The organism is Fibrobacter sp. HC4 (genome assembly GCF_023373925.1).
Lineage (GTDB): Bacteria > Fibrobacterota > Fibrobacteria > Fibrobacterales > Fibrobacteraceae > Fibrobacter.
The window spans coordinates 115,343-173,013 of the sequence record NZ_JALCZV010000005.1 but is presented as its reverse complement, the minus strand read 5'-3'; the positions used below and the strand labels follow the sequence as shown (position 1 = coordinate 173,013).

Annotated in this window: 36 protein-coding genes (2 of these 36 running past the window's edge); 16 read left to right on the top strand and 20 right to left on the bottom strand. The window is 50.8% G+C overall.

All coding sequences use genetic code 11. The annotated features are described in order from the left end of the window. Both MMG03_RS05000 and ispD read right to left on the bottom strand, forming a co-directional pair. Positions 1–1,360: the 5' portion of a hypothetical protein gene (locus tag MMG03_RS05000; RefSeq protein WP_112132701.1), read on the bottom strand. It extends 23 nt beyond the left edge of the window; the window shows 1,360 of its 1,383 coding nt (coding positions 1–1,360); its start codon is at positions 1,358–1,360; its stop codon lies off the left edge, out of view. Positions 1,361–1,447: 87 nt separating this feature from the next. Continuing rightward, positions 1,448–2,167 (bottom strand): 2-C-methyl-D-erythritol 4-phosphate cytidylyltransferase, encoded by a 720-nt coding sequence (ispD, locus tag MMG03_RS04995; protein WP_249505777.1) that lies wholly within the window; start codon positions 2,165–2,167, stop codon positions 1,448–1,450. Between the two features lie 268 nt (positions 2,168–2,435). Between ispD and MMG03_RS04990 the strand changes: the two genes are divergently transcribed. Both MMG03_RS04990 and MMG03_RS04985 read left to right on the top strand, forming a co-directional pair. After that, entirely contained in the window at positions 2,436–2,720 is a 285-nt protein-coding gene (locus MMG03_RS04990) for a type II toxin-antitoxin system RelB/DinJ family antitoxin (protein ID WP_073157293.1), read from the top strand. Further along, the gene (locus MMG03_RS04985) at positions 2,701–2,961 is read left to right on the top strand and encodes a Txe/YoeB family addiction module toxin (RefSeq protein ID WP_073157425.1); all 261 of its coding nucleotides are present in this window, start codon (positions 2,701–2,703) and stop codon (positions 2,959–2,961) included. Before MMG03_RS04990 ends, MMG03_RS04985 begins: the two co-directional genes overlap by 20 nt. A gap of 88 nt (positions 2,962–3,049) precedes the next feature. On the opposite strand, the gene MMG03_RS04980 is transcribed toward MMG03_RS04985, so the two are convergent. Continuing rightward, positions 3,050–4,492: a sodium:alanine symporter family protein gene (locus MMG03_RS04980; RefSeq protein WP_249505775.1), complete on the bottom strand. Its 1,443-nt coding sequence runs from the start codon at positions 4,490–4,492 to the stop codon at positions 3,050–3,052. A gap of 310 nt (positions 4,493–4,802) precedes the next feature. Between MMG03_RS04980 and gltX the strand changes: the two genes are divergently transcribed. The 4 genes from gltX (at position 4,803) to queA (ending at position 9,699) form a co-directional block, all read left to right on the top strand. Next, the gene (gltX, locus tag MMG03_RS04975) at positions 4,803–6,275 is read left to right on the top strand and encodes a glutamate--tRNA ligase (protein WP_249505774.1); all 1,473 of its coding nucleotides are present in this window, start codon (positions 4,803–4,805) and stop codon (positions 6,273–6,275) included. Positions 6,276–6,414: 139 nt separating this feature from the next. Continuing rightward, complete coding sequence (locus MMG03_RS04970; protein WP_249505773.1) at positions 6,415–7,659, top strand: BON domain-containing protein; 1,245 nt, start codon at positions 6,415–6,417, stop codon at positions 7,657–7,659. A gap of 13 nt (positions 7,660–7,672) precedes the next feature. Next, positions 7,673–8,653 carry a WYL domain-containing protein gene (locus tag MMG03_RS04965; protein WP_073157281.1) on the top strand — a complete coding sequence of 327 codons (981 nt, stop codon included), beginning with the start codon at positions 7,673–7,675 and terminating at the stop codon, positions 8,651–8,653. A 2-nt stretch (positions 8,654–8,655) separates the two neighbouring features. After that, a complete protein-coding gene (gene queA, locus MMG03_RS04960) occupies positions 8,656–9,699 on the top strand; it encodes a tRNA preQ1(34) S-adenosylmethionine ribosyltransferase-isomerase QueA (protein WP_073283904.1) in 1,044 nt (347 codons plus the stop codon). 80 nt (positions 9,700–9,779) lie between these two features. On the opposite strand, the gene MMG03_RS04955 is transcribed toward queA, so the two are convergent. From MMG03_RS04955 to MMG03_RS04950, 3 genes are all read right to left on the bottom strand, one after another. Next, on the bottom strand, positions 9,780–10,145 hold the full coding sequence (locus MMG03_RS04955; protein ID WP_073157275.1) for a hypothetical protein: 366 nt from the start codon (positions 10,143–10,145) through the stop codon (positions 9,780–9,782). Between the two features lie 27 nt (positions 10,146–10,172). Next, positions 10,173–10,304: a hypothetical protein gene (locus tag MMG03_RS15825; RefSeq protein ID WP_254917571.1), complete on the bottom strand. Its 132-nt coding sequence runs from the start codon at positions 10,302–10,304 to the stop codon at positions 10,173–10,175. 192 nt (positions 10,305–10,496) lie between these two features. Next, positions 10,497–11,255, bottom strand: coding sequence for a nitrilase-related carbon-nitrogen hydrolase (locus MMG03_RS04950; protein ID WP_249505772.1), 759 nt, complete (start codon positions 11,253–11,255; stop codon positions 10,497–10,499). 36 nt (positions 11,256–11,291) lie between these two features. Between MMG03_RS04950 and MMG03_RS04945 the strand changes: the two genes are divergently transcribed. The 3 genes from MMG03_RS04945 to MMG03_RS04935 all read left to right on the top strand — a co-directional run bounded on the left by MMG03_RS04945 (position 11,292) and on the right by MMG03_RS04935 (position 16,579). Beyond that, positions 11,292–13,637, top strand: a complete 2,346-nt coding sequence (locus tag MMG03_RS04945) for a hypothetical protein (protein ID WP_073283901.1) — start codon at positions 11,292–11,294, stop codon at positions 13,635–13,637. A 42-nt stretch (positions 13,638–13,679) separates the two neighbouring features. Continuing rightward, the gene (locus tag MMG03_RS04940; protein ID WP_249505771.1) at positions 13,680–14,363 is read left to right on the top strand and encodes a M15 family metallopeptidase; all 684 of its coding nucleotides are present in this window, start codon (positions 13,680–13,682) and stop codon (positions 14,361–14,363) included. Positions 14,364–14,482: 119 nt separating this feature from the next. Further along, positions 14,483–16,579, top strand: a complete 2,097-nt coding sequence (locus MMG03_RS04935) for a PEGA domain-containing protein (protein WP_249505770.1) — start codon at positions 14,483–14,485, stop codon at positions 16,577–16,579. Positions 16,580–16,646: 67 nt separating this feature from the next. Here MMG03_RS04935 and priA read toward each other — a convergent pair whose 3' ends face one another. Next, the gene (priA, locus tag MMG03_RS04930; protein WP_088658623.1) at positions 16,647–18,734 is read right to left on the bottom strand and encodes a primosomal protein N'; all 2,088 of its coding nucleotides are present in this window, start codon (positions 18,732–18,734) and stop codon (positions 16,647–16,649) included. A 128-nt stretch (positions 18,735–18,862) separates the two neighbouring features. On the opposite strand from priA, the gene MMG03_RS04925 reads away from it, so the two are divergent. Then, positions 18,863–21,763: a DUF349 domain-containing protein gene (locus MMG03_RS04925; RefSeq protein WP_088658572.1), complete on the top strand. Its 2,901-nt coding sequence runs from the start codon at positions 18,863–18,865 to the stop codon at positions 21,761–21,763. 102 nt (positions 21,764–21,865) lie between these two features. Beyond that, entirely contained in the window at positions 21,866–22,837 is a 972-nt protein-coding gene (locus MMG03_RS04920) for an L-threonylcarbamoyladenylate synthase (protein ID WP_073157262.1), read from the top strand. Positions 22,838–22,963: 126 nt separating this feature from the next. Here the strand turns inward: MMG03_RS04920 and gmk are convergent, their stop codons facing one another. The 4 genes from gmk to MMG03_RS04900 form a co-directional block, all read right to left on the bottom strand. Next, on the bottom strand, positions 22,964–23,524 hold the full coding sequence (gmk, locus tag MMG03_RS04915) for a guanylate kinase (protein WP_073157260.1): 561 nt from the start codon (positions 23,522–23,524) through the stop codon (positions 22,964–22,966). Positions 23,525–23,643: 119 nt separating this feature from the next. Further along, the gene (locus MMG03_RS04910) at positions 23,644–24,555 is read right to left on the bottom strand and encodes a glycosyltransferase family 2 protein (RefSeq protein WP_073157257.1); all 912 of its coding nucleotides are present in this window, start codon (positions 24,553–24,555) and stop codon (positions 23,644–23,646) included. 20 nt (positions 24,556–24,575) lie between these two features. Next, positions 24,576–27,182 (bottom strand): NPCBM/NEW2 domain-containing protein, encoded by a 2,607-nt coding sequence (locus tag MMG03_RS04905; RefSeq protein WP_249505769.1) that lies wholly within the window; start codon positions 27,180–27,182, stop codon positions 24,576–24,578. After that, complete coding sequence (locus MMG03_RS04900) at positions 27,179–29,143, bottom strand: M6 family metalloprotease domain-containing protein (protein ID WP_249505768.1); 1,965 nt, start codon at positions 29,141–29,143, stop codon at positions 27,179–27,181. The genes MMG03_RS04905 and MMG03_RS04900 overlap by 4 nt, the downstream gene beginning before the upstream one ends. Positions 29,144–29,368: 225 nt before the next feature. Here MMG03_RS04900 and MMG03_RS16055 point away from each other — a divergent pair, with 225 nt between their 5' ends. From MMG03_RS16055 to MMG03_RS04885, 3 genes are all read left to right on the top strand, one after another. Then, complete coding sequence (locus MMG03_RS16055) at positions 29,369–31,438, top strand: transketolase (protein WP_073157248.1); 2,070 nt, start codon at positions 29,369–29,371, stop codon at positions 31,436–31,438. A gap of 147 nt (positions 31,439–31,585) precedes the next feature. Continuing rightward, on the top strand, positions 31,586–32,029 hold the full coding sequence (nrdR, locus tag MMG03_RS04890; protein WP_073157245.1) for a transcriptional regulator NrdR: 444 nt from the start codon (positions 31,586–31,588) through the stop codon (positions 32,027–32,029). Positions 32,030–32,061: 32 nt separating this feature from the next. Further along, the gene (locus MMG03_RS04885) at positions 32,062–33,015 is read left to right on the top strand and encodes a class I SAM-dependent rRNA methyltransferase (protein WP_249505767.1); all 954 of its coding nucleotides are present in this window, start codon (positions 32,062–32,064) and stop codon (positions 33,013–33,015) included. Here MMG03_RS04885 and MMG03_RS04880 read toward each other — a convergent pair. The 5 genes from MMG03_RS04880 to MMG03_RS04860 form a co-directional block, all read right to left on the bottom strand. After that, positions 33,012–34,538, bottom strand: coding sequence for a sigma-54 dependent transcriptional regulator (locus MMG03_RS04880; protein WP_073157238.1), 1,527 nt, complete (start codon positions 34,536–34,538; stop codon positions 33,012–33,014). The genes MMG03_RS04885 and MMG03_RS04880 overlap by 4 nt on opposite strands. Positions 34,539–34,562: 24 nt before the next feature. Continuing rightward, positions 34,563–34,937: a response regulator transcription factor gene (locus MMG03_RS04875; RefSeq protein ID WP_073157234.1), complete on the bottom strand. Its 375-nt coding sequence runs from the start codon at positions 34,935–34,937 to the stop codon at positions 34,563–34,565. A 1-nt stretch (position 34,938) separates the two neighbouring features. Beyond that, the gene (locus MMG03_RS04870) at positions 34,939–37,224 is read right to left on the bottom strand and encodes a PAS domain-containing sensor histidine kinase (protein ID WP_073235557.1); all 2,286 of its coding nucleotides are present in this window, start codon (positions 37,222–37,224) and stop codon (positions 34,939–34,941) included. A gap of 85 nt (positions 37,225–37,309) precedes the next feature. Then, the gene (locus MMG03_RS04865; protein ID WP_249505766.1) at positions 37,310–43,213 is read right to left on the bottom strand and encodes a glycoside hydrolase family 9 protein; all 5,904 of its coding nucleotides are present in this window, start codon (positions 43,211–43,213) and stop codon (positions 37,310–37,312) included. A gap of 94 nt (positions 43,214–43,307) precedes the next feature. After that, positions 43,308–49,970, bottom strand: a complete 6,663-nt coding sequence (locus tag MMG03_RS04860; protein ID WP_249505765.1) for a glycoside hydrolase family 9 protein — start codon at positions 49,968–49,970, stop codon at positions 43,308–43,310. A gap of 130 nt (positions 49,971–50,100) precedes the next feature. Between MMG03_RS04860 and MMG03_RS04855 the strand changes: the two genes are divergently transcribed. Then, positions 50,101–51,207: a hypothetical protein gene (locus MMG03_RS04855; protein WP_073157221.1), complete on the top strand. Its 1,107-nt coding sequence runs from the start codon at positions 50,101–50,103 to the stop codon at positions 51,205–51,207. Between the two features lie 385 nt (positions 51,208–51,592). On the opposite strand, the gene MMG03_RS04850 is transcribed toward MMG03_RS04855, so the two are convergent. Beyond that, complete coding sequence (locus MMG03_RS04850; protein ID WP_199174046.1) at positions 51,593–52,249, bottom strand: hypothetical protein; 657 nt, start codon at positions 52,247–52,249, stop codon at positions 51,593–51,595. 517 nt (positions 52,250–52,766) lie between these two features. Here MMG03_RS04850 and MMG03_RS04845 point away from each other — a divergent pair. Beyond that, a complete protein-coding gene (locus MMG03_RS04845; protein ID WP_249505764.1) occupies positions 52,767–54,401 on the top strand; it encodes a fumarate hydratase in 1,635 nt (544 codons plus the stop codon). Positions 54,402–54,545: 144 nt separating this feature from the next. On the opposite strand, the gene MMG03_RS04840 is transcribed toward MMG03_RS04845, so the two are convergent. The 3 genes from MMG03_RS04840 to MMG03_RS04830 form a co-directional block, all read right to left on the bottom strand. Next, complete coding sequence (locus MMG03_RS04840) at positions 54,546–55,097, bottom strand: pseudouridine synthase (protein WP_073283873.1); 552 nt, start codon at positions 55,095–55,097, stop codon at positions 54,546–54,548. 84 nt (positions 55,098–55,181) lie between these two features. After that, positions 55,182–56,963: a polysaccharide lyase family 1 protein gene (locus MMG03_RS04835; RefSeq protein ID WP_249505763.1), complete on the bottom strand. Its 1,782-nt coding sequence runs from the start codon at positions 56,961–56,963 to the stop codon at positions 55,182–55,184. Positions 56,964–57,253: 290 nt separating this feature from the next. After that, positions 57,254–57,671, bottom strand: partial view of a TraB/GumN family protein gene (locus MMG03_RS04830; protein WP_073157417.1) — the 3' end only. It continues 767 nt past the right edge of the window; the window shows 418 of its 1,185 coding nt (coding positions 768–1,185); its start codon lies off the right edge, out of view; the stop codon is at positions 57,254–57,256.

Sequence of the window (57,671 nt, the reverse complement as noted above, 5' to 3'; positions counted from 1 at the left end):
CGCCAACAAGGCCTGCGGCGGCAATTCCCAAACCTACGGCGCGCAACGTCTGTGCGTTTTCAATCTTATCACAACGGTCGTCGTATTCTTTACGGGTAAGCGTTTTCTTTTCGCTTTCCTTCTTGGCCTTGCTGTTGAAGACTGCGGCCATTACACCACCGCCAATCATGACAGCCCCTGCGATAGCGGGCGGAATCCAGGACTTCTTGCTTCCCTTGTCCTGTGCGGAAGCGTCCTTGGCAGCATCGTTGGCGGCAACATCCTTTGGTGTTTCCTGGACTGCGGAATCTGCTACAGAAGTGATGAGTGCAGTTGTGTCAATGGAAGCCAACTTCTTGACGACTGGTGCAGGTTTTGAGGAATCACCCATAACAACTTCAGAGGAAATATCTCCCTTCGCCTTGGCGCGTCGAATGTCCTTCTGGCTTCCCCAAATCCAGCGGCCCACCAGGTCCTTTTCCTGGTAGGCGGCAGTGAATTCCACACGGCCTCTAAAGTTCTGCATTTTGCCGTCGGTTCCCAGGGGCAGGTTCACTTTCTTGTCTACTGCACTGACGATGATGTGCGAGAAGTTTCTGCCGGAGGGTAGGGATTCAACATTAAAGATCTGCGCTCCGTTTAGAAAGTAGGAACCCGCAACCGGTCTGTTCATATCCAGATAAAAATCCAGGTATTCAGGTTCCAGCACGATCTTCATGTTGGCTTTGTTCTTTTCTAGAGAGTCATTTATTACTTTGATTCGATCGACGAATAGGGGTGCGAATTCATCGTGTGCTTGACGGACTACGACTTCGCTGCACTTTTCCACCCAGCGTTCCAGCAGGTTTTGCTGCACCTTCATGCGCTCTGCATCAAAGTATAGGTTGAAATCATAGGTCGCGTCAAAGGCCCCTTCTAGATTCAAAGGTTCCAATGCGATCTCGCCATCCATGCGTAACATCTTTTCCTTGGAAACGAGAATTCCGCCCAGGGCGTTTGCGCAGACCTGAATCTGTTCGGTGCGCTCTGCCAGGGTGTTTCCAACCTTAACGGCGTTCAAGCTTAATTCACCAGTCAGTTCCATGTACTGGGCTTCGAATTCGGGCAGGTCCACGGAATAGAAATGTCCGCATTCCTCGTCCAGCACGTCGTTGATGGAAATCATGGAACAGCGGTTGTTCATTTCTGCAATCTTGGATGCTCGGGTCAACAGCTCGTCAATTTGAGGATTGCTTTCGCCTAAATCGGTCTTGATGTTTTCCAAGTTCTGCTGAAGGCTTTCTAATTCGGCAGGGTCTTTCACGAAAATGGATACGGTTTGGCTGGCTATGGAAAATGCTGCCAATGCACCGATAAATGCCGCGACTCTTAAAATGTTCATATCCTAATTCACCAACAAGGTTGAGTTTCCCAAAACTCCAATATACTGAATTACCAATGTAATAAAATGATATGAGAATCCTGTTTGTTACTTCAGCTTTGCAGCGAAGATTTCGAAGTCTTCGGGGGTGGTCAGCTTGTCGTTGGCTGCGGCACCCTTAACGATATAGACCGGCTCTCCAAAGAATTCCAGGATGCTGGCTTCGTCTGTAGGAATAAAGTTCAACGGCTCTGCAGCGATACGCTTGTACAGCGACTTAAGAACGTCGATGCGGGCTGCCTGGGGGGTCTGTGCCATCCAGACGGTATTGCGGTCGATGGTCTTTTCAACGCGGCCGTCTGCTGCGATCTTGATGGTATCTACAGCGGGTTTTGCCACAAGGCATGCCCCCTTGGTTACCAAGGTGTTGCAAACGTCAAGAATGATCTCCTTGCTAATAAAGGGACGGGCTACGTCGTGAACGAGAACGTATTCCGCAGAACTGGTCAGGGCATTGACACCGTTTTCCACGGACTGCCAACGTTCTGCACCGCCTACAACAATTTTCAACTTGGCGCTCATTTCTGGAGTGAGGCTGGAGTTGCTCGTGTCTGCGGCCGGCCCGAAAAGTTCATCTTCGAAATGGCTCTTCCAATCAACGGGAACTGCCATGACGACTTCGGCAATTTCGTCCATCTGCAAGAAAGTCTCAAGGCAATAACGGTAAACAGGCTTGCCGCCCAAAAGCATCAGCTGCTTGGGAATGTTTCCGCCCATGCGCTTGCCCAGGCCACCGGCCGGGAGAACCACTGCAAATTTCTTGTCCATGTGACCGCCTATGAAAGGAGATTGGTAATTGTGCGCTTCAAATTAGTTTTTTTACAATCATTTTACGCAAGAATGTGAAACATTTTTCCCTTTAAAAACGTGTATAGAAAATAGCAGGAACACTTTCTTGCTTCAGGCCATAACAAGGCTTGATTTGCGAAACATAACGTGAAAAAGGAAAAGGATGGCTGAAATATCGGTAAAATGTTGTGGTGGCTTGCAAAATGCAAGCGAATGTATTACATTGTCGGAAAATGGAGGTTTAATTATGGCCCTTTCTACAATTTCCGCAAGAATCGAAACCAAGGACAAGGAACGTTTCGACAAGTTCTGCGAAAAGGTGGGGCTGTCTACGTCCTCTGCCCTCAACTTGTTCGTCAAGGCGGTTCTCAGGGAGAATCGCATCCCTTTCGAAATTTCCCTTCCGGATCCCTTCTATAGCGAAAGCAATATGAAGTTCTTGGAAGAAGGCGCTGCGGCCATTAAGGCTGGGAAGGGGGTTGTTCATGAACTGATTGAAGTTGGGGGGGATGATGAAGAAGAACTGGTTTGATAAAGCCTGGGAGGATTATCTCTACTGGCAGTCCCAAGACAAGAAAACCCTGAAACGAATCAATCAACTCCTTAAGGATGTTGAACGAAGTGCCGAAGATGGAATCGGCAAACCGGAGCCTTTGAAAGGTAAACTATCCGGTTTCTGGAGTCGTCGAATCGATGATGTGAATCGCTTGGTGTACCGAGTTAATGGAGACGTCATCGACGTGATTTCCTGTAAGGGACACTACGAGGATTAACTGACAGTAAAAAAAAAACAGATGGTTCGTCGCCATCTGTTCTTTTTAATTCTAGCGCTTGGTTTCTGCGCTATTGAATCATTGATTTTTATTCGCCCACCTTGCCGTCGTGCAAGCGATCCAGGAAGTCCCTGGTTTCGAGAGCTACGATGCCGCTCAGCAGAATCAAGGCAATCAAGTTGGGGAATGCCATGAGGCCGTTGAAAATGTCAGCGCAAGTCCAAACGGCGCTTACGGTGAGGTAGGGGCCGATAAAGATGGCTGCAACGTAAATCCAGCGGTAGGCGAGGATTGCCTTTTTCTTCTTGCCGCCGATCAGGTACTGCAGGCACTTTTCAGAATAGTAGGCCCAACCCAGAATGGTGGTGAATGCGAAGAACACCAGAGCGATTGCCAGGAAGTAAGGAGCGATGGTTGCGCCACCGGGGAAGAATGCGAGACCGCGGGAGAATGCTTCCATGGTGATGTTCACGCCTTCCAGGCCAAGCTTCGGATCCCAAGCGCCAGAAACCACAATGGCAAGGCCGGTCATGGTACAAATGATGATTGTGTCGAAGAAAGTACCGGTCATGCAGACCAGACCCTGACGTACAGGTTCGTTGGTCTTTGCGGCGGCCGCTGCGATAGGTGCGGAACCGAGACCAGCTTCGTTACTGAAGATACCGCGGGCGATACCTTTCTGCATGGCGATGAAGATGGTGCCCACCACACCGCCGGTCACAGCGCTGGGGTTGAAGGCTGCGCGGACGATGGTCTGGACCGCTTCGGGAATAGCAGCGAAGTTCATCATGAGCAAGAGCATGCAAGCGAGAATGTAGAGGATTGCCATGACAGGAACGATATAGGTAGAAACCTTGGCAATGCGCTTCAGACCGCCGATAATCACGAAGGCGGAGAATGCGGTAACCAGCACGCCTGCGATGGCGGTGGTGATGCTGACGGAGTTGCCGCCAATATTCACGAATTCAGCAGCGTTGGGAGTGAGGCGAGCCATGGCGCTGGTAATGCCGTTCACCTGGGTGATGGTGCCGATGCCCATGACGCCTGCACAGACACCGAAGATGGCGAAGAGCACTGCCAGCCACTTCATGTTCCAGCCGAAACGTTCCTTGATGCCTGTTTCGATGTAGTAGAAAGGACCGCCCAGAACCTTGCCGTCCTTGTCCATCTTGCGGTATTTCACGGCGAGAACACCTTCTGCATACTTGGTTGCCATACCGAAGAAGGCTGCCATTTCCATCCAGAAGAGAGCGCCCGGGCCGCCGGTACCGATAGCGGTTGCCACACCCACGATGTTACCTGTACCGATGGTGGCAGCAAGAGCGGTGCAAAGTGCGCCGAAGCTAGAGACTTCGCCCTGGCCGCCCTTTTCGTTGTGGAGCATGTAACGCAGAGTGTTGGGGAGGTTTACCACCTGCAGGCAGCCCAAGCGGACTGTAAGAAGAAGGCCTACAAACAAGATGACGACAATGAGGGGTACACCCCAGACATAGCCATCGATGGTATCAAGAAAAGCGGTTAAAGCTTCCATATCGATCCTTTGGCTACGCGGATTTGCCAAAAGACAAATTCGCTATGAATAAATTGCAGGTGAAATGTAGAAACATATGAGTCAATTTGTTGATGCTCAATGGGAAACGTGATGGAATTGGGAAAAATATTCGCTAAAATTGTCTGCTCGTGGATTGGTTTTACATTTTATGTAGGTGCTTTGTTAGCCTCGTGGGAGACTGCGAGGAAATCTTGTTTTTTTGAAATTGCTAAATTTTGACATAGAAAATTTTAAACTATGGAGCTGTGACAAGATCTCTTGCGCGGCTGCCCTAAAAAAGGAATACAATATGTGCGATTGCTGCAATAACAAGCGTCCCGTCCGTGTACGTTTTGCCCCCAGCCCCACCGGTTACCTCCACGTTGGCGGTGCCCGTACTGCTATCTACAACTACTTCTTTGCAAAGGCCATGGGCGGCGTGTTCTACCTCCGTATCGAAGATACCGACCGTAAGCGTTATAACGAAACTGCACTGCACGACTTGATGCGCGACCTGAAGTGGCTTGGCCTCCAGTGGGACGAAGGTCCGGGTTGCGAAAAGGATTGCGGTCCTTACTTCCAGAGCGAACGTCTGCACATCTATAACGAACAGATCAAGAAGCTCCTTGACTCCGGCGACGCCTACTACTGCTTCTGCACCGAAGAACGCCTCCAGGAAGTCCGTGCCGAACAGGAAAAGGCCGGCGTCTCCGTGACCGGTTATGACCGCCACTGCCGTAACATTCCTCGTGAAGAAGCCGAGGCCCGCATTGCTGCCGGCGAAAAGGCTGTGATCCGCTTCAAGGTTCCCGAAACTGGCGTTACCGAATTCGACGACATGATCCGCGGCCACATCTCTTACCAGAATGAACTGCTGGACGACCTGGTTCTCATCAAGCGCGACGGTTACCCCACTTATCATTTCGCAAGTGTTTGCGATGACCACCTGATGGGTACTTCCCACGTTCTCCGCGGTGACGAATGGATTTCTTCTACTCCCAAGCACGAACTTTTGTACAAGGCTTTCGGCTGGGAACCTCCTGTATGGTGCCACCTGCCGGTGATTCTCGACAAGAACGGCGGTAAGCTTTCCAAGCGTAAGGGTGCTGCCTCCGTGGGTGACTTCCGCGACCTGGGCTACCTGCCCGAAACTCTCGTGAACTACCTGGCTCTCCTGGGCTGGAATCCGGGTGACGACCGCGAAGTCATGACCATCAAGGAAATGATCGACTGCTTCACCCTGGAACGCATCAACCCCAAGCCCGCAAGCTTCGATGAAAAGAAGCTGCAGTGGATGAACGGCCAGCACATTCATATGTGCGACGACGCCATGCTCCTCGGCATTATGAAGGAAGGTCTGGCTGCCAAGGGCTTCGACCTGAGCGCCGAACCTGAAGCACGTCTCCTGGAAATTGTGAAGAACCTGAAGCCCCGCGCACACTTCGTGCAGGATCTGGCTGACATGTCCACCTACTTCTTCAAGGCTCCGGAATCCTACGACGAAAAGGGCGCCAAGAAGCACTTTGGGGTCGGCTCCAAGGAACTTTGCCAGCAGGTCCGCGACATGCTGGCTTCCATCGAAGATTTCAAGACCCCGGTCATCGAAAAGGAATTCTACGCTCTCGCAGAACGCATCGGCCACAAGGTGGGCGAACTGGTGGGCGCTCCCCGCTTGGCAGTTTCTGGCGTTACCGCTGGTCCTGGCCTGTGGGAACTTTTCGAACTCCTGGGTAAGGAAGAAACCCTCCGCCGTATCGACGTAGCTTTGCCGCTCATGGGGTAAATTCAATAGGTCGGCGCAAAGCGCCTTTGAGGTGTGAGGTCGCCCCTTTCGGGGCTCTGAGGTTTCAAGGTACCTCATACCTCTAGGAGCGAAGCTCCGACCTCATACCTGACCGCCTCCTACTTTCTAGTAATAATCAATGCGTGTTCAGTTTCCTCATAAGTTGTACAGTCAGAGGCTATTCTGTTGCCGTTGCCAGAAGGTAACGGACCACGATATTTTTGCCCAGGAAAACTATACCACTTATGGGGGCTTGGACCCTCATATTCCTGTGCTGTGCTGCTGTACCCGCTGCACGGCCCTTTTTGTTGCCTTTTCTAACGAATTTTGTTTTTGCCGAAAGGAACACATCAATTCCGACTACGCCAAGATTTTCGGGCATAACCGTGTGGCTCCGGGTAACTGGCTCTACTTCAAGAAGAGTCTTAAGCCTGGTCTTGTAAAAAGTGTCTTCCAGGGCCCCGAAAAAGATATCATGGTTCTGGATTATGGTAGCGGTCCCGAAAAAAAGGTAGAATGCCCCAAGGTGACAATCCAGAAAGAAGAGTCTACGGATGGTTACCGGTTGCTGCCGGCACAAAGTGCCCATACGCTTCTTGGAGATCTGGTCTACCATACCATTCGCGACCAGTTCGGCGTTGCCGTGGGCATGGTGAACGATGGCGAAAAAGACAAGCTGGCTGTTTTGTTAAAAGACAAAACCCTGTTGTTCATTACCTTGCCGTTGCAGGCTCAGAATGCGCCTAACGATAAACTTACCCAGGCGGTGTTGGGCAAGGTAAAACAGGTGTTCCCGCAGGATGCTTCCAAGGTTTCCATTGAAGTGGGGCAGGGTGTGGTTTACCTTAAGGGAATGGTTCGCAACCTTTCCATTAAACGTGCCATGAAGGCTTGCATTAACGGCCTCCCTAAGGTGCGTGGTTGTGTTGACTTTACCCGAATCCAGACGGACTCCTACATCACGGATACTCAAATTGAACGTGCGGTTATCGCCTTGCTGGAATCACCCAATGTCCACCTGTTCAATTATGATGTAAAGGTCCTATTCGGCCATGTAGAAGTTTCCGCCTATTGCAACGAAAAATATTACTCCAGGGATCTGGAAAATAAGGTGGCTGAAATTTCTGGTGTGTTGGCGCTTCATTGTGCCATTTCCGTGATTCCTGCCGATCAAGTTGAAAATGAAATGCTGTGCAAGGAACTGGAAACGGATCTGGCCTTGCATTCCATTATGCAGGGGGCTGTGGTAAAGGTTTCCTGCGTGAACAAAAAATTCCTGCTGGAAGGTCATGTGCGTTCTGTTATTCAAAAACAGGCTGCGTTCCTGTCTGTGGTAAAGAAGGCAAAGACCGCTTCCATTGAAAACCGTTTAAAACTTCTGTAACTGGAGAAATCCTATGGCAAGTGGTTACGAAAAAATCAATAATATCAAGGGCTTCCTAAAAAGTAAGGTCACTGTAAAACAGCTTGCCTCTTTGTTGAATTGCGGCCCTCGTACGGTATTCCGTCATCTGGATGTCGTTGCCAAGGAAAACTGCGGACTCCGTAAGTTTAAGGAAAATGGCGAAACTTATTATGTTATTCAAACTGACAAGGAGATGAACTTCAACCAGGAAGTGGTTCGTCAACTTGAAAAGGTCAAGAAGAGCCTTTCTGTCGCTAACGCGGCCGACTTGAAGACTATCAAACTGCTGGAAAAGGTGATTGATTCCATGCAGACCACCGATCCCGAAGACTTCAAACCCGATGCCATTTCTACGGACCCGGACTACATTCTGGATTACGGTCCTTTCTGCGATAATAAATTGCAGGATTCCATGGTGAACAAGGTGCTGAAAGCCATTCACGATGGTTCCATGATCCGCATAAATTACACTCACTCCGCCTCTTCTGAAAAACCAGAGACGAAGATAGTGAATCCTATCAAGGTCATTATGCGTATGGATACCCTGTATCTGATAGCCGCAGATGAAACTTATGAAGAAACTCAGGTGTTCAAGAATTTCATGTTCGAAAAAATTTCCAACGTGACGATTACGAATGTTCCCGCACCTAAGCTACCCTTCGATGCGAAGATCCATTATAAGTATGCTTTCGCCAAGTATACCGATTCTAAAATCACTCCTGAAGATGTTTCCCTGTTGGTCAAGACCAAGTGGCTTCAGACTCAGTTTGAACGTTCCCACTTCTTCCCGGAAGCAACCCGCCGTCTCGATAAGAATGGCAATATGGTTGTGGATGTAAAACTCCGCATCACCCCTGATTTTATTACTTGGCTCATGGGTGTTTCTACGGAAATCTCTATTCTTAAGCCGGAAACCCTCAAGAATAAGGTTCGTGAAAGTTTGCTGAAGGCTTTGGCCGAAATGGATGCGTAACCATGGAACATAATCTTTCTGACTACAGTTTTGAATTTCCTCCCGAACTGATTGCCAGCCGCACGGCGGGCAAGGGCAAGACTCGCATTTTGCATTGCCCTAAGGACGGTGGTGAACGTCATATCATGAAGGCTGCCGATATCGTAGATCTTTTCAGGGCCGGTGACTGCCTGGTGGTGAACAACACCAAGGTGATTCCTGCCCGCCTTTATGGAAAGACCATGCACGACGGCGAAGTAGAAACCTTGCTGGTGCAGGCCATGATTCCTGCCGAAGATGGTTCTGCCCGTTACGAGGCTCAGGTTCGCCCGGGTAAGGCTTTTAAGGTGGGCCGCGAATTGATAATCGCTGGCGTTAAGACCACTGTAGAATCTATCAACGAAGACGGTTCCCGTGTTCTGCGCTTTGCCGTAACGCCCGTTGAACTGGAAGCGGTGATGAATGCCCAGGGACACGTGCCCCTGCCGCCCTACATTAACCGCCCCGATGACGAAGAAGACAAGAAGGCTTACCAGACTATTTTTGCCAAGTATTCCGGTGCCGTTGCCGCTCCTACGGCAAGCCTCCACTTTAGCGAAGAGATGCTGCAGGCTCTAAAGGACAAGGGCGTCAAGGTCGCCGAAGTTACACTGCATGTGGGACCCGGTACCTTCCAGAATATTTCTGTAGAGGATTTCACTCAGCACAAGATGCACGGTGAACACTACGAACTTACAGAAGAAAATGCTCGCATCATTAACGAGGCAAAAGCCGCCGGTGGCCGCGTTGTTACCGTGGGTACCACAAGTACCCGCGTGGTAGAAACCATCGCCGACGACAACGGCGTTGTCCGTGCCCAGAGCGGTGTCACTCACGCGTTCTTCTATCCGGGTTATCGCTACAAGATCGTAGACGGCTTGCTTACCAATTTCCATTGGCCCAAGAGTTCCCTGATCTTGCTGGTGTCTGCTTTCTATGGCCGCGAAAACACTCTGGCCGCCTACAAGATGGCTGTAGAAAATCGCCTGAAGCTGTTCAGCTACGGCGACGGCATGCTGATCCTTTAGAATCCAAACGTCACCCTGTACGTCACCCTGAATTTATTTCAGGGTCTCAGGGTCTCTGTGCCTCGGGTCTCAGGGACTCCCTACTTGTCCTTGCGTTGCGGGAGCGTCCCGAAGTAACCTTGCTGCCTTAGGGCGGCAAGAACTTTCAGCTGATTTTCCTGAGTCTCGTTCAATATTTCGTCTAAAACAAACTGAGGAATTCTCTTCAGTGGCTTAAACTCGTTGGGAACGCCTGAGTAGTCGCTCAACTGCCAGGCCACCATCATCTTCTTCAGAAATTCGCTCCAGGGAAAATTGTCCTTGATAGACATATAGAACTGGGCTGGTTTCTTTCCGTCCTTGCCTTCTAAAAGCAGGGATCCGTCGCGAAAGCATGATAAAAGCACAGCCTGCCGTTCCTGATTTAGGGTGGCAGGCTGCGCGGGTATAACAAGGATTATTTTCATTTTTTGAAGCTAAATTGCCTTGGCTTTTTAGGCGGCGAGTTCGCGGCGAATTTGAGAATACTGGTAGCCAGAAATCGAGGTAATCTTGAGGACCAGTTCGCGGGTAACTCCTGCTTTAATCAACGCCTTGACATACTGCAACTTATTTTCGTTTGACATGATGCACCTCTCTCTCTTTTGACGTTGATATCCGTTTTACATGAAGAAAGATACAATTAATTTTTGACATTTGGCTGTCATCTACATCACATTTTCAAAGAAAAATTTTTCAAAAGATTCCGTAAGTTGTTGATGTTCAATGAGTTGCCAAAAATGACGTTGTTTTGATATTGTGATTTAAATCATTCCAATTTAGACTATTCCTTTCAGGACGGGAAATGCCTTGCGGTATTCCTCTTGCGGAGCCGATAAAATGGTCCCCTGGATCACTTTTTCTCCCATTTCTCCCTGGGCGATAACCTCGCCGGTGGGGGAGATAATCATGGAATTTCCGTATTGGTTTGCGGCGGCTACATAAACCTGATTTTCGATGGCGCGGGCTTTCAGTAGGGTGATCCAGTGTTCCTTGCGAATGACGGGCCAGGCTGCCTGAATGGTAATGAGTCTTGCCCCGGCTTTTACGGCGTCGCGGAACAGTTCCGGAAAACGCAGGTCGTAGCAGATGGCGGCGGCGACATTCCACTGGTTTATTTTGAATAAGCTAACGGAATCGCCAGGGATGAAATCCACTTCGGGGAAGAAGGGCTTTCGCTTGTTATAGTAGGCGGCTTCCTCTTTGCGACCGGGCAGATAAAGGCTAGAATGGTTTTGCATCAGGGGGGCGTTCTGACCTTTATTGGGAACTGTAGAAATTCCAGCGCCAAGGACTGCACATCCAGTTTCGTCGGCCAGTGTGCTCAAGAAGTTGGCGGTGAGTCCTGCATCTGCATGGCCGAAGTCTTCTGCATATTTGGCAGGCTCTTCGGGAATGTACCCTGTGGCGAACATTTCAGGGAGAATGATAAGGCCGTCCCTGGGATTGCATTCGTCTAATAGTTGACGGACTTTCCTGAAGTTTGCGGTTTTATCGTTTAAAACCGCTTCCATCTGTACTAAATAAATCTTGAGCATGGTATACCGAAATATAAAATTTCTAATTTAACTAGTATGAGTATTCGACGCCTTATCGTTTTTCTGTCTGTGGTATTTTTTGCTGTCGTAGCATTCGGTGCTACGCCGACCCTAATTTCGGGTGTGGTTCTTGAAGCCGAAAATGACTTGCCCATTAAGGATGTGACTATTACCTATGTGTCGGGTAAGTCCGTGGGTGAAACGAATTCAGATGGCCGATTTGAGTATACCGTAAGCTCCAGTAATGCATCCCTCGTCTTTAAGAAAGATGGCTTTGATAGCGTTGTGGTGGAACTTCAGGATTTTGCCGACCTGTTCGATATGGTGGTTACCTTGAGTACCAACGTTCGTAGCCTGGGTGCAAGTACCATTGTTGGCGGTAGCGCCGAAAAAGTTCAGTGGGAAGTTGAACGCAAGATTAATCTGGATAAACTTGAAGATGCTGCCGGTATGCGTTTCGACCTTACGGAACATTTGAGTCAGATGCCTGGTATTTCTGGCCAGAAGGATTTTAGTAGTGCTCTTTACTATGATGGTTCCCGTGCCGGTGATGTGGCTTACCATCTAGGTCGTCTCCGCATTCCCAACATGCGTCATCTGGATGTGGGATTCCCGGGTAACCTTTCTGTGATTAACCCTCATACCTTGAGCGGTATCGAAATTCATGACAACTATGGCGAAGGTCCCATCGGTCAGGGCCTGGCAACTTCTGTGCAATACATTCCCGAACAGACCAAGGGCGATTGGGGCTTGAGAGGAACTGCTGGCATTACCATGAGAGAAGTTGTGGTGGATGCTCCGTGGCTCTTCTGGGATAGTTTCCGTTTTGCATTCCGAATGCTGGACGCAGACATGTTGAAGAACATGGGAGAAAAGTTCTTCTCTGAGTTCCGTAAGAATACCGATGATTGCAAGGATTGCAAGGTGGCTGAATCGAACCCCTATGACCTGAGCGCCATGGATGTTTATGCCCAGTTTAACGGCTCGGATTCCGAAGGAAATACCTGGGCTCTGCGAACCTTGTATAGTTCCGACGAATATAGCGTACACCAGGATACTTCTAGACGCATTGATTCTGTGGCCTTTATCGATATCATTGAAGGTGTGCAGTCTTACTTGGTCATTGGCGCCGAATATGAATCCCGTTTTGGTACCAGCTTCCACGCAGGTATGGTTCGCGAACATGTGGGCGACACCTTGCGCGATACGATTGGTTTCCGTAGCCCGGGCAGTACCGACCAGGATATGGCAAAGGCTTTCATCGACAGCTACGAACAGACCCACACAACTCTTAGCGGTGGCCTGGATAAGAAATTCAAAGGTGATATCTATGGATCAAAGTTAAGCGGAGCTCTTCTGTATGAACATCATGTTCTTGAACATAAGTATCCTGAATTTGGTGGTGTTCAATCCAAGGATCATCAGACGGGTGTGCTTTCTGGAGCGGGTCGTCTGAACTGGAAGAGCGACTACTCTCAGAAGATTCTTTCTTTGGGTGCTGTTGCCGATGCGGGTGAACATGAAGCCGCTCCTACGGCCTCTTTCGATTATCAGCAGAATCTTTCTAAGACCGATACTGCTTTCTGGCGCCTTTTTGGTAATGCCGCCTACCGCAGCGACTGGAAACCTTACTTTGATGATGGCGAACTGACGGGACGTCTGGAATCGGGTGTTTCCGCTAAGCTGGGCCTTGGTTATAATTCCAAGTACTTCATTGCCCAGGCTTCTGGTTTTGGTCGTTATTATGCGGATCCGCTGCTGCCCTTGCCTAAGGCCTATGCCCGTTATAATGATGTGACTCCGGTGGATTTCGCCTGGGTAGCCGGTGCTTCGGGTTCTGCAGAATTAAAGACTTCTCACCATTTCTCCATGGCGACAAACATCAGCTCTGTATACGGTGAATATGAACTGGATGGCGGTAGGAGCTTGCCCTGGGAAGCCAATTCCCGTCTTGATATTCTTTCTCACTTCCGCTACTATCCCCGCAAGGACTCTATCGTGTCTGTAATTTTGACTCATCATGCAGCCTTGCATCGTCCGCTGTATTACTATTCGATTACCCCGGCTACAGCCAATTCCATTGGCACTCGAGAACTGAAAGATTATCACCAGTTTACGGATTTCTTCCGCACAGACCTTCGCGTCAATTTGGATTTGATTCCCAAGAAGAGTTTCTTCCGTACGGCCAGGTTCTATCTGGAACTGGATAACATCTTTGCAAATCTGGATGTTGAATTCCTGGGTTCCGACAACTACCGCGAACGTTCTTATGTAACTCGTGATGACCGCAAGAAGAATTCTGCTGACGGTTATGATCTGGTTCCCTTTATGGCTAAGGGCTTGGGATTGTACCCTCAGTTTGGTGTAGAAGTTCAGTTCTAGTTTAGCTTGTTCCGCCTTCTTGTAATTTTGGCCCTTTGTGGTATGGCATTGGCGAATCCTACGGATGTCGCCTTTGTTCCGCCTAAGCCCGAAAAACCTTTGCGATTCTGTTCCGCAGTAAAGCAGTGGATTGCCTTTGCCGAACAGGATTCCAGCCTTGTGGAAATTACCCGTATGAAAGGCTTGCGCATGGATTTACGCTATGCGACTTTTGATAACGTAACGGGACATGACTTGTATTGCGGCGTGCAGCGGGCTTTTGTCCGCAAAGAAGCCTACGAGAAACTGAAGAAAACCATCCATGTCATGGAACAGGAATTCCCGGGAGCCAAGCTAGTCATCTTTGATGCCGCTCGACCTGTTTACGCTCAGGCTGCCCTGAGGAATACCGTGCGAGGAACTCCATATTCCCATTACGTTTCTTCTCCGGCGAAAGGGGGACTTCATAATTTCGGACTTGCTCTGGATTTGAGTCTTACGGATGCAGAAGGAAACTTGCTGGATATGGGGACTGATTTTGATTCCTTTGAACGCTGTGCGGGTTCTGTAGGGGAGTCTGAAGCTTTGCAAAGTGGTCGTTTGACTCAACAGCAGATAGACAATCGCAATAAACTTCGTTCTATTATGAAAAAGGCGGGATGGGTTCCTCTAGGAAGCGAATGGTGGCATTTTAATGCCTTTACCCGAGATTATACCTACGAAAATTTTGAGAAGTTTGGCATCTAATTTCCCCTATGCTTGCTTTCCTACATACCCTTTAGGGTTGATTTTTGAGTGGTGAGTTGTTGCATATAAATCATACAGAATGTATCTTTTCTATTACATAAGATTTTGAGGGACGCGATATGAATTTAAAAGTTCTTTTTGGAGCGCTAGTACTTTGCAGTTCGGTTGTTTTGGCTGATGATTGGGATTCTGTCGGTTGGGACGACGCTGGTTGGGATGAACCTGCTCCCGCGGCAAAAACTGCTCCTAAGCCTGCTCCGGCTCCTGCCCCGGCACCCGCTCCTGTGGCACAGCCCGCTCCGGCTCCTGCCCCGGCACCCGCTCCTGAGGCTCAGCCCGCTCCGGCTCCTGCCCCGACACCCGCCCCTGTGGCCCAGCCCGCTCCGGCTCCTGCCCCGGCACCCGCTCCTGTGGCACAGCCCGCTCCGGCTCCTGCCCCGGCACCCGCCCCTGTGGCCCAGCCCGCTCCGGCTCCTACCCCGGCACCCGCTCCTGTGGCCCAGCCCGCTCCTGCTCCGGCTCCTGCCCCGGCTGCCGAACAACCTGCTACTTTCGTACCGTCGGTTGCACCCGTAGCATCAGAACCGGCTCCGCAGAGTCCTACCCCTGTGGCTAATGTGGCTCCTGCTGGTGCTGCTTTGGATCTGGATAAGTTGACCGCCAAGGATACCGACGACTTTAACATTTATTCCAACCGACTGCAGCTGATTATGGACAGCGTTACCGCCGCCCACATTTTCGTACAGCAGATTGAATCCGATGTCAAGGCTCAATTGCCCCCTCTGGCTCCCAAGGGCGAATTTGAAAAGATGGCTGATTTTGAAAAACGCAGAGCTGTCTACGACAAGGAAGTTAAGTCACTTTCTGAAGCACGTTCCCGCGTTGCAGTAAAGCGTATCGCTGAACTTGAAGAAGCGGCTGATAAAATCAGGAAGATTCAGTCTGGTATGTACTCCGATGTAGAAGTGCGTACCTTCCCCGAAAATGCTCAAGTGGTTCTGTCTACTACGGGTGAGTCCTTGGAAGCTCCCGCTAAGTTCGAAAGCGTTGTTCCTGGCAAGTTGACGGTGACCGTTTCTTATCCCTCTTACGAAACAAGAGTTGTAGAAGTTGAATTGAAGGCCAATACCAAGTTGAAACTTGATGTTGTTCTTGAAGAACAGAGCATTTTCTCTAGAGAAGGTGAAATCAAACTTTCTGAACTTCTGCTCAAGAATTCCACAAAGTCTGAAGAGTATAAGGCTCGTGTGGTTATCATCGAAAATCGTATCAGACAGACTGATGGCGAACGCACTCAGATGATCAACAAGTTTATGGCCACTTACCCCAAGTTGTCTCCCCAGCAGCCAAACGAATCATCCGAAGAATTCGCTCGCCGTAGGGATCAGTGGCAAGAAGAAGGAAACCGTCAGTATAGTGAACTGATTTCCCGTTGTGACAAGTATCGTGAACGTCTGCTTCGCGCCATTGAAGTCTTGAACGACTACATGGTTGCTGTTCAGGCGGAGACTATTCGTGCCGAAGTTCCCAAGGCTCAGGTGACCATTGGTTCTTATGATTCTGAAGCTGAAACCTTCAGCGTGTCCGTGGTGGATTCCTTGGATGTCGCAACTCCGTTCTTGTTTAGCGGTGTGATGAAAATGCCGATTGACAAGGCTGCAACCTTTGATCGTTCCGCTCCTTTCAAGACCGAAGTGGAATATCTGAATTTCCCGTTGAAGACTCAGGCTGGCGACCGCTATATCGCAATGTCCAATCTTTACTTGAGCCGTGGCGGAGTTCCCTTTGACGTGGACGGTTCTTTCTCTGTGAATGAATTTGCCAATGAACCTGAATTTGTCAATTGGAAAGCCAAGTCCGATTCTATTCTTGCTGGTGAATTGAAAACCCGCGGCCTTACTGCAGAATATGCCTACGGTAGCGATATGCCTTCGACTCAGCAGCAGTCTGGCGAGTCCTGGACTTGGCGCGCATGGACCCGAATTGCTGCCGCAGTTCTTATTGCCGGTGGTGTAGGTGTGGGCATCTATGAGAACTCAAAGGCTAATGATGTTGCTAACGATTATAACACTTCTGTGTTCAGCAATTACGAAGAAAAACAGGCTGCTCAGAAAAAGGCTGTAGATGATATCGACCATCATCAGACGCTCCGTAACGTTTTCTATGGCGTTGCCGGTGCAGGTCTTTTGGCTGGTGTGATTACCTTTGTGTTCTAAGTCAAAACGTTTCTAATGAAGAACGGATGCTCCTATAAGGAACATCCGTTTTTTTTGTATGCGTTTCCTATTGAATTTCCACCTTTATATCTACTCCCATAACCCAGGGTTTTGGGGAGTTGACGATGGGCGAAAGAATTCTCCGCACGGGGGCCAGATCCTGTGTCTTGATGTAGAGTCTGGTCCAGTGTACGTTTTGCACAATGGGGACGAAGGCGTCTACGGGGCCTAATACCATAAAGCTCTTGTCGGCGCGGAGGATGTTTTCTAGACGTTCCACCGTATGGCGTAAAAGGTCTGGGTCCTTGCTGCCGCAGCTGATTTCTACCAGCTTGCAGAAGGGCGGGTAGCAGGCGGCTTGTCGGTCGTCAGTTTCCATGGAGGCGAAACCTTCGAAGTCATGGTGAATGGCAAATTGCATCACCGGCTCGGAGGGCTTTAAAGTCTGAATGAATACTCGGCCTTGGTCGCTTTGCGGGTCGTCGGATTTGCGGGAGGCTCGGCCGGCTCGACCTGCCGTCTGACTCAATAATTGGTAAAGACGTTCGGTTGTTCTAAAATCGGGGATGCCTGTGCCGCTGTCGGCTCCGACGATTCCTACCAAGCGAACTCCGGGGAAGTCGTGGCCCTTGGCAACCATCTGGGTGCCCAGCAAAATGTTGAATTCACCGCTGCGGAACTGGTCCAGAATTTTTTCGGTGGCACCTACGTTCTGGGTGGTGTCGCGGTCCATGCGGATGACTTTGGCTCCGGGAACCCAGCCGTTGATTTCTTCTTCCAGCATTTCGATGGCTCCGCCCACGAATTCGTAGGTGTCTGCTCCGCAGCTGCCGCAGGGGGTGTTTACGGGGTAGAGGGTGGCGCAGTAATGGCACATGAGAGAACGGTACTGCTTATGATATACCAGAGGAATGTGGCAGTTCTTGCAGTAAAGGGTTTCTCCACATTCCGTGCAGACTCGAACCTTTGAATAACCGCGGCGGTTCATCAGGATGATGGCCTGGTCTCCGGCGGCCACGTTTTCGGTCAGGGCTTCGCGGAGGGCGGGGGAGAGCATGATGCCTTTCTGCTGGCGGTTCTTGCCCATGTCTACGATGTCGATGTGAGGCATGGGTGCCTGGGTGGCGCGTTCCTTTAGCGTCAACAGCTTTAGCTTTCCGGTTTGTGCGTTTGTGTAGGTTTCAAGGCAAGGAGTTGCGCTGCCTAAAACCACAAGGGCTCCATGCTTGAATGCCAAGTGGAATGCTAGTTCACGGGTGTGATATCGTGGGGCAGGGTCCTGCTGCTTGAAAGAAGAATCGTGTTCTTCGTCTAAGATGACAAGGTCAAAGTCGAAGGGAGCCAGAATGGCGCTGCGGGTACCAAGGACTACTTTTGCATCACCGCGCATAATGGACAGATAGCCTTCTCGCTTTTTGGGGGCGGACAGGGCGGAGTGCAGAACCACGATGGGAACTTGCAGAAAGTCTTCAAACCGTTTGGAAGTCTGCGGTGTCAAACCGATTTCGGGAACCAGGATTAAAACTTTTTTGCCCTGGCTCAGGGCGACTCGGGCTAACTCCTGATAAATGCGGGTCTTGCCGGAACCGGTAACGCCGTGAAGGAGGGTGCCGCGGAAACCTGTGCCGTTAAGATCGGCGACTAGGGACTGCAGTGCGTTATTTTGTTCTAACGTCAGCGGCGGCTGGGCGGTAGATCCTGCGGATGGCTTTATGGTTGCACTAGGGGTGTCTGCCGGCAAGTCTGAATTTTTCGATGCGGCCAGGGCGTCCAGGAACTTTTCAAAATCGGCAGGCCAAAAAACAAATAGCGATTTCATTGGCGTGCTTATATAATACCTGGCGACCCATTCCAGATTTTCCATGTATCGTTCGTTAAAGGAGAATCCGGATTGGTGAGGGTAGGCGGGGCGCACCTGGAATGAGGGCCGCTGCTGGTGTACCTTGGAAACTACGGCCAGGGCAGGCTTCTTGCGTGTGGCGAACTGAACCCATACAACATCACCGCGTTTCAGGGTGACGCCAACAGGGACTCCGTATGTATAGACATCGGGAGCCATGGGGATGTACACTTCGCAGAAGTCGGTCAGCAGCTCGGGTTTGAGCTTGTTATGAACTTCTTCGGGGGCGTTTAGTTTGGGAATTCGTCTTGCCACGGCAACAAAGATAGTTAATAGTGTAAAAAGCACCTAATTTCTGCCATTTTTTTATTGACAAAACTTTTTTTAGTTAGATTATGCTATACACGAGCCCCCAAGGGCTTGTCTACCTATTGGAGAAATTTATGAGCTTATTTGATTTTGTAAAACCGAACTGGAAAAAGTCTGACCCCGCTATCCGCCTCAAGGCGGTAGACGAAGTCGACGATCAGGACATTATTGAAGGTCTTGCCAGCGACGTGGATGTTCGTGTTCGTACAGCTGCCGTCAAGAAGGTGGCTAGCCTGGATACTCTCAAGCGCATCTCTCAGAATGATGCCGACGAAAGTGTAAAGTCCCTGGCAAAGAACCGCTATCTGGAAGAAATCGTCAAGAAGCTGAAGTCCCTGGATTCTGCAACGAGTGAAGATATTGCACTGCTTTCTGAAATTAAGGATACTCACTTCGCCGATGACTTGCTGAAGGCTGCCGCTACTTGCGATGCCATCCGCGAAGAACTGGTGAAGTCTTGCACCAAGGCTAGCGTTCTTACCATTGTGGCTACCCGCGATGCCAAGGAATCCGTTGCCATGGCCGCTGCCGAAAAGGTGACTTCTGAATCCTTTATGGCTGACATCGCCAAGAGCTCCAAGCATACTTCCGTCCGTAAGATGGTGGCCGATAAGATTCGCGCCAAGAAGGAAGCCGAAGATGGCGGCAAGAAGGCTGCTGCTCTGTTGGCAGGTAAGCAGGAGGCTCTGCTGGGTCAGGCACATCACCTGGCTGCCCAGAAGGATCCTCTGGCTGTGAAGTCTCAGTTTGAAGAACTGATGGCCGAAGCCCGCGCCTTGGGCATGGGTGACAAGCAGGCTGCCCTGGATGAAGTTTATGCAAGCTTTAATAAGTTCTGCGATGAAGCCAATGCCGAAAAGATTGCCGCTGAAAAGGCTGCCGCCGAAAAGGCCGCCAAGATTGCCGCTCTTTCTGCTAGCCTCGAAGAACTGGAACAGCTGGTTTCCGAAAACAAGTTGGCCGATAGCGCAGAACGCGTTGACGCTATCTTGAACGATTGGGCCGAAGGCAAGTCCATGATGGATGCCTCCTTGATCAAGCGCTTTAACAACGCCTACTTCAAGGTTCAGGAAGTCCGCAAGCCTGTGGTGGTGGATGCTCCTGCTGTAGACGCTGCTGACGAATCAGCCCGTCCGGAACTGCTGGAACGTCTGCAGGCTCTGGCTGACACCGACGTAAATGAAACTACCGGTAAGCATCTTCACGGCATTGTCCGCGAATGGGAAAAGCTGCCCCTGCTTGAAGGTGAAGATCCGATCCTTCAGTCCTACAATGCTCTTCGCAATAAGCTTTCCGAAAAGATTTCTTCCTTCACTGAATCCGCTCAGAAGATGGTTGAAGAAAACTCCGTCAAGTTGAAGGCCATTATCGAAAAGGTCAAGTCCTTCGACGAAAATGAAGACTTCCGCGAACTGAACAAGAAGGTTCGTGAATGCTACAACCAGTGGAAGGAAATCGTTGGCGAACAGAAGTTCAAGTACCACGACCTGTGGCAGGAATATAAGGCTGCAACCAGCCGTTTCCAGGAAATGCAGCAGTGGGAAAACTGGCGTAACGAACAGGCTCGCGATGAACTGCTGACCGAAATGGAAGCACTGACCAAGGAAGAAGCTAGCCAGAACGTTCTTAGCAAGCTCCGCGAATTCAGCAACCGCTGGAAGGAAATCGGCCCCGTATCTGCAGCAAAGCTTCAGGACTACCGCGATCGCTTCCAGGGTTACTATGAAAAGGTCAAGGAAAACTGCGCTGCCTTTATCGAAGAGATGAATGCAGAACGCGTTAAGAACCTGGCCGACAAGGAAGCCATTTGCCAGAAGATCGAAGAACTGGTTGCCAATGCTGAAATTTTCTGGAAGGACAAGTTCAAGTCCGTTCAGGAACTCCAGGAATCCTGGAAGAACATCGGCATGGTTCCCAAGGAAAACGTGGCTGCCCTTACCGAACGTTTCAAGGCCGCTACCAACGCTTTCTATGCTCAGCATAAGGAAAACCTGAAGGCTGAAGATGAATCCCGCGAAGCTAACTACGAAAAGAAAGTTGCCCTCTGCCTGGAAGCAGAAGCCATTCAGGAATCCAGCGACTGGAATGCAACTTCTAACAAGTTAAAACAGCTGCAGGATGCATGGAAGGCTACTGGCCCCGTACCCAAGAGCAAGTCTGACGAAATCTGGACTCGCTTCCGTACCGCCTGCGATGCCTTCTTTGAAAAGAAGCGTGCTCACTTCGAAGAAATGGATGCTTCCAAGCAGAAGAATCTGGAGGCCAAGACCGCCCTTTGCGAAAAGCTGGAAGGTACTAGCGAACAGACTTCCCTGGAAGAATTGAAGGCCGCCGAAGCAGAATGGAAGTCTTTGGGTATGGTTCCCAAGGAAGCCGTAGAAGCTATCAGCGATCGCTTCAATACCGTTTACAATAAGATTCTTGCCCGCCTGGCAGAAGCCGATGAAACCCTGGCTGCCGCCCTTGCCGAAATCAAGGCCAAGAAGCAGGAAATGATCAACAAGGTTTCTGAATTTGCAGAAAGCGCCGGTTCCAACCAGTTGGCCGATGCTGTCCGCGAAATCCAGAAGGAATGGCGTGAAGCCGGTTCTTGCGGCGCCGAAGACATGACTATGTACAAGCGCTTCCGCGAAATCTGCGATGACTTCTTCACCCGCCGTCGTGACCAGCTGGACATTCAGGAACAGGCTCGCCAGAACAACCTTCAGAAGAAGTTGCTGCTCTGCGAACAGGCCGAAGACCTGCTGACCGACCTGAGCGAAGCTACTGTGGGCGCTTCCATGAACAAGGTGAAGCACCTCCGTCGCCTCTGGAAGGAAGTGGGTGCCGTTCCCCGTGAACATTCCGAGAAGACTTGGAACCGCTTTAACTCCGCCTGCGACAAGGTGTTCGCTTTTGGCCGCAAGGATGAACCCAAGGCTGAAGAAGCTGCTGATGCTTCTGCAGAGGCTCCCGCTGCCGAAACCGCAGAATAAGCGGAAACCTAAGGGTAAATGCAAAAATTTAAGGATGGTCCTTTGGGCCATCCTTTTTTGCATCTAGCAGAATCGGTGTCAAATTTCTAAATTTGGGCCATCATGAAATTTCCCCCTTGGACATCAGTGGATGAAGCCGCCCGACTTTTGGCAGACGGGCAGGTGGTGGCTATTCCTACCGAAACGGTTTACGGCTTGGCCGGCAATGCATACGAGCCTAAGGCTCTGGCACAGATTTTTGCCATTAAGGAACGTCCGACCTTTGATCCCCTGATTGTTCATATTTGCGATGTGGAACAGTTGAAGGATATTGCCAAGGATATTCCCGAGGCGGCCTACAAGCTGGCTGAAGCTTATTGGCCTGGTCCCATGACCTTGATCCTTCCCAAGAAGGATTGCATCCCTGACCTGTGTACTAGCGGCCTTCCTTCTGTAGCTGTACGTTTCCCGGCTCATCCCATTGCCCAGGAAATTATCCGCAAGGCTGGTGTGCCTTTGGCGGCCCCTAGCGCAAACCTGTTTAAGCACGTGAGCCCCACAACCGCCCAGCATGTGGCAGACCAGCTGGCTGATCGTGGGTTGGCGGGTATTGTTGATGGTGGCGCCTGCGACGTGGGCGTTGAAAGTTCCATCATATCCGTGGTGACGGAAATTCCTACGGTTCTTCGCCCCGGTGCCATAACTCCCGAAATGGTGGAGAAGGTCTTGGGCAAGGTGGCTATCAAGGAATCTACATCCAAGCCGGGTCAACCCATGGCCGCTCCTGGCCAGTGCGATACCCATTACCGCCCTCAGGTGCCTCTTTATTACGGCGAGGTTCCTGCCGGATTCAAACTTCCGGAACATACTGTGCGTATTGCATTTGGTGATACCGTCGGGCCGATTCCCGCTACCCTTAATCTTTCCGAAAAGGGAGATATGTTGGAAGCGACCGCCAAACTGTATGCCTACATGCATGATCTGGATTTGCCGGAATACGATTTGATCTTGGTGGACCCGGTTCCCAATGTTGGGGTGGGGATGGCCTTGAACGATCGCCTAAAGAGAGCTTCTATAAAGATGCATGGGGGCTAACTGCCCTCCTGGACCCCCTGCTCAGAATGTGCGTTGCACATTCTGGTCGTTGAGTTTCGCTTCAACGATTTTTTGTTTGTCAATCCCGAGAGGGCTCGGGATTGACTGTTTTATTTCAACGATTTTTTATTTCTTTTTCAGGATGGCGCGGAGTTCGTCGGCGGCTTTTTGCAGGTCGTCGTTGACGATGATGTGTTCGTACTTGCCCTGAGTTTTAGCAAATTCAACTTCCTTCTTGGCGTTTGCAAGGCGGAGCTGGATGACTTCTTCGGAGTCGGTGCCACGACCGCGGAGGCGACGTTCCAATTCTTCGTCGCTGGGCGGGAGAATCAGGATGCCTGTTGCGGTGGGATAGACTTTGTCAAAATTCACCTTGCCGAAAACATCAAGGTCAAACAGGACTCGATTGCCTTCGGCCAGAGTCTGTTCAACGAAACTCTTGGGAGTTCCATAGTAGTTTCCATGAACTTCATTCCATTCAATCAGACCGTCATTCTTGATCAGTTCTTCAAATTCTTCCTTGGTCTTGAAGAAGTAATGAACGCCATCGACTTCACCGGCACGGGGCTGGCGGGTGGTTGCAGAGATGGAATACTTGATGTCCGGAAAGTCCTTGATGACCAGGTCCTTGAGGGTGGTCTTGCCTGCGCCACTAGCGGCACTCATAACGAATAATTTGTTGTTCATATTCTGCTTTCAGTTTTCAGTTTCGAGCTCGCAACTGCGTTGCTTTCTGCTCTGTTTAACGCGGCTTCGCCGCCTTGTTTAAATCTCAATGCTCGCCACTCATCACTCGTGGCTGTCTACTATTTCTTGTCTTCGATGTACAGGGGACGCTGCTTGACTTCGTCATAGATTCGTCCGATGTATTCGCCCATGATTCCAATGGAAATCAACTGTACACCGCCAAAGAACACGATGGCCGTCATGAGAGATGCCCAGCCGGGAACCGTGGTGGTGGGGTAGAAAATCTTTTCGATAATGGACCAGACGAACAGACCGAGTCCCACGATTGTGGCAAACATGCCTGCGTAGAAACTGAGCTTCAAGGGGGCGGAACTGAATCCAGTAATGCCGTCGAACGCCAGTCGGAGCATCTTCTTTAGGGGATACTTGGAGGTGCCTGCAGTACGTTCGGCTCGATCGTACTTGACTCCGATTTTCTTGAAGCCTACCCAGCACACGAGACCGCGGAGGAATCGGCTACGTTCCGGCAGGTTCTTCAGCTGGTCCACCACGCAACGGTCCATAAGACGGAAGTCGCCTGTGTCGGGCGGAATCTCGATGCTGGTCAACTTGCCGATAAGGCGATAAAATGCAAATGCGGTAAACTTCTTGAAAATGGTTTCGCCGGCACGCTTGTTGCGCTGGGCGTAGACAACTTGATAACCTTCACGCCACTTTTCCAGCATTTCGTGAATCAGGCTGGGCGGGTCCTGCAGGTCACCGTCAATAATGACGACTGCATCGCCAGAAGCCTTGTCCAGGCCTGCGCTAAAGGCTGCCTGGTGACCGAAGTTGCGGCTGAAGTTCACGATCTTGTTGTTGGGGTTGCTGGGAAGTAAACCTTCTACAATTTCGCGAGTGCGGTCCTTGGATCCGTCGTTCACGAAAATTAATTCATGTTCCACGTTTTTCAGTTCTTCTTCAAGAACTTCGTATGTCTTGGCAACGATTTCTTCTTCGTTAAAGACGGGAATAATAACAGATAAAAGCATTTTAACCTAACCGATTTAAACTAGGGAATAAGAACTGCATTTACGAAGTCTACGTGAGTGCAGTCCTTGCTGCCCTTGGGGGTCGACTTCAAAGTTAGCTTTTGGACACCTTCAATACGAACTGTTAAGGTGTGTGCGGTACCATTTGTGAAGACCGGTGTAGAATTCAACACCTTTCCGTCACCTTCAATTTCTACAAAAACGCCGTCACTGCAGAGGGATTCGTCATCCAGACCCACTGTGGTGCGGAATAGGGAGTACTTGCCGCCGACATCGTAAGTCGTCTGGGAGGGGGAATGGGTTCCCAGTCCGCTGTCGTAATTTTGCCCATCAACGGTCATCTTCTTCCCTTCGATGCTTGTGTTGAAGTGAAGATTGCCCCAGCCTTGCTGATGACTTTCATAATTCAATTCGGTTAGCGGAACGGCGCCACCTTCCTTGTTCATATAGTTAATCACCTTGTCTGCCAGTTTTTTCTGCTTACTTGTGTCATTAACTATAAAGCGGAACTGGTTGAAACCGGGCTGCAAGGCCTCCGTCGAGGTGACCTGCTGGAACTCACCAAATTGGTAAGGCTTGCGGATCATAATCTTGTTGTTCAGAGTAATGATCAGTTCCCAGTTTGCGATGGCTTCGCTAGATTCCTTTAGGGAGTAGGAAATGCTCAAGGTGTCGGTGACGACTTTATTTACGTCTGTGTTTTCATCAACCTCGTTCAAGTTTTTTTCTGCGGGCTGTGCTTCGGTTAGCTTGGGTTCCTGGACGTCAATAATCTTTTGGGTATTGTAGTTCTTGCGACCGTTAAACTTGGCGATTTGAACCCAGTAGTTGTTCGTAATAAGGATGTTCTTGATTCCGTCCATTTCCATTTCGCGCTCGAATACGTCGCAAGTGGTGGGGATGCGGTGTTCCACTGCTTTCTTGTGGTAGGTCTTGCTATCCCAACAATCCAGTCCACGGATATAATAGACTTCTCCCTGGTAGCGATCTATCAAGTTCTGCATATCTTCGGAGGACAGATTTCTGGCCCTGTCATAATGAATGGAAGAAATTCCGTAACCGACAAAGTGCCAAGGTCTGCCATAGATAAACATCCTCGGTTTCTTGGGAAGTTCTCCCAGCCATTCTAGGATGGAATGTTCTTCTACGGTCAGGTGATTGCGGTTATACATGATGTTGTTGTTGAAGTCTGCCTTGTAGTGGAACGTCCACCCGGTAAAGCCGAGGGCGACCAGTATCATAATGGCGATCAGAGTGACCGGCGAAGGCTTCTTGTCGCTTAGGCTGTTGGCCAATGCCTGGATCAAGTGGGCTATGGGCAGTGCTGCCACGAAAGCCATACTGGGAATCATGACTAGGCTGTAGCGCTGGTTGATCTGGATGCCGAAATCACCGGAGACGTTTTCAAGAATCATGTAGGTCTGGATATGATAGAGGAGCAGGAACGCCAGCATTTTCAGATAGAAGTAGCGGCTTTCTCCGGATCCCTTAACGGAATCCCAGACGGCTCTGAATAGCAGGTAGATTCCGCCAACGGCAAACAGATAGTTGAAGTAAGTCAGGAAGGGGTTGGTCAGTTCGCCGTTTTCCTTGAGGGGTAAGGTCATCTCTTGCCAGTTCTTGACCAGGTCTTCAAGGAAGTGGCCGTGGGCGCTGAATTCGCCCCCCTGGAAACCGAATCCCTGGAAGTAGCTGATGGTCAGCAAAACGGGGGTAGAGAATACGGAAAGGATAACGAAGAAGGTGGGGCACTTGGCGCTTTTGGAATCCAACAGTTTGGGTAATGCAAACAGGATGAAGGGCGCAAAGCAGAATACTGTTTCTTGACGGGTCTGGGCGAAGAAGGCCAGAACCAGTGCCAGTATGGCCCAATGCTTGATTGTGTTACGGTCATAGGTCCATTTGAAAACCAGGAGTGCCAGGGCCGAAAGGAAAATGTAGAGGGGTTCCACGGACATGGCGCGGAACTGGAAAAGTACGGTGGGTTGTAGCGCCATTAACAGGGAGGCGAAGAAGGCTAGGAGCGGTTGCCTTGTCCAGGCGACCACGGCCAGGAACATGAGCAGGATGGCCAGAGGAAGCATGGCCAATTCCATGTTGAATATCCAATGAAGATCAGTGCCGAGGAACGGCATGCCGATGAGGTAGAGGAATGCCAGACCCTTGGTCTTGAAGCTGTTGGATTTGGCGATGCAGTTCAGGGAACCGTTTTCGAAGTACCCCTGGTTGCAAGTTCCTGATTCCTGGTTGTAGAACATGTTCTGTGCAACAGAAAGGAAAATGCTTTCATCGCTTTGGACTCGATGGCGGGCCTCAATCTGGGTGCCGGCAAAAATGGTAATGGCTGCTGTAAAGACCAGGATGGCGATGCAGTAAGGTTTCGCCGGAAGGATGGACTTGAGCCAATCGCGCAAATCCTTGTGAAGCATGACAAGCAGGGCGATCCCTGCGGCGAGCTGCACGAGGAATAGGGGCATAGGCAATTTAAGATCCAGCATCTGTATGGTGGACTTGTGGCCTACATTAGGTCCGAGGTAAATGAGAAAGGGAATTATGATGGCTACGATAAGACCGACAATGGTTCCACCATGAGCCAGATTTTTCAAAAGTTTCTTTAGAGAATTCATTCCCTAAATATAAATAAACTGTGCCCGATTTTTTTGCCGTTGCGGCTTACCGATAGCATCAATGGTTGCTTATAATGGCGAAGCTTTTCTGTGGGCATGCTGCCGGTGAATTCTTCCTGGAATAAAAGCTGACCGTTCATAGAGAAAACTTGCAAGGTCTTGACTTGCGTGCTTTCAAAATTTATCTGCGAAAGCCTGTTTCCGGTAACGTCCTCTTCGGCGATTTCAATCCAGGGGGAGGAACTGGATTCAGGCTCCGGTTCCACTTCCGCTTTGCTGCTGGAAGATACCTGGAGATCGATGATTTCTTCATCCACGAGAACGCTGTCCGAGGGTACTTCCATCAGGTCCTCTGCAGTACCTTCCATCAGGTCGATGCTTCCTGAGTCGGCGTCCATATCCACATTGAACGTGATGTAGGAATAGTTGCGAGATTCGGAAATATTGCTAATGGATACCCCCAGGTCTGTGTTGCCCCAGGTGATGAATTTGTTAAAACTTCTGACTCGCGCACTTCCGGGGAATGGCGTTCTTGTTCGGTTCTGATAGCTTCCGTTTCCGCTGGCTTCTTCGATGTCTACGTGCAGGTGAACGCCCGTATTTACGGCGGCGGAATCCCAGGCATTCTTGTTATAGTCGATATGCCATATGAGCATGCCGTGGGTAGGCAAGGCTTTGTCCCATCCCGAGGAACTGCGGTATTCCATCAAGAAAAATTCGTCGGGATTTTTGGGACTGGTCACTTGCAGGGCGACGTTGTTCTGGAGGCCACTCAGTTTGACGGATCCTTTTATATTCAATTCCGTAGTAGAAATCCAGCCCAGTGAAAGTCTCTCAAATGCAGATAAATTTGGCGGAACCGTTCCTGCCGCTTCTTTAGTCGTTAGACGGTCGTAGGCTCCGGCGTCCATAAGGTCCCAGGTGGAAGGAGTGAAAATGGTATCGTTGTTTGAATACAGGTCCATAAGACCTAACAGATGGCTGAATTCATGAAGGAACTGCCCGACACCCGATGTTATTTTTGTCGTGGAATCTTGCTGGTTCGTTGCTCCATCCAGTTCGGCGCTGCAGGCGTAGGGTTCTACGTAGTAGGTCTTTCTCAGGGATGTCGAAACCCTGTAGGGACTTCTGAATATCCATTTATGGGGCCAAATGGATGAATCCTGTTTGGAATCGTGGGCGCCGAAGCCGGCAAAGATCATGTGGACGAAGTCTAGGTAACGGTTGTTGTCGTTGTCGTACTTGCTAAAATCAAAATTCTGTTTTTTAAGAGAGTCCAGCGCTTCCTTCAAGGCGTTTTGCGCCCCCATGGTTCCGTTGCGGGATAGTTCTCCGTAATTGGCTACTGTGTTGCTGACAGTGAATGGACCGACCACGTCAAAGTGGGGCTTGAATATGCCAAGGGAATTGTCTACATAGTAATCTCTGGCGCTGCCCTGATTTCCGCCTAGCTTGTATCCTTCCTGGTTGAGTAGACTATCGAAAACGGCCTGGGGATTCTCGGAAGAGAATTTCACATCCTGGAATTGGACGAGGACGACTAGGACGTTTTTTTCTCCGGATTTCAGATTGGGATTTACGGCGGGCATACGGAGGGGCGACGGGGTGGATTGCTCCGTATTGGCGCTATCCATTTTTGCCGGGGCGTCCGGATTGATAGGGTTGCTGATTTGTTCGCGGAGTTTGCTGAGGGCGTCTGATTTTTTGTGCGGCTTTCTGGAAGAGGGTTTGCCGTCATCGCCTACGTAACGGAGTACGCCCTTGCTGTCGCGGGTCATGGGGTAGCCGTCAACGGATTCGACGTAATGGAATCTTTCGTCCCCCTTCTTGGTTACGGTTAGGGTGGTTCCGTCGGGTTGTCTTACCTCGTAGTTCTTTTCGGGGGCGGGTATGCTCCAGACACTGGTCGCCAGGATGAGTGACCATACAAAGACCCAGATAGGACAACGAGACGTTTTCATGATAATGAACATAAAAAAAATAAGATGGCAGAGAAATACTCAAATTTTTATAGAAATGAGGTTTTTTGTTTCGTTTAGTGAACGTCTGTGTATTGCTTGGGGCTGAAATTCCCGTTTTCGTTCACGTAGTGGGATATGTGGCCTTGAGAATTTTATGTAAAAAACTAAATTTGGCTCAAATTTTAAGGGCGGCTCATCGCCTATTATATAGAGAGAGGTAAAAAAGTGCAAGACGCGATCGTTACTAAAGCGGCCGACAACGTTCGAATTCTTTCCGCTGCCATGGTGCAGAAGGCTAAGTCCGGTCATCCGGGTGGAGCCATGGGTGCAGCTGATGCTATCAGCCTGCTTTTCGCAGAATTCCTCCGCTTCGATCCTGAAAACCCCAATTGGGAAGCTCGTGACCGTTTCTTCATGGATCCGGGCCATATGTCTGCACTTCTCTATTCCGAACTTGCCCTCCAGGGTAAGCTCAATATGGAAGACCTGAAGAACTTCCGCCAGCTGAACAGCCGTACTCCCGGTCATCCGGAAGTTGAAGTGGCTCTTGGCATCGAAAACTCCAGTGGTCCTCTGGGCATCGGTCATGCAGTTGCCCTGGGTAACGCCATTGCAGAACGCTTCATGGTGGAACGTTTCGGCGACATCCTGAACCACAAGGTGGTCTGCCTGGTTTCCGACGGCGGTCTCGAAGAAGAAATCGCCTACGGCGTGGGCCGCGTTGCTGGTCACCTCAAACTCTCTAACTTGATTTTCTTCTACGATGCAAACCAGGTCCAGCTGTCCTGCCGTTGCGAAGACGTGATGAGCCACGACTTCAAGAAGCAGTACGAAGCATGGGGCTTCCGCGTTATCGACGTGGCTGATGGTTCCGACATTGCATCTCTCCGTAAGGCTTTCAAGGAAGCATGGGCAGAAACAGAAAAGCCCACTATCGTGATTGGTCACACCACCATGGCCAAGGGTGCCATTGCTGAAGACGGTAAGTCCTTCGAAGGTGCTGTTTCCACTCACGGCCAGCCGCTGAATGCCGCTGGTGCTTCTACCGACGCTACCGTCAAGAATCTGGGTGGCGATCCGGCTGATCCGTTCAAGATTTTCCCCGAAGTTGCAGAAGCATTCGAAGCCCGCAAGGCCGAACTCCGCAAGGAAGTTGAAGCCTGGAAGAAGGCCAAGGCTGCCTGGGACGCTGCAAATCCCGAAAAGGCTGCAACCCTCAAGGAATGGCTCTCCGGCAAGGCTCCGAAGATCGACCTCTCCGGTCTGGAACTGAAGGAAGGCGTTGCAACTCGCGTTACCTCCGGTACCATCCTCGGCCACCTGGCTGAAAATGTGAAGAACTGCATCTGCTCTTCTGCTGACCTTTCTAACTCCGATAACACTCAGGCCTTCCTGAACAAGACCGGTATCTTCCGCGCTAACGACTTCAAGGGCGGCTTCGTCCAGGTTGGCGTTGCAGAATTGACCATGGGTGCTATCTGCTGCGGTATCGCTCTCCACGGCGGTCTCTACCCGATTTGCGCCACCTTCTTCGTGTTCAGCGACTTCATGAAGCCGGTGCTCCGTATGGCTGCTCTCATGGGTCTGCCTGTTAAGTTTATGTACACCCACGACAGCTTCCGCGTTGGCGAAGACGGTCCCACTCATCAGCCCATCGAACACGAAACTCAGATTCGTCTTCTGGAAGGCCTCAAGAAGGCTAACGGTAAGTCTGAAATGCTGGTCCTCCGTCCGGCTGACGCTTTTGAAACTGTGGCTGCCTGGGAAATGGCTTTCGAAAACAACGATAGCCCCACTACCATCATCCTGACCCGCCAGAACGTGAAGACTCTCCCCGGCGATCGCAAGGTTGAAGCTGCCAAGTGCCGCAAGGGTGCTTACGTTGTTAGTGATAACTGCGGTTCCGCCCGTCCGGACCTCACCTTCGTCTCTAACGGTTCCGATGTGCTCCTGACTCACGACGCTGCTGAAGTGCTCCGTGCCGAAGGCCTCAAGGTTCGCGTTGTTTCTATGATTAGCCCGGCCCTCTTCATGAGCCAGAGCAAGGAATACCGCGACTCCGTCATCACTCCGTGGACTCCGGTGTTTGCCAAGTCCAGCGGTCTCCCGCTGCTGTTCGCTCAGGTTGTAGGTGGCTTTGGTAAGGTTTCCGGTCTGGAACGCTTCGGTGCTTCCGCTCCGGCTGGCGTCCTGGAAAAGGAATTCGGTTACACTCCGGAAGCCGTTGTTGCCGCAGCCAAGGAATACCTGGCTGAATACAAGGCTAACGTAGAGGAATTCAAGAAGAATAACTAGCTGTGAGGGCGGCGCTTTGCGCCTTCGAGGTGTGAGCTCGCCTTGCTGCGCAAGGCTTTGGGGTAAAGCAAGTGTGAAATCTCTGTTTTATCTTCGGAACCTCACTCCTCTAGGGCCATAGGCCCGACCTCATACCTCAATACCAATATGATTTGCCCGTTTTGCAAAAAAGATAACGACAAGGTCGTTGATAGCCGCGCTATCGGTTCCTACATCAGGCGCCGTCGCGAGTGCGTGGAATGCGGTCGCCGCTTCTCCACTCGTGAGTACGTGGAACTTCAGCCCTTGACTGTTATCAAACGCAACGGGGAACATGAACCGTTCCAGCGCGAAAAACTTCTTCGCGGAGTCATCAACTCCTGCAAGAAACGTCCTGTCTCCGTTTCTGATATGGAACAGCTGGCGATCAACGTTGAAAACGCCTTGACCGTTACCGAAAATTTCGAAGTGACTTACGATCAGATCGGTAACCTGGTCATGCAGGAACTGAAGAAACTGGATGCGGTTGCCTATGTGCGATTTGCGTCCATCTATCGCGAATTCAAGGAAGTTGACGAATTCGTCAATCAGATCAAAACTATGGATAAGTAAGGAGACCCTGTGGGCTCCTTTTTATTTGTTCTATGGCCGACTTCAAGAATCTTTTGCTGCAAGCCCACGAAAAACGTTCGCCTCTCTTTGATGTGACGGATGCCTATCGTGTTGTCAATGGGGTAGCAGATGGCTTTCCCGGCTTGACTCTGGATAAGTTTGGCGACCGTTTTCAGATTCAGTTTTTTGGACCTGAACTGTTGAGTCAGAAAAAGGCCGTTGCCACGGCCATAGCAGACGTTTTTGATCCCGTATGCCTTGTGGTTAAGGAACGCCTTTCTCGGGCTGGAAAGTCCCTTGAAAACGCCCCTATGGAGGTCCTAGTTGGTTCTCCTGCTGATTCCGTGGGAATTGTTCACGAAGGACCTGCCCAATTCAACATCGACCTGCTGGATACGGTGAATCCGGGACTCTTCCTGGATATGCGTTCTGTGCGCTTGGAAATAGGTAAACGCTGTGCTGGCAGGCGTTTTTTGAACCTGTTCAGCTATACCTGTTCTTTCTCTGTTCATGCACGCCTCGGCGGTGCTGAAATCGCTACCAATGCCGACATTAGCGGAAAGATTCTGGACAAGGGCCGCGAGAACTTTAAGCTGAATGGACTGGATTTGCGCCCGGGAGAATTCTTCCGTGGTAACGCCATCGAGTACGTTCACTGGGCTCAGAAGAAAGGCCTCAAGTTCGACGGCATCGTTCTGGATCCGCCCAGCTTTGCCCGATTCAAGGGTGCGAACTTTAACGTCAGGGAACACTTGATGCCGCTGGTTGCAGACTGTGCGACCATCCTGAACAAGGGTGGCTTTTTCATGGTCAGTTCCAACTACAGCGAATTCAATTTGAACGCCTTTGCCCGCGATGTCCGGGATGCGGTGGCTTCTGTACATAGAAACGCACAGACCGCCTGGAAACGTTCCCAGGACATTGATTTTAATGGAAGTGGTAACACCAAGGATAGCTGCCTGGTGGCAACTCTCGTTGAAGTCTAATCTTCCCCGTTCATTTCAATCTTGAGGTCTTTAAGCTTGCGCCATAGGGTGGCGCGGCTGATGCCTAGTTTGCTGCAGACCAGGGTCTTGTTGTTCTTGCAGACGCTGAGGGCACGAAGGATATATCGACGTTCCATTTCCTCGAGGGTAATCAGGTCGTCGTTTTCTTCGACGGGTGCTGCTGCGGGGGCGGCGACAGTCGGCGTTGCGGGGCTGCTTTCGTGGGCGATGGCAATGGGGCTAATCGGGGCGTTGAAAACCACCGTTCCGTAATCGATAGATTCCGTGGCGGCATTCTGCTCAGCAGATTCTTCAGTCTCGCTGTCTGCTTCCCGCTTGATATGGGGAATAGCAACGGTAGCCTCTCGGGAAACGTTCTGGACGTTTTCGGGGAGGTCTTCGAAACGGATGATGCCCCCCTCGGATAGCACGATGGCGTGTTCCAGAATATTTTCCAGTTCACGGATGTTGCCGGGGTAGGGGTATTTGGTCAGGGCATACAAGGCCGCCGGTTCCACATCTACAATATCCTTGCCCTGACTTTCCTTGTTCTTTAGAATAAAGTATTTAATCAGGTTGGGAAGCGCAGCCTTTCGTTCGCGAAGGGGCGGCAATTGCAGATGGAACGTGTTCAGTCGGTAGTACAGGTCTTCGCGGAAATTTCCGCTGACCATGCGGTCTTGCAGGTTCCTGTTGGTGGCGGCGATAATGCGAACGTCCAGGTAGCGGGCTTCGGTTTCGCCTACCCTGCGAATTTCATGACTCTGCAAGAATCGCAGCAACTTGACTTGGGTCGCAGGAGAAAGTTCGCCCACTTCATCAAGGAAGAGCGTGCCTCCGTTGGCGGATTCGAACAAGCCCTTCTTGTCGGTGGTAGAGCCGGTGTAGGCTCCCTTCTTGCTACCGAACAATTCACTTTCCACAAGGTTCTCGGGAATGGCTCCGCAGTTTACGGCTACGAAGGGCTCGTTGGCTCGCTTGCTGTAGCGGTGTACCACGTTGGCCAGGAATTCCTTGCCGGAACCGGATTCGCCGGTGATGAGGACTGTGCTGTTGGTAGGGGCGATCTTGTAGACCGTCTTCAGAATCTTTCGCATTTCGGGAGTGTTGCCCAAAAGGCTGTCCAGCACCTGAGATTCCATGAGCTGGTTGTTGGACTTGTTCTGAAGCTGAGCCTGGATTTTCTGTGCGGTGCTTTCCAGTAGCGAAAGCGTTACGGGTTTCTTTAAGAAACTGTTGGCTCCGCGGGTGATGGCGCTGGCTGCTCCCTGCCAGTTGCGGTCATCGCACAGTACAAAAATTTCAATTCCCGGGTGGCGTTCCTTGAGGTAGCTCACCATATCCATATTGTCTTGCATCAAGAAAGGAACCTCGATAAACGCAAGGTCTATCGAACCTTCTTTTGCAATAGGCATGAGTTCGCTCTCGGTACTGCAAGTACGCAGGTTGGTGCCTGCTACAGACCAGGAACGCTGGATGTCGCTGATAAATTTCTGATCAAAGTCAGCGATCAGGATGTTCATGGACTACTGAACCTAAACAACCGATTAGGCGTGAGCCTTGATGATTTCTTCTACCTTGGCGCGGAGAGCCTGCAGGTCCACCGGCTTGTTGAAGGTAGCGGCAACATCGAAGTGCTGTGCGGTAATCAGATAGTCGTCGGCTGCAGTTCTGCCACCACCGCTAACGGCGATGGTACGGTCGCTCATGTTCAGGCGACGGAGGTCCAGGATGACTTCGTAACCGTCAACATCCGGCATGATGATGTCGGTGATGATCACGTCATAAGTCTTGTTCTGGTAAAGGGCCTTGGCGTCCTTACCGTTAGAGGCTGTTTCGACGGAATAGCCCTTGATTTCAAGAGCGGATTTCAACATCAGGTTGAACTGTTCGTCGTCGTCGATAACCAAAATAGTGGACATATTAGTCCTCCTTCTTCGTTTCAGTTTCACTTTCTATATACAAAGGCCAATATAGATTAAAAGTTGTGCCCTTACCTAAGGTTGTATGCACAGTGAAGTACGCATTTCCCTCTTTTAGCAGTCTTAGGGCCGAAGAAAGGCCCAATCCCAGGCCTTCGCCCGGTGCCTTGGTGGTAAAGAAGGGGGCGAATATGCGTTCCAGGGTTCCCGAATCCATGCCGCTGCCGGTATCCGAAATGTCCATCTGGGCGTATTGTCCTGCCGGTACGGGGGGCGCATAGGGGGTAATCAGTTCCTTTTCCAGAATTGCCTGGTGGAGGGTGAATGTCAGGGTGCCTCCGGTCTTCTTCATGGCGAAAATAGCGTTGTTGGCCATGTTGCTTATGATGCGGTCCAAAGAGGCGACGATGCCCTTGATTTTTAGGCTGTGGTCCAGTTCTCGGCTGTTCAGCGTAATGTTGGGCGGAAGAGTCAGCGAAACCTTCTTAACCACATCTTCGATAATCATGTAGGGAGAGAACACCATGGCCGGCGTTGCAGCGCTGGCGTTTCCGCGGATGGCGTTCAACAGTTCTTCTAGGGATGTCTTGCCTCGCTGGGCGGCCTTCAGGGCTTCGGCGATGAACATGCTGGCTTGGTGTCCTTCGGGAAGCATTTCCTGGGCAAGTTGGCAGAACCCAATCTGGGAACCGAGAATGTTGTTGTAGTCATGGGCGAATGCACCGCACATAGTACCCAATTCTTCGAGGCGGGAATGGATGAACTTCTGTTCGCGGAGCATGTTTCGTTCCTGTTCCAGTCTGCGCTGTTCCGTCATGTCCACCTTGATACACAAGGTCTTGTAGGGGGCCTTGCCCTGGATAATAGGAATGTACATGTTGTCGAAGAATCCGTAGGATTCCCCATTCTTGGCCAGCGCGTTGGCTTCGTCCTGGGTAATCTCCTTGCCGTCCTTATCTTCGATGGAGGGGTGTACGCGGACTTCGCCCAGTTCTCTTGCATCCCGTTCAAAACTGGTAATGTCCTGAGCGTCATCGCTGGCGCCTTCGCGGGCACCGTTCTTTTCTAGATCCAGCTGATTCTGTTTCTGGTAGACACCCAGTTCGTTCTTGTACCACACTCTAAAGGGGAGCGCGTTAATCAAGGTGTTCAGGACGTTTTCCTTTTCGGCCTTGATGCTGGCTTCTCTATTTAGACGGTCCTGGTAACGGACGAGGTCGTGAGTGTATTCCACATACTGGTCGTTCAACGTCTTCAAATTTTGCTGTAGGAGCAAGGTCTTTGACTGGTCTACAAAAAAGGCAATGTTCAGCACGGTGGTCAAGGTCTGACTGTTCTTGAAGAAATGAATCTTGAAAGAGTGCGTCTCGCCGTTGATGGTAATGCGAATGTCGTTGTAGACCGTTTCCTTGAAGAATTCCAGACTGGGCGGGAAGATACTCTTGATGGAACGACCTTTCATGTTGGTCGTGGAAATTCCTAACAACTTAGCGGCGCCCTGGTTGGCATGCTCGATTTGTCCGTTGTCATCGAAATAGATGATGCCTTCTTCCATCTTGCTGATCAGCTTGTTAACTAACCAGTAGGAACTTTTATTTTTATAAGATACCGAGGTGTAGTATTGACCGCAAAGAAGAGTGAGGAATACCGCCATGAACTGGTTCCAGATCATGAGCTGCGTTGTGCCCGGTATGAATTTTTCGGGGCCGGTATAGACTCCCTTCAGCAAGGGAATGATGATGTCGAAACAGAAGGCCAGAGCCGCAATGATAGCGAAGGACACACCCATGTAAGAACTGGTCTTGGCCGCCACGACGTTGATGGAGCTGAGTCCGTTTCGTCCCAGTTGATAAATGACGGCTATGTAGCTGGGCAACAGGAAGACCATGTATATAAGAACGAATGCAATGAAAATTGGACGTTCCTTAAACGGCTGGATTTCCCAAAAAGTCAAACTGGTCAAAGCTTCGGGAGCAATCGCTAGCAATAGAGTTAATGCTAGGATGATAATAGTTCCGATGGTGTTGGATAGGGTGCGGAATTTTTCGTGCTTCTTGAACGATACCTGTTCTCCAATATGGTAGCATTCATTACCGACTCTAATCCAGGCGAGAGCCTGGATCCCGAATACAATCTGGCGCCCGATATGAGCCGATGAACCGGGTTCCATGATTCCGCTAAAAAAGAGAATGCCGATGATACTACACAGGTTCCAGACGATGTTAATCAAGATCAGACGACGGAGCGGCTTCGGTATCAGCTGAACCGTCATCTTGTTTCCGAGCATTGTCGGAAAATAGCAGGATAGCACAAGTGCTATTGCCGATAGAATTAACAAGTATGGGGAATCTGAGTAGATAATCTCGGACATTTTATTTTGCTCGTTTTACACCAAACTTTTCGGTTTTGTCGTAGGAATCCTTGTAATTGAATCTGCTGATTGTCTTACTATCCTTAGACAGGTTCGGAGTGAAAATGTAGTCTATCTGAGCCTTGAATATGTAGGCACCTGTTCCCACAGAGCGTCCATTTTCAGACTGAAGACCTGTTACTGCCATATTGGGCCATTCCAGGTAGAGTTTTATCTTGCCGGCAGTTGACAGATGCTTGTCGGAAGTCAAGACGTACCGAACCAGGGAACGGTTAACATAGCTGCCCAGGTTGGAGTAGATAGGCATGTTAAGTTTGAATGTGAGTGCGTCCCATGCTGCAGATTCCGAAGTGGAGGCTCCACGGGGGACTTCCATCTCGATTTCCCAGATGGCTCCACGGAGAAGATCGGGACTGATTCCTGTTTGAACGATTTGACCGTTCTCTATAAGGTCTAATTTTTTTGTATTTACGTCAAGTGCATAGAATCTTATACCGGACTTTCCGGGAAGGCTCAAGTCGGTAGCAAGGGGTCTTGTCACCTGTTCGCGGAGGTGAATGTCAAACTTGATGGTCGGATTACCAGAACCAGAAATAGGAATCCAGGGGTTGTTCAGCGAGGGGGTGTTTCCGTTCTGGTCCACCAGGGCGCTGAATTCCTTGGGCTGCATACGGAGCAGACTTCCGTCGTTAATGGTAATCTTGTCATTCTGCAGGTAGATTCCCTGTATATGAGAATTTCCGCCGAGTAGCGCGCAAGACTGAATCGTGTTTTGATAGATTGCCGAATCCGCGTCGCCATTTTTCTGGCGGTAGAAAATTTGATTTATGTCGTGGATATTTACCGGTTCACTAATTTCGATGTCCAGCAGGTCAAACTTGTCTGTCCTTGTGAGGTGTGCGGACACGAACACAGGACCGACAGAATCCTTTGCGAGAATTTCGTTTGATTCGTAGGATGCGTCTGAACCGAGGTGCTGTGCAACCTTACCTGCATTGTTCATCCCGATGGTTCCTCCATCATAAGGACCGCTTGTGTTACCGTAGCTGAAGGGAATAGGGAGATTCAGGCTTGCGTAGAGACTGTCCGGAGTGAAGGTCAGGGAGGTGCCCGCAACCCACAGAGTTTCCGGCTTTGCCTTGCCGAAGATAATGGATATCTGGTCAGGAATGTGTTTTCTGTCCATGGTTCGGGAGTATTGCAGGTCGATATGTTCTGCAGAGCCGTCTTCGTCTGCGTCGGAAATCACTGCATACTGCAGCGGGATTGGCAGTAGCTTCAGAGTTATGGGGAGGATGGGCTGTCCGCAGACTTCAGATACCTTGTTGCCGCTCTTGTCGGTAATGGAACTGGTGGTCAACAGCTGGCCGAACATGCCTTCTGTTACGGCGGAACTGCCATCAGCGTTGAAGGCAATTTCGAATTCCCAAACGTTCAAGGAGTCGTTGTAAAGCTGAGAGAACAAGACGGTGGGGGCCTCTGCCTTAGTCGACTTATCCGTTGCGAAAAGCTGGATGGGCCAGATTTCGCCGGGGGCCGAAATCGGTTCGCTGAACTTCATGTACACCTTATCTGTTTTCGCGGTGTCCATACGTTCCAGAACGGAGATTGACAGCAAAGTGGGTGCGATACCGTCTAGGTATTGAGCTTCCTCGTTCTTGATTTCTCCCTTATAGTTAGAGAGGAGGGCTATGTATCCGGAGGGATTCGTGTTCGTTGTGGTGTCGCTGATATTGAGAGCGAGGACAATGTCCTTTCCGGATTGGCTGACGATATTGGTTGTTATAAGGGTATCGGACTTATAAAGGTATCTGACCTCGATGAAGGAGGCACTGTCGTCGTAAGCCTTTGACAGGGTGATGTTCAATGCGTCTGGCTTGTTGTCGCAATCGGTGTCTACCATCTTGGCCACTTCGATAATGGGCCAGGGCGGCAGATCCTGAATGAATAGTTCCGCAGAGGCTGGCTGGTACTCAATCTTGGAGCCGCCACTGCTGCGGGCATACATTATGGTCGTGTCTGCAATGCTGGAGGCGACATAGAATGTGGCTTCTCCATTAATCAGGGTGATGCTGGTAATAGAGATTGTGGCATCATAGGTGGCATAGAACTGAACCGTATTGTTGTCTGTAGTCAGTTCCAGCGTAATGCTAACCGTATCCATAAGGGCCATTGTACTGTCTAGCAGGGATACGTGAACTTCGGCCTTGTGGGCTCCATTTTCGCCCTTGTAGGTAACATACTGCTTCTTGTCAAAAACAAGATAGCGCTGTTCCGGCGGGGTTGTAATGGTGTCGACTTCTACGTTGGTCCTATAGATGGCGCAGGCGCAGTCATACTGATTCTGGGAACTCTTATTGGCGCCATGGTTGTGCCAGCTGACCCATTCTACGTAGTTGTTACCGTAACCTAGAATGGAATCCTTCTTGAAGATGAAGGAGTCGGTACGCGGAGAGGCGTCGTATACGAAGTCCTGGGAGACTCCATTCATCTCCAGGTCATCCAGGAAGCCTGTGGGGCTTACAGTGCTGGATCCCACATAGGAGATTGAGGAGTCAACTGTTTCAACAGAATAATGGGGGCTGATAAAGGGCGAGGTGAAATTCAGGGCTACGGTGCGGTTGACCTGGGGACCATTTTCCGGAGTGTAGTCGGGGCCATAGCCGTAGATATGCTTGCCGTGATAGTAAACAACGATGTAGGGGTCTTCCACGTAGGAAATAACCTTGTTGCCGTTGGCATCGGTTTCCACCGCTTCAGTTTCCTGGGCGGTGAAGTAGGGAGCCTGTGTAAGGTCTACGCCTGCGAAATAGGCCGGGTCGCTGCTTGCTGTATGGGGAATGAGGGACCAGCCGCCATCAAAGTCCTTGAAGGTGGCTCCGCCATCCATAAACTTGACCTGGAAAATCATCTGGCCCGAAACGCTCAAGGTATCCTTGATGGTAATGGGCAGGTAGTACTCGCCATTTGTAGGAGTGGGGTTTCCGAAAGAAATCTCCTTGATCGATTTCATGGTTCCATTGCCATTCCAGTTCTGGGTAAGGGGAGTCCAGGTGATTACCTGGAAGTTTGACGATTTACCCAGATAGAGTCTGACTTCAAAATCATGGAAGCTGATGGAATCGTTGTTGGATATAGAAATGAAGAATTCATGGCAGTCTTGCCAGTTGGTGCATTCTGCCTGGTAGGAACTGGGCTTGATATATATTTCCAGGTCGGCGTAGGTGGCGTAGGAATCCGTTGTGAAACTATAACCTGTGCCGCCGTTGTTATCGGTGGTGATGCCTGAAGAAACGGTAAAGTAGTATGTCGTGCCCGGCTGTAAATCGGTAAGTTTTGCTTCGTGGAACAGAACAGCTCCGCCTTCTGCATTTTGAGCTTCGTTCAGGGCGCTCATGGAGGTGCCGTAATTGACAACGCCATTCATGCGGTCAGAAGACCACCAGTAAATCTTTGCGCTCCTATTGTCGACCTGGCAGATGGTTACGCCGCTGATCGTTGTGGCGGCCTTGGTCATGGTAAACTGGTACCACTGTCCATGATTGTCATCGGTGGTCATATTGCGTTTGGTGTCCATACCTTCCAGGAAGAAGTAGTAGGTTTCACCCAAGGTCAGACCTTCCAAGGTAATGGCGCCGCCCTTGGTTGCCTTTGATTGCTGCACGGACTTGGCGGTAGAAAGATCGGGGGAGGTGTTGTAGAATACGGTTACCAGGGCGACTTCGTTTGCGTCCCAGCTAATAATGGCTTCTGTGTCAGAAATCGGAGTGCCTGCAATGTTGCTGAACAGCGGACCTTCTGCATCGATGGGCAAGGTTTGTGCCAAACTCTGAGCCGGGAATAGAAGCTGTGCAGAGAAGTCAATGCAAGTTTCTGTAGAGGTGAATTTGCTCCAGTCTTCAATCAATGTCTTTGTGGGTTCACGTCCTCCCATGAGGGCGCCGATGGGGCACTTGTACTTGTAGGGCATTGCGCCTGCATTATATCCATCAGGGTTGGCGGCTCGGTTATGGGGGTGCTGCGGGTTCTTGTCGCCAGCGCCCAGTAGCAGAGAAATATCCCAGGGGTTTGCACCTAATGCATAATACATGTTGTCAAGAGAAACTCTCAGGTAGCGTTCATCCTGCATCAGTTCGTAAAGAAGGAACACAGCGACGGCCGAACCCATATTGTAACGGACAACACCCCAGTCAAAGCCTGGCCATACCAGGTTGTAGGGCGGTGTTACTTGAACCTTAGTCTCGCTTTCTCTGGGTTCTCCTGCGGATCCCGGATAGGTAACTGCGGTGGAATCTCCGCTAGTGTTTGTTTGGATCTGCTTGCGGAAAGCGGCCATGACTCGCTTTGTGAGTGCATCTCGTTCCGTTTCAGAAATGTTGTACTTGGCTGTAACTTGCGGATCGTTAAGAATCAATTTCTGGATCGAGAACAGGACATAGGCAAAAAGATTCTGATAGTCTGTTGCCCAGGAATTGTTGAATCCCGGACCTGTTCCCAGATAACCAGCTTCAAAGAAGGCTAGGTCATATACGGCATGGCTATTGACATTCAGTTCCTTGTTGTTGAACAAGTCATATTTATAGGTCGTGTCTCCGGTTGCGTACCAAAGAGAGGTGGCGGCCGCTGCCGCATCGTCTTCGCAGAGACCCATGCCGGAGTAGTAACCCTTACCATTAAACTGGATTGGATCGGTAGGATCGGTCTTGTAGAAAGTGGCCTTTCCTTTTCTAGCGCAGGCTTTTTCTGAAAATTCCCCTTCCTTTTCGCTTCCGTATTTTATGAATGTGGGCTTGACAATCTTGGAATAGATTGTCTTGGCTGCTTCCAGGAGGGAATCCGAATAATCGGGGTCGTAGACTTTATAGCCTGCGGCAACGTTGGCCAGGGCCGCTGCATAAACGCCGGCAACGTTCGTTCCGATGTCCTTGAGAACCAGTCGATCAGGACCACCTTTTGCCTGAGACTGTTTGTCCTGACGTTCGGGCAAATCCCAGAAGGCATGGTCAAAGTCACTCATGCCCACGGTATGATACATATCGCCTTTTTCAATGAGACCATCTTCCACAGAAGCGTTATAGAGCTTCATGATGTAATCGGTTCCGACTTTGGCCTCGTACAGAACGTCGGGAATGCCATCGGTAAACACCGTGTCGGCATAGGAGTTCCCGTAACGGTCTTCGGCCTTGTCCTGGTAGGTGAGGTAGACCATGGATAAAACGTATGAGGCATAGCCTACGGTTTCTGCAACCTTGAAATGGTCACCGCAATCGTGCCAGCCACCTGTCAAGTCATGGCCTACTCTGGAACCGTCCTGCAGATGGCATGCTCCATGGAAATGGGATTTCGTATTTCCGCAACGTTGAATGCCGAAGAACTTCAGAGAGTTTTCAAGAATGGCGTTGTATATAGACGGATGGATATGGAAGGTCGCTGAAGTATCATTTCCCACCACGACAAAGTATTCGCCAGGTGTGGTAGGGGATAACTTGGTGAAGTCTGCCCTATAGAGACTTTCTGTATTGGTTGTTTCCGTCGTATCGCCGAATTCATAAACGCTTTCAAGAGAATTAAAAGCTCCGTTAATCCAAATGTTTGGCTTGATGGCGTTAGAACGGATTAGGCTTAATGATCCGCTAAAGGATTCTGCCCCCGTCTTGGCGTCAACGACAGAGAACTTGGTGGCCTTTGGGTCGGCCACATAGGCGTATTTGTAATCCTGCGGTCTAAAACCACTTTGGTTCAGACGAATAGAACGTCGGCCGTAAACGTTGACTGAGTCCTGGTAGCGACGGTCATGGACCTTGTCGGTCCTGTCAAGGTTTGGAAGGTCGGCTGCAATTACACTGGATGCCGCCATGCCTAAAAACAATAAAATTCCAACTAGTTTCTTGAAACTTTTACTCATAAAAAAAACTCCTACCCGTTTCAAATAACACAAAAGAATGTGGTCTTTCTGGACCACATTCTCTCGCTATCATAAGTTTTATAACACCTGCATCTTACTGCTTGATTCGCCTAAACCCGAAGGTCTTGGTGAAGGTGTCAGAACCGCTGATGTCTTCTCTGGTGTCGCCAGCTTCCTTAACTTCCGGGAAGACCGTGCTAGAGGCATGGGTCTTGAACTTGGCGATGTAAGGACCAGTACCAATCTTCTTTCCGTCGGCACTCATGGGGTAATCTTCAGGAGCGCACCATTCCAGATAGAAGGTGATTGTGCTACCTGCAGAGATGAAATCCTTGAGGTACTTGGTGGAATCGGCATAATGGGTGTTAATGACATAGGCACCGATGTTTGTAAAGATGCTCAGGTCAAAGCCCAAACCGTATTCACGGGTGTTGCCGAAGGGCAGTGCGACTTCGATTTCGAATACAGGGCCTGCGCTCTTGTAGTTAGGAATCGGAGCGGAACCTACCTTGTTGAGTACGTTGTCGCCTGCAGCCAGGATGATGGTCTCGCCAGCCTTGTTCTTTGCGGTCAGACGGAAGTTTTCGCCCTTTGCAAAAGGTGTGCCGCCGTAGTAAACATCATAATTGTTTCTGGACTTGGTAACCGGTTCGGTAGAGACAATTGTGAACTTCACGTTGGATACAGATCCGGTGACGGGGACCCAGGGAGTTTCCTGTCCCGGGAAGTTTCCTGCCATATCTCTGAGAGTGCCGAGGCTTATGTCAGAAACCATGCGGAGGGAGTCGCCAATCCAGATGGCTGCTGCTTCCTTATGCATGTAACTCAGACGGATCGAGGAAGATCCAGAAGAAAGAATCATTGCGAGGGTCGGAGTATTCATGGGGCTGTAGAATACGCCTGCGGCACCTTCGCGGCTTCTTTCCACCACGCGGGGCTGATATACGGTGTCAATCGGTTCAGAGAAGGTCAGATTGACTTCATCCTGAGAACCTCTTTCCTCGTCACCGATGTCGAAGCCTCGCCACTGAGCAGAAAGGAGAATCGGGGCGCAGTTATCATGGAGGTCTGCAGTATTGTCGGAAATCTGGCTTTCAATGGGGCCGAGACGGGGACGCACGGTACCCTTGTATTCGTTGGTCTTGGGATCCTTGTTGGAACCGTAGGTCATATTCTTGTAGATGCCCTTCTCAACAGCCACACGGATGATGGAGTGGTAGAGAATAGAATCCTTGGTTCCCAGGGTGTCGATCTTCGGGACGAAAGTGGAATCCTGCTTGGTTTCGTAGGTAGAGCAGGTCTGCTTTGTCATTGTAGAAGTGGTATCGACCTTCAATACGGTACTGTCGGTGGGCGCGAGCGTAGAATCATCGGCAGGATAAGTGTAGTTCCAGGTAGTATCTGTTTCTACAACAATGATATCCTTGAATTCAACACAGGTCTTCTGAATGCTACCCTTGATCCAGGTACCGTTTGCGGAGTCCAGCTTTGTGTCGTAGATCGTAACGGTTCCTGCTTTGATTTCCTCCCTGGTCCAGCCGTTAACAGGCATAGTGAATGCCTGGTATACTGCCGGGTTACCCCAGTATACATCGATGGTGTCCGGGATGTCCTTGTCGCGGAGAGCCCTTACGAATTCCACGTAGATCTCATCGGGCTGTCCATCGCCAGTAACGTCAGTAATCTTTGCGTACTGAACGGGAACGGGGCGAACGGCTTCGATGATGGTCACGGGGGCGCAAGTTGCGAGCTTATTGCCAAACAGGTCTGTAATGTTGAAGGCCTGGGGAACTTCAGCCTGCTTACCTGCCTTGACTGCGAAGTTTTCGTTTCCTTCGATAACGTACTGCCAGCTCTTGCCGTTGTCATCCGTCTTTGCCGAGACAACCTTGATGGAACTCAAATCCACGGCAGTCTGGTTTTCGTATACGGAGAGAGGCCAGCTCTTGGTATCAACAATATTGACCGGTTCAGAGAATACCAGCTTCAGGGTATCCTGAGCATTCACATGATCTTCGTTTTCGAGGATAGAGACGCTGGTCAACTTGGGCTTTACGCGATCGGTGAGAGCGACTTCTGCAGAACTTGCAGTGCCCTTTTCTCGCATGTAGACAATCACCTTGCCGACGGGGTTAGCACCAACCAGGGAGTCTGCGACGGAGAATGATATTTCCTTGCCTGTAACCGTTGCTGTGGGAACTAGGGTGAATCTATCGCCTTCGGAGGAGCCTTCAGATTCCATAACCACAATCATACTATCCATGATGATGTCGGTGCCGTCAAAGGAGGCGTTGTCGAAGCTTACGGTCAATGTTGCACTTGTCAGGGCATCGCCAGTCAAAGTACAGACATTGTTCTGCACGACTGCTTCCTTCGGGGTCGGCTTGGTGGCTTCAGCGTAGAACCAGGCAGAATCGCGGTCATCTTCATCTTCTGCGTCGACGTATTTCACCATGATGGTGTCGCCGCCGTAGAACGGAATGTGGGGGAGGCCTCCTTCGCTAGCAGAGGCGTTGAGCATATCGCTGCTGAAGTAACCGAGATTTTCGTCAGTTCTCTTCAGGGTTACAATTGCGGAATCCTTTGTGCGGGAATTATGCACAGAAACGGTTACCGTTGAATTGTTGCGGTTGTCCTTGTCGCGGAGTTCGATATGGAACTTGTTGGAACCATCGATCGGAGCCGGACTAGAGACGGAATTTCCATCCTGGGCAATGAGCAACAGAGAACTCTGAGTGCGGTCACCCTTGCTGAACTGGATGTAGTAGGAACGGTTGATAAAGGCGCAACCACCGTTTTCTACGCAGTAGGAACATGACGGATCCGGGCCTGCAAATACGGTAATGTCAACCTTGTTGGTACCGATGGTCAGCTTGACCGGAATATCCAGGGCATAACGACCGGTAGAATTGTCGTAAATGGCTGCCTTGGCCAGCTGTTCGTTGGTCAGCGCGACACCGTTTACCCAGATGGAATTCACGTAACCGCTTTCGGTGATGAATGCCTGACCCTTGACATGCATGGTGCTGGTGGTAGAGTCAATCTGGATGTAGGAACCGTTAGATACGTTGAAGGGGGCGTCAAAACTCATCGTGATTTCGTAGTTGGCGCGCTTGTTAATCATTTCGTCGTAAGAGGGGCTAAAGCCAGAAATGAATTCGCCCTTGCGGTAAACTGCAATGTAGGGGTTCACAGGAGCCTGTTCAATATCGCCCTGGTCCTTTTCCCAGGAAGGAACACCTGCGTAGTCGGCGCCGTCAACTTCACGAGAGTGGGCCGTCCAGGTCCAGTCCTTGGTATTGGGGATGAGGAAGCGCTTCTTGCCAGGAGTACGCAGTGTTTCGCACATGTTGTTCTGATAGATACCAGAAGAGAAGCCTACGTCAACACGCATACGAGAAGAGGACTTGATGAGAGTTCCGCCCAGCGGGATAGGAATGTACCAGTCGTATTCTCCCGTTGCCGGGTTGTAGGTGTCTTCCAGCTTGACAGGAACGGCATGACGCAAGTAATAGCGGAGAGAGTCGTCAACGTTTTCGCCTGCGGCATTTACGCAAGGTCTGTTGAAGCCTGCTTCATCGTAAGCCTGGCAGATATCGGAGTCGATCAGCAGCGGGCAAGTACCCGGCTGGTTGTTCACGCCAGGAACAGCTTCGATTTCTTCGGGCTTTGCAGTCACGTAGAGGCGCAGTTCGATATTGTCGAATTGACGGTCTTCATTATTGATAAGGTTCAGGTTCAGGAAGTCCATTCCACCGAATTCATACTGATAGACGCTGACATCAAAGTTGTAGCGGGTAACGGGGGTGGTGAACTTGAGGGGCTGACCCTTGTCGTCGTTGCAGCGGATGGAACCGTTACTTTCGACGCAGTAATAATAGGTAGTCTGTTCTTCCAGGTCGCCGAACTTGACGTAATGGAAACTGGTGGGAATGCCGGAAACGTCAGCGTTGCCGACGATGTCGCAACTTTGGGCTGCTGCACCCGGGCACATCATCTGGTCGTAGGGTTTGACTTCGGTATCCCAGTATACCTTGGATTCGTACTGACCGTTAGGAGTGTACCACATGACTTCGGCGGTATCTGCAGTCAGGTTACAGATCTTGACGTTCTGGATATCGGCATCGCCCGGAGGGCTTACGAGCGTCGTGAAGGAGAAGGGGGTGCTGGTGCTGTCTACAAGCCACTTGGTGGTGTAGGCTTCACTACGTGCGTTAATGGAAATGACCTTGAAGTAGTAAGTGGTTCCGTTCTGGAGTTCAGTCAGGTTGAATTCGTGAGTGACACTGTTGATGGTGTCCTTGACCGGAGTATTGAAAGGACCAGTTTCGTTGGTGCTGTACAGAATCATTGCGGGGCCGCGGACATCCTGGCCAACCTTGATGATTGCGCTGTTATAGCCGACGTAACGAATTTCCACATTGATTTCGGAAGGTGCGCGGTTGCGATCTTCTTCCTTGATGGCGGCAGAGGCTGCGGCAAGGAACATTGCGGTTGCGTCGATACAGGTTTCAGACTTGTAGTAGTCTTCCCAGCTCAGGGTAGACGGATCCCATTCGTTGTCGCCTTCGGGAGGAACACCGCCGAACAAGGCGCCTACAGGGGGCTTATAGGTATAACCAGCACCCGGCATGTTCTTGCCTTCGGGGTTTGCTGCACGATGATGGGGGTGGTTGTCGCTCTTGTCGCCCACGCCGATCATAAAGGAAATATCCCAGGGGTTCACACCGAAGAGGTAGTTCAGCTGGTTGATACCGAGCTGTTTCATCTTTTCGGAATTCCAGTTCTGAACGCCCTTCTGGGGAAGTCTAACTCCTTCCAGGTCCTTGGTTACGTCTGCGTATGCGAACACGTCAAAGATGTTGCCTGCCTGGTAGCGGTTGTAAATCCAGGCCATCTGAGTCTGCATCTGGTACCAGAGGTCGCTTGCAGAAACGTTCTTGGTTCCATCGCTGGGGTTCGGAATAGGTATAGAGGTGGAGCCTGTGCCGGAACGGGCTGCTACGTTGTTAGCCAACATGAAGGCGACGTTTTCTGCATACCAGAGACGTTCGTCGTGAGTGATTCCGTAATGGGTAGAAATACTGTCGTTCTTGAGGAGGAGCTTGTAGAAACCGTACAGGGCGTAGGTCTGAACGTTTGCCCAGTCGGTGTTACTGCTCTTACGCATACCGTCACGCTTGGCTGCCATCCAGCCACCGCGGAAGAAGCCTACGCCAGGTTCCTGATCGGTACCGATGGTCTTGTCTTCTACGGCATCGTTAAGGTACTTCATACCGGAATCGGGGTAGGTTCCATAATGCAGGGCTACTGCTGCGATACTGATATCGTCGATGTAGGAGTTGCTTCCGCTATAGGCGGGAGTGCCCCATTCGCCCTTTTCCTTGTTGTTGTTGAACTTCAAACCATTGCCGTAGGTCGGCTGGTCCAGAGCGAGAGCTCTTGCGAATTCATAGATAGCCACGGCTGCCATCTTACAGGAGTCGGCGAAAGCCTTGTCGTAGAAGGCGTATTCCTTACCGAGAATAGCGAGACCTGCTGCAATTTCACTAGAAACGTTGGCGCCCAGTTCACCCAGGCGGACGTCACGTTCATGAGGACCACCTCTACCCTTCAAGGTTGCGGGAAGGGCGTCCTGGTTTTCCGGTCTGCCCCACCAGCCGTGGTCAGCGCCGAAGTTACCCACAGAAACAGGCATATTGTCTACAATGCCGCCAGCTACGCGGTAAGCTCTCAGGAAGTAGTCTGCACCATGCTTGGCTTCGCGGAGAATGTCGGGAATACCGTCGGTGTTGACTGTTTCGGCGTGGTTGTAGGCGTAGTTGTCATCGTCGCGATCCGGGTTGCCGGCGGCGGTAATGGCAAGAACCATGAATGCATAAGCCTGGGTGTAAGATTCCTTAAGATGGTCACCGCAGTCGTACCAGCCACCTTGGAGGTCGCCTTCCTTGGGGGAGATGGGGGTTGCTGCTGCACCAGCGGTAATGTTGTTGACCACGGGGCCACCACCATCCTTGGTATGGCTGGGCTTGTGGAACCAGGATTCAGAGTTACCGCTTCGGTTGACGCCGTAGAACTTCAGCAAGGCGTCGCGAACCATGGAGTAAACGCGGGGGCTGATGATGAATGTTGATGAGTACTGCTTGAGGACCTTCACGCGGTAGCGGGTGTCCTGGGCGAGGCCACCGGCAAGCTGGGTCAGGTTACCGATACAGACCTTGCCTTCGGGAGCGTCGGCAGAGGATGTATAGCGGCCCTGGTTGGCTGTTGCGGCGTCGGTACCAGCCTTAATGTTCCAGGAAGAGGTCGTTGTCAGACCAGACGACATGAAGGTACCACCCTTGGCCACTTCGTTACCATCCAGGTCTACGACGGAATAGGTTTCGGTACAGTTTCCGTCAGAAACGTAGTAGAACTGCATTTCCGGATCGTCGGGCAGGTAGCCTGCCTGGTTAATACGGATACGACCGATGCGGAGGTTTTGCGCGTCGCGGAATGCCTGGTTCAGGGAGTCAGGAATCAGTCCGTTGGGAACGAAGTCCTGAGGCATGGAACCGACTGCGGGCACAGTATTGTGCTTCTTTGCGTTGGGCACGTACTTACTAAAACTCTGTACGGTACCGCCTTCATCAGTAGCGGCGGTATCCCACGTCATCGGCCAAATAGGTCGAATCAGATCGTACGGGGTCGGTTGCTCCTGTTCTACAGCGAACAACGCTGTCGCTAGCAACAATACGGGTACAACAAAAAACGGCATAAAGCCTCCTTTAGAAAAAATCCCATCAACACGGGAACAAGATAGCCTTTTTTTCGTGACTTGTTTCACCGAAAAAAAATTACAAAGACTAAAAGGTGAAAAAACGTGTTTTTTATCTATATTTACATGCATGACTGTGTTTGGCAATCTTACAAAAAACTTTTCTTTAGTGGCGGCCGGTCTTGCCTTTGGTTTGGCGGCATGTGGCGAAGATGCTACAAGTGCTAACGAACCTTCTCACGAAGCCAATGTTTACTCCAGTGCCGGAGTAGATGTTGTGACCAGTTCCAATTCCGACGCTACCCCTGATTCCGGTTCTGACGTTGGTCCGGCCTCTTCCGCTGCGCAACAGCAGGCAAGGTCCTCTTCCGCCAAGAAATCCGAAACCGCAAGCTCTGACGAAGTGCTTAACGAACCCTCTGGCGTCGTGAACGGATCCTGCTCTCCTTCTACAGACGTTATTCAAAAAGGTGAAATTGCCACTTGGTCCTTCTATCGTGAATCCGGCGATGTCTTCGATGCGATCATGTCTCCCTTCGTCTGGAAGTTCCCGGAACTGAATAAGACTGTTTCCGGTAACGGCATGAATTCCGTGAACATCACCTATACCGAATCCGGCATCTATACTGCGACCCTGAATGTCGATGGTAGCGAAGTGCAGTGCGGTTCCTTGCAGGTTCAGGGCGTGCCCATTGTGGTGAAATCCTGCTCCGCCGAAAAGGCTTCTGTCAATGCTGGCGAAACCATGAGCTGGAATGTGGTTGCTGAATCCGAATCCAAGATTACCGGCTATAGCTGGAGTTCCGATGATGGTGCTATTTCTGGATCTGGTGCCTCGGCTTCTATGACCGCAACTGGCGAAATGCATAAGAAGTCTGTTAAGGTTTCTGTGTCCGTCACCAACGAAGACAAAACCGTGCAGACCTATAGCTGTGACCCGGTTACCGTGGTTGACCCCAATCAGGTTGATGTGGTTATGGCTCACTCCATGGCAGACTCTTCCAAGGCCTTCCCGGGTGGCGAAACCATCGTTGCCCAGTATCCGCCTCAAGCTGTTAACTGTGGCCTGGTCTGCGGTGGTAGCGGAAATGGAATCCTTCTGAATATCGATGGCGAAGAATACACCATTGACTACTCTGCAAACCTTACTCCTGCTGCTTGTACCGACGGTTCTGCCGCCGGAACCAAGATCACGGTTAGCGCTTCCATGAACGTACTTTGCTACGTCACTTACTAGTATATAGGTGAAAGCGGAAAGGTAAAGCAAACCTTATGGACAAGGGCCCGGTGTTAAACCGGGCCTTTTCCGCATAAAGAAAACCGCTGTCATGCAGGAGGTTTCGTTAATGCTTCCTGACGCTCATAAAATAAACGTCATAATGAATTGGCGAAAAAAAGCACCTCCCTAGCGGATCGTGGCCCTCCTTTGTCTCATCTAGCGAGATTGGGCCATGACGCAGGCACTAGACCAGTCTTTTTATGCGAACGGTCAAAAACCTGCCTTTGGGGACAGGTTTTTAGCAGGGGAGATTTTAAGGGGGGGGCGTAGCCCTCCTTTGTCTCATCTAGCGAGAGTGAGCATTGACGCAGGCACTAGACCAGACGTTTTATGCGAACGGTCATTAATCCTTGCCGGTGAAGATGATGACGAGGACGGATGCAACGAATGCTGCAGAGACAATCAGGAATTCCCAGGGATTTTCCATGATGGTGGTCTTTGCAGAACCCATGGATTCGGATTCCATCTTGGCGCGTTCTTCAGCTTCAGCCTTTGCCTGAGCTTCGGCAGCCTTCTTTTCGGCTTCAGCCTTAGCGAGAGCAGCAGAATCAACCGGTGCGGGTTCTGCCTTAGTTTCGAGAACTTCAGCCTTTGCAGTGTCAGCGGCAGGAGCGGCTTCAGCAACCGGTGCGGCTTCAGCAGGAGCTGCTTCAGCGGCAGGTGCGGCAGCGGAATCAGTTGCAGCTACGGCTTCGGCAGGAGCAGCTTCAGCAGCGGGAGCGGCTTCGGCAGCAGGTGCGGCGGCAGCTTCAGCAGGAGCGGCTTCGGCGGCAGGAGCAGCTTCAGCCTTTGCTTCGGCAGCAGGTGCAGCAGCTTCGGCAGCGGGAGCGGCAGCTTCAGCCTTCGGTGCTTCAGCGGCAGGAGCGGCTTCAGCCTTTACTTCGGCAGCGGGAGCCGGTGCAGCGGCGGGTGCAGCAGCGGCAGCGGGTGCTGCAGCTTCAGCAGCGAATGCAATTGCAGAGGCAAACATAGTTGCCAGCATCAGATTCTTCATCTTCATAGGATTCCTCTTTATTTAAAAACTTTAACATTCCAAAAAATAACTCATATTGAGCCGTTTTGATGAGTTTTATGAAAAAAAAGATACAAAAATACCTCAAAAACGTCACCAGACCATCAAATTTTACCTTTGGAGAGCGGCCTAACTGCATTTTGATGCTGTCGGCGACTGGCGGAGGCGGTTCAGATAAAAGTGATGAGTGATGAGTGGTGAGTGATGTGCTGAGGGGGGGGGCAGATATGAATAGCTTATAGTTTAAAGTTTAAAGTATGAAGAGTAATGCTCGCGCCTCGTACCTCACACCTCACACCTCACAGCTGTTTCTTTTCGCTTTAATCTTTCCGCTTTCCGCTAATATTATGTAATTTTTCCCATGTAACTTTAACCCTACGGGTAATTACGAGTTATGAATTATAAAGTATGAATTATGAGAGGAATAATCGCAGCTGCGCTGCCTGGTTAAATCTTGTAATTCGTAATTCGTAATTTGTAATTGCCGAATTCATGAGGCATATTTATGGCATTCAAGTACGAAGCAACCGTACAGCACACCGGTGACACCACCGAATACGTCAACTTGGGCAAGGAAGGCGTTGACCTCGCCGAATTCGAAGGCAAGAAGATCCTGAAGGTTTCCAAGGAAGCCCTCACCAAGATCGCTCAGGCCGCATTTGAAGAAGTCAGCTTCCGTCTCCGTCCGGCTCACACCCAGAAGGTGGCAAAGATCCTCCAGGATCCCGAAGCATCCGACAACGACAAGTTTGTTGCTCTCACCCTCCTGAAGAATGCCTGCGTTGCTGCCAAGGGCGTGCTCCCGTTCTGCCAGGATACCGGTACCGCTATCTGCGTCGCCCACAAGGGTCAGCAGGTCTGGACTGGCTGCGATGATTTCGAAGCCATCTCCGAAGGTATCTACAATGCCTATACTACCAAGAATCTCCGCTACAGCCAGATCGCTCCTCTGACCATGTACGAAGAAAAGAATACCGCTTGCAACCTGCCTGCCCAGATCGACATCCATGCCGAAGAAGGCGCAGACATGAAGTTCCTCTTCGTTGCCAAGGGCGGTGGCTCTGCCAACAAGACTTACTACTGGCCCATGACCAAGGCTCTCCTCACCCCGAAGAACCTTGAAAAGTTCATCTCCGAAAAGGTGAAGACTCTCGGTACCGCTGCTTGCCCGCCGTACCACCTGGCCATCGTTATCGGCGGTACCTCTGCCGAAATGAATACCCACACCGTTAAGCTGGCTAGCTGCGGTTACTATGATGATCTTCCGACCACCGGTTCCGAAGGCGGCCGTATGTTCCGCGACGTGGAAATGGAAGAAAAGGTTCTCCACATCTGTCAGAAGACTGGCATCGGCGCTCAGTTCGGCGGTAAGTACCTGGTCCACGACGTTCGCGTGATCCGTTGCCCCCGTCATGCTGCAAGCTGCCCGGTTTCCATCGGCGTTTCTTGCTCCGCTGACCGTAACATCAAGGCTAAGATCGACGAAAACGGTCTGTGGCTCGAAAAGATGGAACACAATCCGGAACAGTACCTGCCGAAGGGCGAAGCAAAGATCGCCGCTGCAGTGGAAATCGACCTTGACCGTCCCATGAAGGATGTCTGCGCTGAACTGACCAAGTACCCGGTTGCAACTCGCCTGAACCTGAAGGGCACCATGATTGTGGCTCGCGACATGGCTCACGCCAAGATCGCAGAAATCCTGGACAAGCAGGAAGCCGGTCAGGAACTTTCCGACATCGAAAAGAAGGTTCTGGAAGTTGTTTCCAACCACCCGATTTACTACGCCGGTCCGGCTAAGACTCCGGAAGGCATGCCCACTGGTTCCTTCGGTCCTACTACTGCAGGCCGTATGGACCCGTACGTCATGCGCTTCCAGAGCAAGGGCCACTCCATGATCATGGTGGCTAAGGGCAACCGTTCTCAGGACGTTACCGACGCTTGCCAGAAGTTCGGCGGCTTCTACCTGGGCTCCATCGGTGGTCCGGCAGCAATCCTCGCTGAACAGAACATTCTGTCCAACGACATCGTGGCCTTCCCGGAACTGGGCATGGAAGCAATCCGCAAGATCACCATTAAGGACTTCCCCGCCTTTATCTTGGTCGACGATAAGGGTAATGATTTCTTTAAGGGTCTGCTGTAACTGACGACGCGCGAAAGCGCGGTGTCATCCCGAGCGAAGTCGAGGGACCTAGCATAAAAACAACCCCGTCGGAAAAATCCGGCGGGGTGTTTTTTTAGAGTGTCATTGCGAGCTGAAGGCGTGGCAATCTTTTAGAAGGCAAACTTAAATCACTTTCTCGGTCACAACCCGCCATTCACCAGGCTGTAAATCGCCAAGGGGAATGTTCCCGATTTTCACGCGGACCAGACGCAGGGTAGGGAAGCCCACTGCGGCGGTCATGTGACGGACTTGACGGTTTTTTCCTTCAATGAGAGTCAGCTCTACCCAGCTAGTGGGAATGTTGGCGCGGAAACGGACCGGCGGATTGCGGTCCCAGATCCAGTCTGGTGCTGGCACGATGCGGGCCTTGCAGGGCTTGGTATGATACCCCTTGATGTCTACTCCAGCGGCGAGGCGTCGCACGGCTTCTTCGGTAATTTGTCCGTCAACTTGCGCGAGATAAGTGCGAGGATGTTCGAACTTGGGGTCCAGAAGTTTCTTGATGAGCTTGCCGTTATCGGTCAGCAACAAGGCGCCTTCGCTGTCATGATCCAGGCGGCCAGCAGCGTACACTCCGGGCGGAAAGCCGAAGGTGTCCAGAGCGGGGTGACCCGACTCCGGCGTGAACTGGCTTAATACGCCAAAAGGCTTGTTGAACAGGATGACGGTAGACATTGACTCAAATATAAAAAAGCTGAACTCATAAAAGAAAAAACTCCGTTCGATTCTGAACGGAGCTTTTTTATTGGTGGAAGAATTCTAACGAATGGAGATAATGTGGTTAACGCGATTTATACGGACCATGTATCTTCCAGAATTGGGAATGTCGGTTACGATCCGTTCGCTGTTAATCATGCCGACTTTTAGTGGGCGGCCTTGCATATCGAAGATGGCGAATGACTTGCCCTTGGCGCCTTCGATGGTGACGGCGTGACCATTTGTAGTGATGGTGTGTTTGAAGTTTGTGGTGGCTGCGATGGCCTGGGTTTGACTTTCTGCGGAACTGCTAGTCGGTTCTGCATCCTGCTCGCTGCTGGAGAAATCTTCGACGGGCTCGCTGCTGGATGAATCTTCTTTGGTTACGCTGCTGGAACTTTCCGGATTCTTGTTGTTTTCGTCTTTTCCGTTTTCGTCGGTCTTGCCGCTTTCTGTTCCTGCAGTAACGGTGATTGTTCCGCTCTTCGTTGCGGTGGAGTTGCCGCCTGTGGTGGTGATGGTGTACTTGTAACTACCTGCGGCTGCGTTTGCAGAAACGGTTCCCGAAATGTAGAAGTCGGAACCCTTCAATGTTCCGCTGACGCCCTCGGGCAATCCGGTGACGGTTGCGCCGGTGGCGCCTGCAATGGTGTAGTAGAATTCATCGATGGCGCTGCCGGCGGCGACGGTCTGGCTGGAGTTGCCTGTGCCGTGTTTTGTAAGGCTTGCTTCGCCAGAGACGGCTACGGAACTGCTGGAGATGTCATTGCGGGAGCTGGAAGAGTTGGTGGCGGTGGTTGAAGAACTGATTTGAACTTCGGAGGATGAACTTGCCGGAGTGACGGTTCCGCTGCTTCCTGGGTTAGGCAAGGTGGCGCCTGCATACTGTTTAATGGAATCGCGGAGGGCGTAAGCTTTGGCTTGGGTACTTACGTCCGTAAGGCTCATGGAATAGCTGGGTTTGAATGCGGTGCCGGTGCCAGCTTGCTTCTTCTTCACGTTTTCTTCATAGTTGTTGATCATTTGGGCTGCTGTGATGGTGCCATCGCTGGTGTACAAGTCTAGAGCCTTCTGTACGTTCAAGAACACGTTGTTTTCGATGCGAATGTCGGCTTCAACAGCGGCGCGAACGCAGTAGCTGGTGTTCTTGCTGTCGAATAGGTTGTTGGCTACGTGAACCTTGCCGAAGCGTACGCGGGGCATACGTTCTACAACGCCGTCTGCCCACCAGGTGTGATGGAAAGTGACATTGAGATGGCCACGGTCGGAAGTCTTTGTCTTGCTGTTGCCAATGAGGTTGCTGAACTGGTGGCCTGTGCTCTTGCTGGTGTAGCTGAACTTGGTCCAGGAAATGGTCACGTAGTCAGAAGCGTTGGTGATGTCCAGGTTGCCGTCGTGACCGTCATAAATGTCGACGTGGTCAATCCAGACGTTCTTGGATTCGTGATTCACCTGGAGGCAATCTTCGTCGTCATCGTCGTGGGCGCCGATGCCCTGGAATTTCAGGTTGCGGATAATGACGTTCTTGGATCCGCTAAGCTTCATGGCGCTGCCGGTGGTGGGTTGGGTGATGACTGCGCCCTGGTAACCGTAGATGGTTACGTTGCTACCCACGTTGATGGGGCCTGCGTAAGTACCCGGCTTTACATAGATAATCTTGTTTCCCGCCTTGGCGTAATTGGCCAATTCACTGGTGGTGCTGACGGTAACTTCGCCGTAGCCCTTGCCGCCGGTGGTGCCGCCGTTCTGGGTGGCGAAGCCGGTCATAGGAAAGTCCGGAGAAGTAACTGCCGTTGCGACGGTGGCGAGGCCAAAGGCCATTGCTGTGAAAATTTTGGAATTCATACCCACATCCCTTTTTATAACACCTTGATTTTGAGACAATCGTTTTTACTTAAAGTTTAATGTTCTCAAAATCTTTCTTATAATTTAATCCTGGAATTAAGGCGTGTCAATAGGTGATGGTGAATATTTGTTTAAATTTTACACAAAATTTAAACAAATGTTTTGAAAGTTTAATTTTGTGTTCTCAAAATTTGTTGAATACCGTGTTTTTGAACGTTCCTGTATAACAGAAAAGCCCCCGTGCTTGCGGAGGCTTCTAAAAAATGAGATTCGGCCTAAATTTGTTTTTTTTACAGAGCCTGGTAAATATTGAAAATTGCCAGGATCTTGCCCACGATAGCGGGGAGGCCCGGGCACAGGAAGCAGAGGATCACTCGGGTCACACGGTTCTTCCACCAGCGCTTGACCTGCCAGATGTCGTCGGTAAGGGTTTCCATTTCGGCCACGCGGGGCGGACGCATGTAGACCTGGGTAAGGGCGGTAAAGAATCCAACGCCAATGAGGGGCGTAAGGCCTGTGAAGGGGGCTGTTATCAGGGCCACCAAAATGGTCAGAGGGTGACCTCCGGCGATAATGGTTCCCAGCATGGCTCCACCGCCGGTCAGCATGGCCCACTGGAGGCTCAGTTCTCCAGCCTTGGCGGCTCCGGCGTGAATACCCACGGCGATAATGCTTGCAATGATGGCGATGGGAATGGCCCAGCCGATA

Coding starts and splice junctions, on each gene's coding strand:
- MMG03_RS04970 (WP_249505773.1), top strand. CDS start 6,415: ATGCGTGTTCAGTTTCCTCATAAGTTGTACAGTCAGAGGCTATTCTGT.
- MMG03_RS04945 (WP_073283901.1), top strand. CDS start 11,292: ATGAGTATTCGACGCCTTATCGTTTTTCTGTCTGTGGTATTTTTTGCT.
- MMG03_RS04990 (WP_073157293.1), top strand. CDS start 2,436: ATGGCCCTTTCTACAATTTCCGCAAGAATCGAAACCAAGGACAAGGAA.
- MMG03_RS04875 (WP_073157234.1), bottom strand. CDS start 34,937: ATGTCCACTATTTTGGTTATCGACGACGACGAACAGTTCAACCTGATG.
- MMG03_RS04900 (WP_249505768.1), bottom strand. CDS start 29,143: ATGAAAACGTCTCGTTGTCCTATCTGGGTCTTTGTATGGTCACTCATC.
- MMG03_RS04840 (WP_073283873.1), bottom strand. CDS start 55,097: ATGTCTACCGTCATCCTGTTCAACAAGCCTTTTGGCGTATTAAGCCAG.
- gmk (WP_073157260.1), bottom strand. CDS start 23,524: ATGAACAACAAATTATTCGTTATGAGTGCCGCTAGTGGCGCAGGCAAG.
- queA (WP_073283904.1), top strand. CDS start 8,656: ATGGAACATAATCTTTCTGACTACAGTTTTGAATTTCCTCCCGAACTG.
- MMG03_RS04850 (WP_199174046.1), bottom strand. CDS start 52,249: ATGAAGATGAAGAATCTGATGCTGGCAACTATGTTTGCCTCTGCAATT.
- MMG03_RS04950 (WP_249505772.1), bottom strand. CDS start 11,255: ATGCTCAAGATTTATTTAGTACAGATGGAAGCGGTTTTAAACGATAAA.
- MMG03_RS04865 (WP_249505766.1), bottom strand. CDS start 43,213: ATGAGTAAAAGTTTCAAGAAACTAGTTGGAATTTTATTGTTTTTAGGC.
- MMG03_RS04860 (WP_249505765.1), bottom strand. CDS start 49,970: ATGCCGTTTTTTGTTGTACCCGTATTGTTGCTAGCGACAGCGTTGTTC.
- MMG03_RS04870 (WP_073235557.1), bottom strand. CDS start 37,224: ATGCTCGGAAACAAGATGACGGTTCAGCTGATACCGAAGCCGCTCCGT.
- gltX (WP_249505774.1), top strand. CDS start 4,803: ATGTGCGATTGCTGCAATAACAAGCGTCCCGTCCGTGTACGTTTTGCC.
- MMG03_RS04855 (WP_073157221.1), top strand. CDS start 50,101: ATGACTGTGTTTGGCAATCTTACAAAAAACTTTTCTTTAGTGGCGGCC.
- MMG03_RS04980 (WP_249505775.1), bottom strand. CDS start 4,492: ATGGAAGCTTTAACCGCTTTTCTTGATACCATCGATGGCTATGTCTGG.
- MMG03_RS04940 (WP_249505771.1), top strand. CDS start 13,680: ATGGCATTGGCGAATCCTACGGATGTCGCCTTTGTTCCGCCTAAGCCC.
- MMG03_RS04920 (WP_073157262.1), top strand. CDS start 21,866: ATGAAATTTCCCCCTTGGACATCAGTGGATGAAGCCGCCCGACTTTTG.
- MMG03_RS04935 (WP_249505770.1), top strand. CDS start 14,483: ATGAATTTAAAAGTTCTTTTTGGAGCGCTAGTACTTTGCAGTTCGGTT.
- MMG03_RS04905 (WP_249505769.1), bottom strand. CDS start 27,182: ATGAATTCTCTAAAGAAACTTTTGAAAAATCTGGCTCATGGTGGAACC.
- MMG03_RS04845 (WP_249505764.1), top strand. CDS start 52,767: ATGGCATTCAAGTACGAAGCAACCGTACAGCACACCGGTGACACCACC.
- MMG03_RS15825 (WP_254917571.1), bottom strand. CDS start 10,304: ATGTCAAACGAAAATAAGTTGCAGTATGTCAAGGCGTTGATTAAAGCA.
- MMG03_RS04910 (WP_073157257.1), bottom strand. CDS start 24,555: ATGCTTTTATCTGTTATTATTCCCGTCTTTAACGAAGAAGAAATCGTT.
- MMG03_RS04880 (WP_073157238.1), bottom strand. CDS start 34,538: ATGAACATCCTGATCGCTGACTTTGATCAGAAATTTATCAGCGACATC.
- MMG03_RS04985 (WP_073157425.1), top strand. CDS start 2,701: ATGAAGAAGAACTGGTTTGATAAAGCCTGGGAGGATTATCTCTACTGG.
- MMG03_RS04965 (WP_073157281.1), top strand. CDS start 7,673: ATGGCAAGTGGTTACGAAAAAATCAATAATATCAAGGGCTTCCTAAAA.
- ispD (WP_249505777.1), bottom strand. CDS start 2,167: ATGGACAAGAAATTTGCAGTGGTTCTCCCGGCCGGTGGCCTGGGCAAG.
- MMG03_RS04885 (WP_249505767.1), top strand. CDS start 32,062: ATGGCCGACTTCAAGAATCTTTTGCTGCAAGCCCACGAAAAACGTTCG.
- MMG03_RS04955 (WP_073157275.1), bottom strand. CDS start 10,145: ATGAAAATAATCCTTGTTATACCCGCGCAGCCTGCCACCCTAAATCAG.
- MMG03_RS04835 (WP_249505763.1), bottom strand. CDS start 56,963: ATGAATTCCAAAATTTTCACAGCAATGGCCTTTGGCCTCGCCACCGTC.
- MMG03_RS04925 (WP_088658572.1), top strand. CDS start 18,863: ATGAGCTTATTTGATTTTGTAAAACCGAACTGGAAAAAGTCTGACCCC.
- nrdR (WP_073157245.1), top strand. CDS start 31,586: ATGATTTGCCCGTTTTGCAAAAAAGATAACGACAAGGTCGTTGATAGC.